At 75.3% G+C, this 57,109-nt stretch carries 45 protein-coding genes and 1 riboswitch (2 of these 46 cut by a window edge); of the genes, 22 read left to right on the top strand and 23 right to left on the bottom strand.

The genetic code is table 11. The features are described 5' to 3' along the window. A protein-coding gene (locus ACFU74_RS01435; protein ID WP_380749923.1) for an SRPBCC family protein crosses the window boundary here: on the top strand, positions 1-68 show its 3' end. It extends 547 nt beyond the left edge of the window; the window shows 68 of its 615 coding nt (coding positions 548-615); its start codon lies off the left edge, out of view; the stop codon is at positions 66-68. Here ACFU74_RS01435 and ACFU74_RS01430 read toward each other — a convergent pair. The 3 genes from ACFU74_RS01430 to ACFU74_RS01420 all read right to left on the bottom strand — a co-directional run bounded on the left by ACFU74_RS01430 (position 65) and on the right by ACFU74_RS01420 (position 12,269). Beyond that, positions 65-3,253 (bottom strand): amino acid adenylation domain-containing protein, encoded by a 3,189-nt coding sequence (locus ACFU74_RS01430; RefSeq protein WP_380749920.1) that lies wholly within the window; start codon positions 3,251-3,253, stop codon positions 65-67. The genes ACFU74_RS01435 and ACFU74_RS01430 overlap by 4 nt on opposite strands. After that, entirely contained in the window at positions 3,250-8,901 is a 5,652-nt protein-coding gene (locus tag ACFU74_RS01425) for an amino acid adenylation domain-containing protein (protein ID WP_380749917.1), read from the bottom strand. Before ACFU74_RS01425 ends, ACFU74_RS01430 begins: the two co-directional genes overlap by 4 nt. Positions 8,902-9,089: 188 nt before the next feature. Further along, positions 9,090-12,269 (bottom strand): amino acid adenylation domain-containing protein, encoded by a 3,180-nt coding sequence (locus ACFU74_RS01420; RefSeq protein WP_380749915.1) that lies wholly within the window; start codon positions 12,267-12,269, stop codon positions 9,090-9,092. Between the two features lie 555 nt (positions 12,270-12,824). Here ACFU74_RS01420 and ACFU74_RS01415 point away from each other — a divergent pair. The 5 genes from ACFU74_RS01415 (at position 12,825) to ACFU74_RS01395 (ending at position 19,903) form a co-directional block, all read left to right on the top strand. Further along, positions 12,825-15,947: a phosphocholine-specific phospholipase C gene (locus tag ACFU74_RS01415; protein WP_380749912.1), complete on the top strand. Its 3,123-nt coding sequence runs from the start codon at positions 12,825-12,827 to the stop codon at positions 15,945-15,947. 232 nt (positions 15,948-16,179) lie between these two features. Further along, entirely contained in the window at positions 16,180-16,545 is a 366-nt protein-coding gene (locus ACFU74_RS01410) for a hypothetical protein (protein ID WP_380749909.1), read from the top strand. A gap of 132 nt (positions 16,546-16,677) precedes the next feature. Beyond that, positions 16,678-17,070, top strand: coding sequence for a hypothetical protein (locus ACFU74_RS01405; protein WP_380749906.1), 393 nt, complete (start codon positions 16,678-16,680; stop codon positions 17,068-17,070). A gap of 60 nt (positions 17,071-17,130) precedes the next feature. Further along, positions 17,131-19,356: an MMPL family transporter gene (locus tag ACFU74_RS01400; protein WP_380749903.1), complete on the top strand. Its 2,226-nt coding sequence runs from the start codon at positions 17,131-17,133 to the stop codon at positions 19,354-19,356. A 64-nt stretch (positions 19,357-19,420) separates the two neighbouring features. Then, positions 19,421-19,903, top strand: a complete 483-nt coding sequence (locus ACFU74_RS01395) for a MarR family winged helix-turn-helix transcriptional regulator (protein WP_380749900.1) — start codon at positions 19,421-19,423, stop codon at positions 19,901-19,903. Here the strand turns inward: ACFU74_RS01395 and ACFU74_RS01390 are convergent. After that, positions 19,895-21,427, bottom strand: a complete 1,533-nt coding sequence (locus tag ACFU74_RS01390) for an SDR family oxidoreductase (protein WP_380749897.1) — start codon at positions 21,425-21,427, stop codon at positions 19,895-19,897. The genes ACFU74_RS01395 and ACFU74_RS01390 overlap by 9 nt on opposite strands. 240 nt (positions 21,428-21,667) lie before the next feature. On the opposite strand from ACFU74_RS01390, the gene ACFU74_RS01385 reads away from it, so the two are divergent. From ACFU74_RS01385 to ACFU74_RS01375, 3 genes are all read left to right on the top strand, one after another. After that, on the top strand, positions 21,668-22,564 hold the full coding sequence (locus tag ACFU74_RS01385) for an MBL fold metallo-hydrolase (RefSeq protein WP_380749894.1): 897 nt from the start codon (positions 21,668-21,670) through the stop codon (positions 22,562-22,564). A 388-nt stretch (positions 22,565-22,952) separates the two neighbouring features. After that, entirely contained in the window at positions 22,953-23,660 is a 708-nt protein-coding gene (locus ACFU74_RS01380; protein ID WP_380749891.1) for a CBS domain-containing protein, read from the top strand. 161 nt (positions 23,661-23,821) lie between these two features. Continuing rightward, entirely contained in the window at positions 23,822-24,505 is a 684-nt protein-coding gene (locus ACFU74_RS01375; RefSeq protein ID WP_380749888.1) for a beta-glucanase, read from the top strand. 99 nt (positions 24,506-24,604) lie between these two features. Here ACFU74_RS01375 and ACFU74_RS01370 read toward each other — a convergent pair whose 3' ends face one another. Then, the gene (locus ACFU74_RS01370) at positions 24,605-24,976 is read right to left on the bottom strand and encodes a hypothetical protein (RefSeq protein ID WP_380749885.1); all 372 of its coding nucleotides are present in this window, start codon (positions 24,974-24,976) and stop codon (positions 24,605-24,607) included. A gap of 244 nt (positions 24,977-25,220) precedes the next feature. Here ACFU74_RS01370 and ACFU74_RS01365 point away from each other — a divergent pair, with 244 nt between their 5' ends. Next, positions 25,221-25,622, top strand: a complete 402-nt coding sequence (locus tag ACFU74_RS01365; RefSeq protein ID WP_380749883.1) for an SHOCT domain-containing protein — start codon at positions 25,221-25,223, stop codon at positions 25,620-25,622. Positions 25,623-25,735: 113 nt separating this feature from the next. On the opposite strand, the gene ACFU74_RS01360 is transcribed toward ACFU74_RS01365, so the two are convergent. Further along, positions 25,736-26,146 carry an organic hydroperoxide resistance protein gene (locus ACFU74_RS01360; protein ID WP_380749880.1) on the bottom strand — a complete coding sequence of 137 codons (411 nt, stop codon included), beginning with the start codon at positions 26,144-26,146 and terminating at the stop codon, positions 25,736-25,738. A 132-nt stretch (positions 26,147-26,278) separates the two neighbouring features. On the opposite strand from ACFU74_RS01360, the gene ACFU74_RS01355 reads away from it, so the two are divergent. Further along, positions 26,279-26,788 (top strand): MarR family winged helix-turn-helix transcriptional regulator, encoded by a 510-nt coding sequence (locus ACFU74_RS01355; protein WP_380749877.1) that lies wholly within the window; start codon positions 26,279-26,281, stop codon positions 26,786-26,788. Positions 26,789-26,831: 43 nt separating this feature from the next. On the opposite strand, the gene ACFU74_RS01350 is transcribed toward ACFU74_RS01355, so the two are convergent. The 9 genes from ACFU74_RS01350 to ACFU74_RS01310 form a co-directional block, all read right to left on the bottom strand. Next, positions 26,832-28,742 (bottom strand): hypothetical protein, encoded by a 1,911-nt coding sequence (locus ACFU74_RS01350; protein ID WP_380749874.1) that lies wholly within the window; start codon positions 28,740-28,742, stop codon positions 26,832-26,834. A 561-nt stretch (positions 28,743-29,303) separates the two neighbouring features. Further along, positions 29,304-29,780, bottom strand: a complete 477-nt coding sequence (locus ACFU74_RS01345) for a VOC family protein (protein ID WP_380749871.1) — start codon at positions 29,778-29,780, stop codon at positions 29,304-29,306. A gap of 53 nt (positions 29,781-29,833) precedes the next feature. After that, positions 29,834-31,048 carry a methyltransferase gene (locus tag ACFU74_RS01340; protein WP_380749868.1) on the bottom strand — a complete coding sequence of 405 codons (1,215 nt, stop codon included), beginning with the start codon at positions 31,046-31,048 and terminating at the stop codon, positions 29,834-29,836. 249 nt (positions 31,049-31,297) lie between these two features. Further along, on the bottom strand, positions 31,298-32,149 hold the full coding sequence (locus tag ACFU74_RS01335; protein WP_380749966.1) for an STM4011 family radical SAM protein: 852 nt from the start codon (positions 32,147-32,149) through the stop codon (positions 31,298-31,300). 101 nt (positions 32,150-32,250) lie between these two features. Continuing rightward, complete coding sequence (locus tag ACFU74_RS01330) at positions 32,251-33,711, bottom strand: STM4012 family radical SAM protein (RefSeq protein WP_380749865.1); 1,461 nt, start codon at positions 33,709-33,711, stop codon at positions 32,251-32,253. Continuing rightward, on the bottom strand, positions 33,708-34,550 hold the full coding sequence (locus ACFU74_RS01325) for an STM4013/SEN3800 family hydrolase (protein ID WP_380749963.1): 843 nt from the start codon (positions 34,548-34,550) through the stop codon (positions 33,708-33,710). Before ACFU74_RS01325 ends, ACFU74_RS01330 begins: the two co-directional genes overlap by 4 nt. 62 nt (positions 34,551-34,612) lie before the next feature. Next, complete coding sequence (locus ACFU74_RS01320; protein WP_380749862.1) at positions 34,613-35,854, bottom strand: STM4014 family protein; 1,242 nt, start codon at positions 35,852-35,854, stop codon at positions 34,613-34,615. Between the two features lie 10 nt (positions 35,855-35,864). Further along, positions 35,865-36,821 (bottom strand): STM4015 family protein, encoded by a 957-nt coding sequence (locus ACFU74_RS01315; protein ID WP_380749859.1) that lies wholly within the window; start codon positions 36,819-36,821, stop codon positions 35,865-35,867. A gap of 84 nt (positions 36,822-36,905) precedes the next feature. After that, a complete protein-coding gene (locus tag ACFU74_RS01310) occupies positions 36,906-37,859 on the bottom strand; it encodes an STM4015 family protein (protein ID WP_380749856.1) in 954 nt (317 codons plus the stop codon). 511 nt (positions 37,860-38,370) lie between these two features. Between ACFU74_RS01310 and ACFU74_RS01305 the strand changes: the two genes are divergently transcribed. Next, on the top strand, positions 38,371-38,697 hold the full coding sequence (locus ACFU74_RS01305; RefSeq protein WP_380749853.1) for a hypothetical protein: 327 nt from the start codon (positions 38,371-38,373) through the stop codon (positions 38,695-38,697). A 125-nt stretch (positions 38,698-38,822) separates the two neighbouring features. Then, on the top strand, positions 38,823-39,956 hold the full coding sequence (locus ACFU74_RS01300; protein WP_380749850.1) for a DUF6745 domain-containing protein: 1,134 nt from the start codon (positions 38,823-38,825) through the stop codon (positions 39,954-39,956). Between the two features lie 58 nt (positions 39,957-40,014). Here the strand turns inward: ACFU74_RS01300 and ACFU74_RS01295 are convergent, their stop codons facing one another. Further along, positions 40,015-40,224 carry a hypothetical protein gene (locus ACFU74_RS01295; RefSeq protein WP_380749847.1) on the bottom strand — a complete coding sequence of 70 codons (210 nt, stop codon included), beginning with the start codon at positions 40,222-40,224 and terminating at the stop codon, positions 40,015-40,017. 188 nt (positions 40,225-40,412) lie between these two features. Here ACFU74_RS01295 and ACFU74_RS01290 point away from each other — a divergent pair, with 188 nt between their 5' ends. After that, positions 40,413-40,979: a YciI family protein gene (locus ACFU74_RS01290; protein WP_380749844.1), complete on the top strand. Its 567-nt coding sequence runs from the start codon at positions 40,413-40,415 to the stop codon at positions 40,977-40,979. A gap of 90 nt (positions 40,980-41,069) precedes the next feature. Here ACFU74_RS01290 and ACFU74_RS01285 read toward each other — a convergent pair whose 3' ends face one another. The 3 genes from ACFU74_RS01285 to ACFU74_RS01275 all read right to left on the bottom strand — a co-directional run bounded on the left by ACFU74_RS01285 (position 41,070) and on the right by ACFU74_RS01275 (position 43,849). Further along, positions 41,070-41,276, bottom strand: a complete 207-nt coding sequence (locus ACFU74_RS01285) for a hypothetical protein (RefSeq protein ID WP_380749841.1) — start codon at positions 41,274-41,276, stop codon at positions 41,070-41,072. A 139-nt stretch (positions 41,277-41,415) separates the two neighbouring features. After that, the gene (locus ACFU74_RS01280; protein WP_380749838.1) at positions 41,416-42,291 is read right to left on the bottom strand and encodes a class I SAM-dependent methyltransferase; all 876 of its coding nucleotides are present in this window, start codon (positions 42,289-42,291) and stop codon (positions 41,416-41,418) included. Between the two features lie 58 nt (positions 42,292-42,349). Further along, complete coding sequence (locus tag ACFU74_RS01275; protein ID WP_380749835.1) at positions 42,350-43,849, bottom strand: bifunctional phosphatase PAP2/diacylglycerol kinase family protein; 1,500 nt, start codon at positions 43,847-43,849, stop codon at positions 42,350-42,352. Between the two features lie 367 nt (positions 43,850-44,216). Between ACFU74_RS01275 and ACFU74_RS01270 the strand changes: the two genes are divergently transcribed. The 3 genes from ACFU74_RS01270 to ACFU74_RS01260 all read left to right on the top strand — a co-directional run bounded on the left by ACFU74_RS01270 (position 44,217) and on the right by ACFU74_RS01260 (position 46,911). Continuing rightward, the gene (locus ACFU74_RS01270; protein ID WP_380749832.1) at positions 44,217-44,876 is read left to right on the top strand and encodes a lysophospholipid acyltransferase family protein; all 660 of its coding nucleotides are present in this window, start codon (positions 44,217-44,219) and stop codon (positions 44,874-44,876) included. 821 nt (positions 44,877-45,697) lie between these two features. Continuing rightward, a complete protein-coding gene (locus ACFU74_RS01265; protein ID WP_380749829.1) occupies positions 45,698-46,117 on the top strand; it encodes a VOC family protein in 420 nt (139 codons plus the stop codon). A 35-nt stretch (positions 46,118-46,152) separates the two neighbouring features. Then, on the top strand, positions 46,153-46,911 hold the full coding sequence (locus tag ACFU74_RS01260; protein WP_380749826.1) for a class I SAM-dependent methyltransferase: 759 nt from the start codon (positions 46,153-46,155) through the stop codon (positions 46,909-46,911). A gap of 4 nt (positions 46,912-46,915) precedes the next feature. Here ACFU74_RS01260 and ACFU74_RS01255 read toward each other — a convergent pair whose 3' ends face one another. Together ACFU74_RS01255 and ACFU74_RS01250 are read right to left on the bottom strand one after the other, a co-directional pair. Then, the gene (locus tag ACFU74_RS01255) at positions 46,916-48,532 is read right to left on the bottom strand and encodes an ABC-F family ATP-binding cassette domain-containing protein (RefSeq protein ID WP_380749823.1); all 1,617 of its coding nucleotides are present in this window, start codon (positions 48,530-48,532) and stop codon (positions 46,916-46,918) included. 193 nt (positions 48,533-48,725) lie between these two features. Next, positions 48,726-48,938: a hypothetical protein gene (locus tag ACFU74_RS01250; RefSeq protein WP_380749820.1), complete on the bottom strand. Its 213-nt coding sequence runs from the start codon at positions 48,936-48,938 to the stop codon at positions 48,726-48,728. A gap of 196 nt (positions 48,939-49,134) precedes the next feature. Here ACFU74_RS01250 and ACFU74_RS01245 point away from each other — a divergent pair, with 196 nt between their 5' ends. Both ACFU74_RS01245 and ACFU74_RS01240 read left to right on the top strand, forming a co-directional pair. Beyond that, entirely contained in the window at positions 49,135-50,079 is a 945-nt protein-coding gene (locus ACFU74_RS01245; RefSeq protein ID WP_380749817.1) for a RimK family alpha-L-glutamate ligase, read from the top strand. Positions 50,080-50,187: 108 nt separating this feature from the next. Next, positions 50,188-50,369: riboswitch (M-box (ykoK) riboswitch) on the top strand. 364 nt (positions 50,370-50,733) lie between these two features. Further along, positions 50,734-51,903 carry a magnesium and cobalt transport protein CorA gene (locus ACFU74_RS01240; RefSeq protein WP_380749814.1) on the top strand — a complete coding sequence of 390 codons (1,170 nt, stop codon included), beginning with the start codon at positions 50,734-50,736 and terminating at the stop codon, positions 51,901-51,903. Here the strand turns inward: ACFU74_RS01240 and ACFU74_RS01235 are convergent. Together ACFU74_RS01235 and ACFU74_RS01230 are read right to left on the bottom strand one after the other, a co-directional pair. Continuing rightward, positions 51,870-53,168, bottom strand: a complete 1,299-nt coding sequence (locus ACFU74_RS01235) for an MFS transporter (RefSeq protein WP_380749812.1) — start codon at positions 53,166-53,168, stop codon at positions 51,870-51,872. The two genes, ACFU74_RS01240 and ACFU74_RS01235, sit on opposite strands and share 34 nt — an antisense overlap. After that, on the bottom strand, positions 53,165-53,761 hold the full coding sequence (locus tag ACFU74_RS01230) for a helix-turn-helix domain-containing protein (protein WP_380749809.1): 597 nt from the start codon (positions 53,759-53,761) through the stop codon (positions 53,165-53,167). The genes ACFU74_RS01235 and ACFU74_RS01230 overlap by 4 nt, the downstream gene beginning before the upstream one ends. Positions 53,762-54,006: 245 nt before the next feature. On the opposite strand from ACFU74_RS01230, the gene ACFU74_RS01225 reads away from it, so the two are divergent. From ACFU74_RS01225 to ACFU74_RS01215, 3 genes are all read left to right on the top strand, one after another. After that, entirely contained in the window at positions 54,007-55,164 is a 1,158-nt protein-coding gene (locus ACFU74_RS01225) for a helix-turn-helix transcriptional regulator (protein WP_380749807.1), read from the top strand. A gap of 198 nt (positions 55,165-55,362) precedes the next feature. Beyond that, entirely contained in the window at positions 55,363-56,244 is an 882-nt protein-coding gene (gene lepB / locus ACFU74_RS01220; RefSeq protein ID WP_380749804.1) for a signal peptidase I, read from the top strand. Between the two features lie 81 nt (positions 56,245-56,325). Then, a protein-coding gene (locus tag ACFU74_RS01215; protein ID WP_380749802.1) for a trans-sulfuration enzyme family protein crosses the window boundary here: on the top strand, positions 56,326-57,109 show its 5' portion. 410 nt of this gene lie beyond the right edge of the window; the window shows 784 of its 1,194 coding nt (coding positions 1-784); it begins with the start codon at positions 56,326-56,328; its stop codon lies off the right edge, out of view.

Below are 57,109 nucleotides of genomic sequence, written 5' to 3'. Positions count from 1 at the left end.
TGGCCGATCTGAAGGCCGCCGCCGAGGCGCAGGCATCCGCCGGGATGCCTGCGCCCCTCGGTCGTTAGGCCAGCCGGTCGGCGGCCTCGTCCTCGCTCAGCGCCTCGATCTCGGCGATCAGCAGCTCCTCGACGCGCGCGGCGAGCGCGGCGGCCGTGGAGAGCTCGAAGGCGTCGCGGATCGGGACGTCCAGGCCGACGCCCGCGCGGATCCGGGCGACCACCCGGGTGACCAGCAGTGAGTCCCCGCCGAGTTCGAAGAAGTCGTCGAGGGCGCCTACCCGTGGCACGCCCAGCACTTCCTGCCACAGCTGGGTGACCAACTGCTCGGCGTCGGTGCGCGGCGCCACGTACTGGCGTACGGAGGCCGGCTCCGGCTCGGGGAGGGCTGCCGTGTCGAGCTTGCCGTTGAGGGTCAGCGGGAGGGCGTCGAGGAGGACGACGGTGTCGGGGACCAGGTACGCGGGCAGCCGTACGGCGAGGTGCTCGCGCAGGGCGGCGGGATCGGGCTCGGCGCCGGGGGCCGGGACGGCGTAGGCGACCAGCCGCCGGCCGCCGAGCACGACGGTGGCGGCGCGCAGCACGTCCGGGCGGCCGGTCAGCGCGGACTCGATCTCGGCGGGTTCGATCCGGTAGCCGCGCAGCTTGATCTGCTCGTCGGTGCGGCCGAGGTAGTCGAGGGTCCCGTCGGTGCGCCAGCGGGCGCGGTCGCCGGTGCGGTACGTCCGCCCGCCGGCGGACGGGTCCTCGGCGAACGGGTCGTCGGTGAACGCCGCGGCCGTCAGGTCGGCGCGGCCGAGGTAGCCGCGGGCGAGGCCGGCGCCGCCGATGTACAGCTCGCCCTCCGAGCCGCGCGGCAGCAGGGCGCCGCGCTCGTCGAGCACGTACAGCCGCACGCCCGGCAGCGGGCGGCCGAGCGGTGGGCGGCGTCCGGCGTCGGGGGCCCCGAGGTCGGCGGCGGTGACGATGACGGTGGCCTCGGTCGGGCCGTAGGTGTTGACCAGCCGGACGGCGTCGCCGTGCCGCTCCCGCCAGCGGGCGACGGCGTCGGCGCGGGCCTCGGAGCCGCCGAGCACCACCAGCCGCAGGGCGGCCGGCCACGGGGTGCGGTCGTCGTGCGCGACCAGTTCCTCCCAGTAGGCGGTCGGCAGGTCGAGCACGGTGACGGACGGGCCGTGCGGGCCGCGCAGCAGTTCGGGCAGGGTGCGGCCGCCGCCGGGGAGCAGCACGACGCACGCACCCGTGGCGAGGGCGGGCCACAGCTCCTCGGCGTGGGTGTCGAAGCCGATCGAGGCGAACTGGACGACCCGGTCCCCGGGCGTGAGGCGGTAGCCGTCGGGGCCGGCCATCCAGTCGACGCGGGCGGCCAGCGCGGTGTGCTCGACGGCGACGGCCTTGGGGGTGCCGGTGGAGCCGGAGGTGTAGAGGACGTAGGCGAGGCCGGCGCGCTCTTCACCGGGAGCCGGGTCGCCGCCGGGCAGGATGCGCAGGCCCGCGCCGTCCTCGTCCGTGAGCAGGAGGACGGCACCGGACTCGCGGACCATCAGGCGCCGGCGCTCCTCCGGGTGGGCCGGGTCGAGCGGCAGGTAGCCGGCGCCGGCTTTCCAGATCGCCAGCAGGGCCGTGACCAGCTCGAAGGAGGGGGCCAGCCGGACGGCCACCAGCTGCCCGGCCACCGGGCCGAGCCGCTCGGCCAGCTCGGTGGAACGGCGGTCGAGCTCGGCGTAGGAGAGGACCTCGCCGTCGCACTCCAGGGCGGTCGCGCCCGGAGCGGCGGCGACCCGTTCGGCGAAGCGGGCGAGCACGGGGCGGACATCGGGGGAGGCCGCGGGGCCCGCGCCCAGCGCCAGCAGTTCGGCGCGCTCCTGCGCCCCGATCAGCCAGTCCCCGTGCAGCGGCACCGTCACGTCCTCGACGGCGGCGGCCAGCAGCGCGCGGCAGCGGGTGCCGAGCGCGGCCACCGTCGCCGGGTCGAACACCTCCCGGTCGAAGCAGAAGGAGAGTGTCAGACCGCCGTCAGGGGTGCGCCAGCTGTCCAGCAGCAGATCGGTCTTGGCGCGTTCGAAGCCGGAGTCCATGGAGGCCGTGCGGACCCCGGAGGGCAGCGGGGCGCCGCCGTCCTCGCCGGTCAGGTCGTACTGGCTCTGGTGCACGAACACCGCCTGGTAGAGCGGCGCGGCGCCGGCCTCGGCGGGCAGGTCCAGGTGGGCGGCGAGCCGCTCCAGCGGGACGTCCTGGTGGCTGAGCGCGCCCAGGGTGGCGGTGCGGACGCGGTGCAGCACGGTGCGGAAGCCGGGCTCGCCGGTGAGGTCGGCGCGCAGCACGCCGGTGCGGGCGAAGTAGCCGACCAGCGCCTCCTGCGCGGCCTCGGTGCGGCCCGCGAGCGGGGTGCCGACCACGAAGTCGGTGCTGCCGGTCCAGCGGGCCAGCACGCACTGGTAGGCGGCCAGCAGCACCATGAACGGGGTGCAGCGCTCGCGCCGGGCCATCGCGTCCAGGGCCGACGTCAGCTCCGGGTCCAGGGCGACCGTGGCGAAGCCCGCCGGGTGCCGGGGCTCGGCGGGGCGGGGGTGGTCCAGCGGAAGCCGCAGCCGGCCGGTGCCGGCCAGCTTCTCCGCCCAGTAGCGGAACGCCTGCTCGGCGCCGCCGGCCGCCGCGCGTTCCTGCTCGGCGCGCGCGACGTCGCCGTAGCGCAGGGCGAGCGGCGCGAGGCCGGCCGGTTCCTCGCCGAGCGCCTCCCGGTAGAGCGCGAGCAGTTCGCGCCAGAGGACCTTGAACGACCAGCCGTCCGAGACGATGTGGTGCACCACCAGGGCGAACGCGTGCTCGTGCGGCCCGGCGGAGACCAGGACGGCGCGCAGCGGCGGGCGCCCGGCGAGGTCGAACGGCGCGTTGACGGCGGGGCGGCAGGCCTCGGTGAAGTCCTGTTCGCCGGCGCCCGGGGTGAGCGCGAGCAGGTCAATCGGGACGGGTGCGGGCGGCTCGACCAGCTGGACGGGCGCCTCGCCGTCGAGGGCGAAGCGGGTGCGCAGCGGCTCGTGCCGGGCCGTCAGCCGCTCCAGTGCGGTGCGCAGCGCGCTGACGTCCAGCGGGCCGCTCCACCGGCGGCACAGGTACATGTTGAAGCCGGCGTCGGCGGGGTGGAGTTGCTGGAGGAACCAGAGCCGGCGCTGTTCCTCGGTGAGCGGGTGGACGGCCTCGGCGGTCCGGTCGCTGGAGGTCCCGTCGGTGGCGGTCCGGTCGGTGGTGGTCATCGGGCGGCGGCCTCGGTTCCGGTACGGCGCGTGGTTGCGGCGGGTTCGGCGGGTTCGGCGGTTGCGGAGGGGAGGGTCTCGGACGGGGGAGCGGCCGCGGTGCGGGCCGGAGTGGTCCCGGCGCGGGCCGCGAGGGTGGTCAGGCCCACCAGGTCGTCGGGCTCGGCGTCGGGGACCTCGCGGTCGAAGTGCCGCAGCGCGGGGACGGCCAGGCAGACGGCGACCAGCAGCGCCATGGCGAGGCCGAACAGCAGGTAGAGCAGGCCGATGCCGCGCCCGTCGCCGGTGCCGATCAGTCGGCCGACGGTGCCGGCCAGCGCGCCGTCCTCCTCGATCCACGGCTGGACCAGGCGCGGCCCGAGCGGTGCGACGACGGCGAAACCGATCGGCAGGGTGGACCAGGCCACCATGGTGTTGACGGCGATCACCCGGCCGTGGAAGCGCAGCGGCACCTTGGTCTGCACGATGGTCGCGTACACGCCGTTGACCAGTCCCAGCCCGTACGCCATGCCGAAGGCGCCGAGCGCCACCGGCCAGATGCTCGGGCGCAGACCGGTCACCAGGCAGGCGGCGGCCAGGCCGAGGGTGGCGAGCAGCACGCCGCGCAGCCGCAGCCGGCGCGGCCCGCCCCAGACCAGCAGGGTCAGCCCGCCGAGGACGGCACCGAGGCCGGCCGCGACCGAGACCCAGCCGGCGGCCGCGAGCGGGGCGAAGGAGAGCACCAGCGGGGTGGTGAGCAGGAACAGCGGGGACAGGAAGATGTTGAGCACGGCGAAGAACAGCAGCATCGCCCGGAAGTGCCGGCTGCCGAGCGCCCGCCGGAAGCCGGCCCGGATCTCGGCGGTGACGCTCTCGCGCCGCCGTGCGGCCATCACGTCGGGGAAGCGCACGGCCAGGGTGATGCCGGTGGCGACCACGTAGCTGGCGACGTCCATCACGAGGATGCCGCCGAGGCCGAGCGCCGACAGCAGGCCGACGGCGAACAGCGGGACCAGGAACTGGGCGAGGCCGAAGGCCATCTGGACGACGCCGTTGGCGCGGCCGAGGAAACGTTTCGGGACGAGCTGGGGCACGGCCGAGTTCCACGCCAGCCGCTGGAAGGTGAGCGCTGTCGACAGCAGTGCTATCAGCACGTAGGCGTGCCAGACCTGCAAGGAGTCGGTGAGGTAGAGCAGCAGCATCACCGCCTGGGTCAGGCCGGCCGCGACGTCGCCGTACAGCATGATCCGGCGCCGGTCGCCGCGGTCCACCAGGGCGCCGGCGAGCGGCGCGGTGAGGATGCCGGGGACCAGGCCGCAGGCGGCCAGCAGGCCGAACTGGGCGAGCGAGCCGGTGGTCAGGTAGATCCAGACCGGCAGGGCGAACTCGGTGAGTGCCGAGCCGATCATCGAGATCTGCTGGCCGGCGGCGACGCCGAGGAAGCGGCGCATGGTCGGACGGACCGCGGCGGACGCGGCGGCGGGGGCCTGCGAGGCGTCGCGGGACAGCCCGGCCAGCCACCAGGTGGCGCCCTCGGTGCGCCGGTGCCGGTCCTCCTCGCCCTCCGCCACCGAGCGGTGCACGGTGGTGAGGATCTCGGCGAGTTCGGCTGCCCGGTACTTCAGGTAGAAGTGGCCCGCCTCGTCGAGCACCACCACACCGGTGGTGTCGCTGAGGCGGTGCCACTCTCGGTACCGCTCCTCGTAGAACTCGGTGGCCGGGTCCCGGTCGCCGCAGACCGCGTAGACCGGGGCGGCGAGCCGGACGTCCCCGCCACCGGAGCCCCCGCCGTCCTCGATGCCCTCGAACAGCCGGGTGAAGTACTGCTCGGCCTCCCGGGTGCCGATCCGCCGGTTGGCGACCATCAGCCGCAGCTGCTCGACGCCGACCTCGTCGGTGTCCAGGCCCGCCGCCGCCAGCGCGTTGATCATGCCCTGGTCGCTGCGCAGCTTGTCCGCGGTGCGGGCCCACCACTCGCCGGCGGCGGCACCGCGCCCGCGCGGGCGGGCGAACGGGAAGATGCCGCCGAGGTGGATGGCGTCGATCTCGCGCCCGGCCGCCTCGACCCGGCGGGCGATCTCGACGGCCAGCCGGACGCCGACGCCGCAGTGGCCGTACAGGACGATCCGGCCCTCGACGTTGTCCAGGATCTCCTGGGCGCAGCCGGCCGCGACCTCGTCGACGTCCATCGCCTCCTCGCCCAGCTCGTGGCCGGGGACGGCGAGCGAGTGCAGGGCCCAGTCGGCGGGCAGGGCGTCGGCGAGCGGCTTGTAGATGAGCGCGCTGCCGCCGCCGTAGGGCGCGCAGACCAGGCTCGCGGCGGCCTTGCGGCCGGGCGGGGTGAGCAGGTGCAGCAGGCTGCGCGGGCCGCGGTCGGCGTGCGGGTCGCTGACCAGGGCGGCCAGCCGGCGCACGGTGGGGTACTTGAAGAGGTCCATCACCCCGACGGGGGTGGGGAGTTCGGGGTAGTGGCGGCGCAGCCTGGCGACCACCTGGGTGGCCAGCAGGGAGTGCCCGCCGAGCTCGAAGAAGTCGTCCAGGGCGCCGACCCGGGGCACGCCCAGCAGCTGGGACCACAGCGCGGCGACGAACTCCTCGGCCTCGCCCTCCGGTTCGACGAACTCGCCGCTGGCGGCGGGCTCCTCCGGCTCGGGCAGGTTGCGCCGGTCGACCTTGCCGTGGGCCAGCAGCGGCAGGCGCTCCAGCACCACGAAGCGGGCCGGGACCATGTAGTCGGGCAGCACCTCGGCGAGGGCCTCGCGCAGTTCGGCGGCGGCCGGGGCGGGCCCGTCGCCCGGATGCTCCAGGTAGCCGACCAGCATCTGCCGCAGCCCCTCGCCGCGGGCCAGGACGACGGCCTGGGTGATGCCGGGCAGCGCGGTGAGGGCGGCCTCGACCTCGCCGGGTTCGACCCGGTAGCCGCGGACCTTGATCTGGTCGTCGGCCCGGCCCAGGTAGTCGAGCGTGCCGTCGGCGCGCCAGCGGGCCAGGTCGCCGGTGCGGTAGAGGCGGTCGCCGGGGGCGCCGAACGGGTCGTCGACGAAGCGCTCGGCGGTCAGGTCGGGGCGGCCCAGGTAGCCGCGGGCCAGCCGGTCGCCGCCCAGGTACAGCTCGCCGGTGACGCCCGGTGGCACCGGCTGCATCGCCCCGTCGAGGACGTGGCAGCGGGCGCCGGCGAGCGGGGTGCCGATCGGGGTGCTGCCGGGGCCCGCGGCCTCGGCGGTGACCTCGTGGACGGTGACGCCGACGGTGGCCTCGGTCGGGCCGTAGTGGTTGAAGACCGAGCACCGGCCGAGGGCGGCGAGTTCGGCGGCCCACGGCCAGGCGGAGGCCTCGCCGCCGAGCACCAGCGCCCGGCGCGGCAGCAACCGCTCCATCGGGGCGTCGGCGCCGAGCGCGGCCAGGTGGGAGGGCGTCATCTTGAGGTAGTCGAGCCGCAGCGCCTCGATGCGCTCGGCGAGTTCGGCGCCCGCGATGCGGCGCGGCAGCAGGTGGACCCGGCCGCCGGTGCTCAGCGCGAGGTAGAGCATGGTGATGCTGAAGTCGAAGGAGAGCGACTGCAGCAGCCCGTAGCCGGCGCCCGGTTCGATCCGCAGCCGTTCCCGCACCCCGGCCAGGTAGTTGAGGATCTGCCGGTGCTGGACGGCGACGCCCTTGGGGGCGCCGGTGGAGCCGGAGGTGTAGATCACGTAGGCCAGTTGGTCCGGGCCCGAGGCCTCCTCCAGCGGCGCGGGGTCGCGCGGTGCGGGGTCGGTGTCCAGCAGCAGCACGGCGCCCTCGTAGCCGGGGAAGCGCTCGTGCAGCGCCGTGTCGGTGAGCAGGACCCGCACCCCGGCGTCGGAGACCAGGTGGGCGAGGCGGGCGGGCGGCTGCTCGGGGTCCAGCGGCAGGTAGGCGCCGCCCGCCTTCAGGACGCCGACCAGGGCGACGGCGAGTTCCGGTGACTGCTCCAGGCAGACCGCGACCCGGTCGTCCGGCCCGACGCCGAGTGAGCGCAGCCGGCGGGCGAGGCCGTTGGCGCGCTCGTCCAGCTCCCGGTAGTCGACGGTGCGGCCCTCGAACTCCAGGGCCGGGCGGTCCGGGTGGGCGCGCGCGGTGTCGGCGAGCAGGGCGGTGAGGGTCTGCGGGCCGTCGGCGGGGTCGGGCAGTGCGGGCCCGGCCGCCCACCGCTCCAGGACGTCGTGCCGTTCGCCGGGCGTGAGCAGCGGCAGCCGGGAGAGCGGCCGTTCCGGGTCGGCGACCGCGGCCGAGACCAGCAGTTCGAAGCGCTCGGTCAACTGCCGTACGGTGGCGGCGTCGAAGAGGTCGGTGCGGTAGGTGACCAGCCCGTACAGTCCGCCGTCGGACTTCTCCCGCAGGTAGAAGGCGAGGTCGGTGCGGGTGGTGGCGGCCTCGTGCCCGAAGCTCTCGGCGGAGGGCGCGCCGGGGGAGTCGGGGGCGGTGGCGGCGCTGCGGTCGCCGTAGTTCTGGAAGGCGAAGCTGACCTGGAAGACGGCGGAGCGACTGACGTCGCGCTCGATGTCCAGGTCGGCCACCATCTGCTCGAACGGCACCTCCTGGTGGGTGTAGGCGTCGAGCGTGGTGCCGCGCACCCGGCGGAGCAGTTCGGTGAAGGCGGGGTCGCCCTCCAGCCGGGCCCGGATCGGCAGCATGTTGACGAACAGGCCGACCACGCCCTCCAGTTCGCGGTGGAGGCGGCCGGCGACGGCGGATCCGATCGCGAAGTCCCGCTGTCCGGCGTGCCGGCCGAGCAGGGTCTGCAGCGCGGCCATCAGCACCATGTACCCGGAGGCGTTCGCGGAGCGCGCCAGGGCGGCGACGCCGCGGCCGAGCTCGGGGCTCCAGTGGAACTCGGTGGCGGCCCCCTCGAAGGTGAGCACCGGCGGGCGGGGCCGGTCGGTGGGCAGCTCCAGCGCGGGGACGTCGCGCAGCTCCTCGCGCCAGTGGGCGCGGGAGGCGGCCAGCGCCTCGCCGGCCAGGCGCTCCCGCTGCCAGTGCGCGTAGTCGCCGAACTGGACGGTGAGGTCGGGGAGCCGGTCCGGGGTGCCGTGCGCGTGCCGGGCGTAGAGCGCGTCGAGTTCGCGGTGCAGGAGGTCGAGCGACCAGCCGTCGCTGACGATGTGGTGCATGACCAGGGCGAGCACGTGCTCGTCCGGGGCGGTGCGCACCAGCAGGGCGCGCAGCAGCGGGCCGGCGGCCAGGTCGAACGGCCGGGCCACCCGCTCGCCGAGTTCCCGGGCGGCGCGGGCGGCCGGGTCGCGGTCGTCGGTGGCGTCGACGAACTCGGCCGCGCACGGACCGGGTTCGGCGATCAGGACCTGCGCGGTGCCCTCGGGGGTGGCGGGGAAGGACATCCGCAGCGCCTCGTGCCGGGCGAGCAGGTCGGTGAGGGCGGCGTCCAGCGCGGCGCGGTCGAGCGGGCCGCGCAGCCGGCGGGCCGGGGCGAGGGTCCAGGCGGTGGAGCCGGGGGCGAACTGGTCCATGAACCAGAGCCGTTCCTGGCCGCTGGAGAGCGGTACCCCGGCGTCGGCGGGCCGGGCGGGGACGGTGTTCGCGGGGGTCGGTGCGGTGGCGTCCGCGGGGTCGGCCGCGGCGGCGCGCAGCCGCTGGGCGAGCAGGGCGCGCTTGGTCGCGGACAACCCGGCGGCGGGGTCCTGGAGGTCGGTCATCGGGTGTTCCATTTCGGCGCACGTCGGAGCGGTGGGGCTCGGGCCGTCGGGCGGGTCGCCGCGAGGCCGGGGCCGCCGCAGGGGGAGGGGAGGCGGAGGGAGGGGCGCGGTGCAGGGAGGGACTCGGTGCGGGGAGGGGCGCGGCGCAGGGAGGGGGCGGCGCGGGGATGGCCGCGCCGCCCGTGGGGTCAGCGCAGTTCGCGGACGGCCGCGGCGATGCCGAGCGGGGTCGGGGTGGCGAAGAAGACGTCGAAGTCCAGCTCGACGCCGAGCAGGTCGCGGATCCGGGCGGTGATCTGGATGATCGTCAGGGAGTGCCCGCCGAGCTCGAAGAGGTCCTCCTCGGGGCCGAGGTCGGGCAGCCGCAGCACCTCGGACCAGACCGCGAGGACGGCGCCGAGCACCTCGTCGTGCTCCTGCTCCCGGCCTCCGTCCGGCTCGTCGGTGGACGCCGCCTCGACGACCGGCACCGGCGGGACGGGCAGCGCGCGCCGGTCCAGCTTGCCGTTGGGCGTCAGCGGCAGCCGGTCGAGCACCAGGAAGCGCTGCGGGACGGCGGCGCCGGGCAGCGACCGCTGGAGGAAGGCGCGCAGCTCGGCGGGGGCGGGCGCGGTGCTCGCGGCGGCCGGGACGAGGTACCCGGCGACGAACGGCTCCGCGTCCTCCTCCTCGCGGTGCACCGCGGCGGCGGCCTCGGCGACGTCCGGGTGGGTGAGCAGTGCGGACTCGATCTCGCCCAGCTCGATCCGGTGGCCGCGGATCTTGACCTGGTCGTCGAGCCGGCCGAGGAACTCCAGTTCGCCCTCCGGGCTCCAGGCGACCAGGTCGCCGGTGCGGTAGAGGCGGTCGCCGGGGTCGCCGAACGGGTCGTCGACGAAGCGCTCGGCGGTCAGCCCGGGTCGCCCCAGGTAGCCCTCGGCGAGCCCGTCGCCGCCCAGGTGGAGCTCGCCCGGCACGCCGATCGGCAGCGGCCGGCGCCGGGGGTCCAGTACGTAGGCGCGGGTGTTGGCGATCGGCCTGCCGATCCGGACGGCCTCCGGTGCTTCGGGGACCTCGGCGCAGGTGGACCAGATGGTGGTCTCGGTCGGCCCGTAGACGTTGAGCAGCCGCCGGGTGCCGTCCCGCAGTTGCCGGGCCAGCGGCAGGGGCAGGGCCTCGCCGCCGACCAGGCCGGTCAGCCCGGCGGGCAGCGGCCCGGCGCCGAGCAGGACCCGCCAGCCCGAGGGGGTGGCCTGGACGTGGGTGACGCCCTCGCGCTCGACCAGGGCGCGCAGCCCCGGCCCGTCCACCGCCAGGCCGTCGGGGGCCAGCACCAGCCGGCCGCCGGTGGTCAGCGGCAGCAGCAGTTCGAGGGCGGAGATGTCGAAGGAGAGCGAGGTGAGGCCGAGCCAGACGTGCCCGGGGCCGGAGTCCAGCTGCTCGGCGAAGGCCGCGAGCAGGTTGGCCAGCGCCCGGTGGCCGATCTCCACGCCCTTGGGGCGGCCGGTGGAGCCGGAGGTGTAGAGGACGTAGGCGAGCCGGCCCGGTTCGGCGTGGGCCGGCGCGCCCCCGGCATCGGCCGGCGCGGGCACGTCCGCCGACTGCGGGAGGCGGAGCACCGCCGGGGCGGCGGCAGCCACCTCGGGCGCCGGCTCGCGGTCGGCCAGCAGCAGGGCGGCGCCGGAGTCGGCGAGCACGAAGGCCAGCCGCTCGGCCGGGTAGCCGGGGTCCAGCGGCAGGTAGCCGGCGCCGACGGCGTGCACGGCGAGCAGCGCGGCCGGCAGGTCGGCGGTGCGGGCGAGGTGCAGCCCGACCAGGTCGTCCCGGCCGATGCCGGCCGCGGTGAGCGCGCCGGCCAGGCGCTCGGCGCGGCCCAGCAGTTCGCGGTAGGTCAGCCGCTGCTCGCCGGCCACCACGGCGAGCGCGTCCGGAGCGGCGGCGGCCCGCTCCCGGACCAGGTCGAGCACGGTCCGCCCGCTCGGGTACGCGCGTTCGGTGGCGTTCCAGTCGGTGGTGACGCGCCGCTGCTCGGCCGCGTCGAGCAGCGGCAGGTCGCCGAGCGCCGTGCCGGGGGCGGCCGTGGCGGCGGCGAGCAGGGTGGCGAAGTGGCCGGCGGTCCGCCGGGCGGCGGCCGGGGCGAGGACGGCCGGGTCGTACTGGAGGGAGAACTCGACCGCCTCCGGGTCGGCCACGGCCTGGAGGTGCAGGGTGTTGCGGGCCGCGTGGTGGAAGACCGTCCAGTCGACCCGGGTGGCGCTGCCGGGGAAGACGGGGTCGGCGGTGGTGCGGCGGCGGTAGCCGAAGGAGACCGGGGCGAGCCCGGCCCGGGGGGTGAGGCCGGGCACGGCGGTTCCGAACGGGACGGTGCGGTGCTCGGACACCAGCCGGACCTCGGCGCGCACGGCCTGGGCGTAGCGCGCGAAGGGGGCGTCCGCGCCGGCGCCGGCCGGGGCGTACACCGGCAGCTCGTTGACGAACGGGCCGATCACGCCGCGCTGCCCGGGGCGGCGGATCGAGAACGGGACGGCGACCGGGACGGCCTCGCCGCCGTAGCGGTGCAGCAGTCCGTGCAGGGCGGCGAGCAGGAACTCGAAGACGGTGACCCCGGCCTGCCGGGCGGCGGCGTCGAGGGCGGCGCGGCCGGCGCCCTCCAGCCGCCAGGTGACGGCCTCGCCGGGGCCGGCGGCGGTGGTGGCCCGCGCGCCGCCGGGCAGCACCGGGTCGGTGGCGGCGGCCCAGCGCGGGCCGTGGAACGCGGCGGCCGCCTCGGCGAGGGCGGGGTCGACGGGCTGCGGGTCGACGGGCTGCGGGGCGTCGGCGGTCGCGGCCCCGGCGGTCGCGGCCCCGGCCGGTGCCCCGCCCGCGAGCGCGGCGGCGTACCCGGCGGCCAGGTCGGCGACGAGCACGTCCTTGGAGGTGCCGTCGAACACCGCGTGGTGGGCCACCACCAGCAGTTCGGCGCTCCCGTCCGGCCGCTGGTGCAGGGTGAACCGGGCGAGCGGCCCGGCGGCCAGGTCGAAGGGGAGGGCGAGCTCCTCCGCGAGCCGCTTGGCGAGCGACTCGGCGCTGTCGGTGGCCGTGTCGAGGACGGTGAGTCCGGGCGCCCGCCCGGCGGGGACCTGGTGGACCACTCCGTCCCGCTCCACCAGGGCCGCCCCGAGCGCGGGGTGCCGGGCGGCGGTCGCGGCGACGGCGCGGGCGAGGGCCCCGGTGTCGATCCGGTCGAAGGCGAGGCGCAGCGCGAGGTGGAAGACCTCGGGGACGTGGGTGAGCCTGCTGGTCAGCCAGATCCCGTGCTGGGCGGCGGAGGCGGGCCCGGTGGCGTCCGTCGCTCTCGCGGGTTCCCCGGCGGTTGAGGCAGGGTCGGGCCGGTTGGGGGAGTCGGACATGCTGTGCTCGATTCGGGAGTCGGAGACGGAGCTGCGGGGCACCCGTCCGAGCGGTGGCCGTGGCGGCGCGGACGCGGCACGGCGCGCGGTCGGACGGCGCGGCTGCCGAAGGGTGGCCGGCCCGCCCCGCGGACCGGTCGGCAGGACGCCGAGGCACGGCCGGACCCGACTCCCAGGTATCCCCCCTGATGTGTCGGACGATCCGATCCTCGCCCCCGTTCGAAGATCATTGGCCTGGACCTGCCGTGAGATTTCCACAGACCACATGCCTCGTCAAGGGTTGTCCACGACCTGGCCGGTGCCTGCCGACGGTTCGTCAACTACCTTCCGTGACCGGGTGCCTGGGGTTCCTTGAGGGGCCCCTGTCAAGGGCGGGGCGGGCGGCTCGGGCGAAGGGTGCGGAACCGGGTCAAGTTGTCTGTACAGCTCGGGGTTCACTGTCCGTCATCGGCGCGCCATCGAAGCCCCCGTTCCCGTCCATCTGGGGCCCGTACACATAACGGGTCTGGACCGAAGCGTCCGACCACCCCCGCTGTGTACAAGGAGCCACCCCCGATGAGTCCGAAGCCCGAACTGTCGCGCCGCACCCTGCTCGGCGGCGCGGCGGCGGCCGCCGTGCTGTCCGCCCTCCCGCTCAGCGTGCGCGAGGCGCTCGCCGCGCCGGCCCGCCCCGGCCGGCTGGCGGACATCCAGCACGTCGTGGTGTTCATGCAGGAGAACCGCGCCTTCGACCACTACTTCGGCACCCTGGCCGGAGTCCGCGGCTTCGGCGACCGCGCGGCGGTGCGCGGTGTCAACGGCCGCTCGGTCTTCCACCAGCCCGACCCGAGCCGCAAGGAGGGCTACCTGCTGCCCTTCGCGATGAACGCCGCCCACACCAGCGCCTACCAGCAGGGCGCCCCCGCGTTCGGCTTCGTCGACTCGATGAAGGCCTGGAACGACGGCCTCGCCGACGGCTCGGTCACCCGCCGCTCCAGCGGCTGGCTCGGCCAGGGCTACTACGAGAGCGCCGACATGCCCTTCTACCACGCGCTCGCCTCTGTGTTCACCGCCTGTGACGCCTACTACGCCTCGGTGCAGTGCAACACCAACACCAACCGCGACCACCTGATGACGGGCACCAGCGGCGGCACCGTCCGGGACACCCCGGTCACCGACAACACCGAGATCCCCGGCGGCTACGAGTGGACCACCTACGCCGAGCGCCTGGAGAAGGCCGGCGTCAGCTGGAAGACCTACCAGGCGCTGGACAACTACGACGACAACGCGCTCGCCTGGTTCGCCCCCTTCGTCAAGGCCAAGCCCGGTGAGCCGCTCTACGACCGCGGCATGCACGCCGTCGGCGACCCGGCCAAGAAGAACGACCCGTTCGCGATGGGCGACGCCCTGGTCGAGGCCTTCGCCGCCGACGTCCGGGCCGACACCCTCCCGCAGGTCTCCTGGATCGTCGCCCCCGCCGCGCTCTCCGAGCACGCCAACTACGCGCCGCCGAACGGCGAGCACCTCACCGCCCGGCTGCTGGCGGCCCTCGCGGCCAGGCCCGAGGTGTGGCAGAAGACCGTCTTCATCCTCAACTACGACGAGCACGGCGGCTTCTTCGACCACAACCTGCCGCCCGTCCCGCCGCTGGCCACCGGGCGCGGCAAGTCCACCGTGCCGGTCGACGGCGAGGTGGTGGTCCGGGTGGGCAAGGGCGGCTCCACCTACCACCGCGTGGTGAGCCAGGACGGCAAGTACCGGGTCAAGGCCGCCGACGGCTCGCTCACCTGGTCCGACACCCTGCCCGCGGGGGAGAGCGTGGTCTCCGGCCCCTACCCGATGGGCCTGGGCGTGCGGGTGCCGATGATCGTCGTCTCGCCGTGGACCCGCGGCGGCGTCGTCGACTCCACCGTCTACGACCACACCTCGGTGCTGCGCTTCCTGGAGCAGCGGTTCGGCGTCCAGGAGCCCAACATCAGCCCCTGGCGCCGCTCGGTCTGCGGCGACCTCACCAACGTCTTCGACTTCTCCGGCCGCGACCCGCGCTGGCCCGAGCTGCCGGACACCAGCGGCAACCGGCAGAAGGTCGTCGACACCGGCAAGCTGCCAGCTCCGACCGTGCCCAACCCGCAGGCCTTCCCGCAGCAGCAGCGCGGCACCCGGGCCGCCCGCCCGGCGCCGTACAACCTGATCGTCAAGCCGCGCCTCAAGGGCGACCAGCTGACCGTCGACTTCATCAACCAGGGCAAGCAGGGCGCCGTCCTCGCGGTCTACCCCGAGCCCGGCACCGCGCCGCGCCACTACACCGTCGGCGCCAAGTCCCGGATCTCCGACGTCTGGACGGTCGGCCCCAACGGCTACGACCTGCGGGTGCACGGCCCCAACGGCGCGCTGTGGCACCTGCGCGGCACCGTCGACGCGCCCTACGAGATCTCGCTCTCCGAGGAGAAGAACGGCAAGGTGCTGGAGGTGGACGTGATCAACCGCTCGCGCACCGCCCAGACCTTCCTGGTCGGCGACCTCGCCTACGGCGACGGCCTGCGCGAGGTGCGGGTCGCGGCGGGCGACGACAGGACCGTCAACGTCAAGGTCGGCCCCGAGGGCTGGTACGACGTCGCCGTGGGCGTGCGCGGCGAGCTCGGCTTCCGCCGCCGGATCGCCGGCCGCTTCCCCTGGGACGGCGAGCACCTGCTGACCGACCCGGCGATGGGCCTGGCCGACCCGCTGGCCGTGGACGTCGCGCTCAAGGCCGCCTCGACCACCATCGACGAGGCGATCCTGCTGCCCGGCCGCCCGGCCCGGGTCACCGCCCGCTTCACCGCCGCCACCGCGCTGAGCGCGCTGGAGGCGCAGCCGGTCGTCCCGGCCGGCTGGACGGTCGCCGCGGTCACCGCGCCGCCCGCCTCGCTCGCCGCCGGCGCCACCGCCACCGCCGAGTGGGACGTCACCCCGCCCGCGCAGCTGCCCGACGGCGCCACCCACCGCGTCCTGGTCACCGCCCGGGCGCGGGCCGGCGACCGCTTCGCCGTCGCCGACGGCGAACTCGCCGCCCGCACCGCCCCGGTGATGGCCGGCCACCTGCTCGGCGAGGACTTCGAGTCGCTGGCCGGCGCGCTCCAGCCGGTCGGCGGGGTGCTCGGCTGGACGGCGCAGGCGCCGCAGGGCTGGTCGGTGGTCAACGCGCCGGGCATGCCGCAGGGCACCACCCGGCTCCAGGGCTGGACCTTCCACACCAAGCGCGAGTGGGCCGGCCCGGCCGGCCAGGACCGCGGCAACTTCACCCGGGGCCTGGGCGTCGTGGCCGTCGCGGACCCGGACGACTGGGACGACACCGGCTCGCCGTCCAAGAAGGGCGTCTTCGACTCGACCCTGGTCTCGCCCGCCGTGCCCGTCCCGGCCGGCGCCACCACCCTGCACCTGGGCTTCGACTCGCACTACCGACAGGAGGCCCCGCAGAAGGCCGCCGTCACCGCGGTCTTCGACAACGGCACCGAGACCCGCCTGGTGTTCTACAGCTCCGACACCACCGGCAACGACAACGGCGGCAAGGACGTCCAGAACGCCTTCGTCGCCAAGCAGTTCGCCGTCCCGGCGGGCGCACGCAGCGTGACGCTGAAGTTCCGGATGTACGACGCCGGGAACAACTGGTTCTGGGCCGTCGACCACATCCGCCTGGACGTCGAGCCGATCACCGGCTGACGACCCGCTGCGGCACCCACGGCCCGCCCGCGCCCCCGATCCAGGGGGTGCGGGCGAGTCCGCGGTCTTTGGCATATGCCGGAAACAAGTGCGCCGGCGCACTGTCAACAGGTGCGAACGCGACGCGCACCCCGGCGCACCGGGCCGGAAAGTCACTGTCCGTGTCCGCTGTTCCACCGATAGGAATGGGTGGCCGGCGCGGACCGCCCGCGCCGTGGAGAGGAGCCGCCCCGTGTCCCGTCTTCGTGCCGCCGCCCTGGCCGTCGGCTGCGCCGCCGCCGCGCTGACCCTGGCCGCGACCACCGCGCACGCCGCCCCCGGCGACACCCAGAACGTCTGCAGCAGCCAGCTCACCCCCACCGGCTGGGTCGACGTCCAGTGGTGGAACGACCTCAGCTGCTCGTCGACCTTCAGCCCCAACAAGAAGCAGATCAAGGACATCGCCGGCCTGCCGGTCGGCACCACGCTCACCGTCTGTTCGTCGACCTACCAGCCGGCCGGCTGGGTGCAGCTCTCCTCGTTCTACAACAGCAGCTGCCGCTACTCGGCGGTCCCGAGCCTCAACAACAACGCCTGGCAGATCAAGCGCGTCTCCTGACGCCCCGGCATCTCCCGGACGGTTGCCGCCGGCCCGCCGGCCCAGCGCCGGTGGGCCGTCGGCATGTCCCGCGCCCCGCCTCGGCACACTGGTCGCACACCCCGTCCGCCACCCGTCCGGGAGGCCACCGCCGTGCACCAGCCCCTCCTGCGCCTCACCGGCGCCGCCACCGCCGTCTACGGACTCGCCGTCGCCCGCCGGCCCGCGCTGCTCGCCCGTCCCTCCGGCCTCACCGCGCCGGACGGCTCGGTACCCGCCCCGGTCGCCGCCTGCCTGCGCCCGCTCGCCCTGCGCGACGCCGCGTGCGGCCTCGCCATGGCCCTCGCCCCGAGCGACGCCGCACTGCGCACCGCCACCGCCGTCCGGATCGCCTCCGACCTCGGCGACGCCGCCCTGCTCGCGACCGCCCTGCCGGCCCGGCGGCACCGGGTGATGGCGGTCGCCGTCTCGGTCGGCTGGGGCGCGCTCTCGGTGGCCGGACTCCTGGCGCGGCCGCGAGGTCTCTCCACCCGCAAAGTCTCTTGACCGTCGAGAGATATGATCCGGGCTGTCCGCCACCCCGACCAGCCCGGAGGGCGCCCCGCCATGCCCGCTGACCGTCCCGCCCCCGCCGCCCCGCCGCAGACCCAGCCCCCGCCCCCGGCCGCCCGGCGGCGCCGCGCCCGGCTGCTCGTCCCGCTCGCCCTGCTGGTCGTCTGGCTCGGCCTCGGCGGCGCCTTCGGCTCCTACGCGGGCCGGCTCGGCGAGGTCGCCACCAACGACCGGGCCGCCTTCCTGCCCCGCAGCGCCGAGTCCACCGAGGCCGCCCGGCTCGGCGAGGCCTTCCGGGCCGACGACGCGCTGCCGGTCATCGTCGTCTGGGAGAGCCGCACCGGCCCCCTCGACGACACCCGGCGCGCCGCCGCCGAACAGGCCCTGCACGACGCGGCCGCCCTCCCCGGCGCCACCGGGCGCGTCTCGCCCGCCCTGCCCGCCGCCGACGGCCGCGCCGTCCAGGGCGTCGTCCAACTGCGCGCCGACCTCGGCCGCGGGACCGGCGACACCGTGCGCGCCGTCCGCGGACTCGCCGAACGCGTCCCCGACACCACCGTCGGCCTGGCCGGACCCGCCGCCATCCTCACCGACCTCGGCGGCGCCTTCGCCGGCATCGACGGACTGCTGCTCGGCGTCGCGCTCGGCGTCGTCCTGCTCATCCTGCTCGCCGTCTACCGCGCCGTGCTGCTGCCCCTGCTGGTCATCCTCGGCGCCGTCTTCGCCCTCGGCATCGCCTGCGCCCTGGTCTACCTCCTCGCCGACCACGGCCTGGTCACCGTCGACGGCCAGGTCCAGGGCCTGCTGTCGATCCTGGTGATCGGCGCCGCCACCGACTACGGCCTGCTGCTCTCCGCCCGCTTCCGCGAGGAACTGCACCTGCACGGCGACCGGTTCGCCGCGCTGCGCACCGCCTGGCGGCAGTCCGTCGAGCCGATCACCGCCTCCGGCGCCACCGTCGCGCTCGGCCTGCTGGTACTGCTGCTCTCCGACCTCACCAACAACCGGGCGCTCGGCCCGGTCGGCGCCATCGGCATCGGCTGCGCCGTGCTCTCCGCGCTCACCTTCCTGCCCGCCGCCCTGGTACTGGCGGGCCGCGCCGCCTACTGGCCGGCCCGGCCCGCCGCCGACGGCCGGGCCCCGGTGCACGCCGTCTGGGGCAGGGTCGCCGCGCTGGTCGCCCGCCGCCCGCGCGCCCTGTGGGCGGCGAGCCTGGCCGTGCTGGCGGCGCTCGCCGCGCTCGCCCCCGCCCTGGACGCCGGCGGGGTGCCGCAGAGCGAGCTGTTCGTCAAGGCCCAGCCCTCCGCCGCCGGCCAGCGGCTGCTCTCCGCGCACTTCCCCGGCGGCAGCGGCAACCCCGCCGTGGTGATCGCCGCCGCCGACCGGTCCGAGGCCGTCACCGCGGCGGCCGCCGCCGTCCCCGGCGTGGCCGGCGTGCGCGCCACCACCGCCGGGGCGCCGGGCGGCGCGCCGCTGGTCGTGGACGGCCGGGTCCGGCTGGAGGCGACGCTCACCGACCCGGCCGACAGCGACGAGGCGATCGCCACCGTGCACCGGCTGCGCCAGGCCGTGCACGCCGTCCCCGGTGCCGAGGCGCTGGTCGGCGGCTACACCGCGCAGCAGGACGACACCCGCACCACCGCCGCGCGCGACCGCACCCTCATCACCCCGGTGGTGCTGCTGTGCGTGCTCGCCGTCCTCGTCCTGCTGCTGCGCTCCCTGGTGGCGCCGGTGCTGCTGGCCGCCACCGTCGCGCTCTCCTACCTGGCTACGCTCGGGGTGAGCGCGGTGGTCTTCCCGCACGTGTTCGGCTTCTCCGCCGTGGACCCCTCGGTGCCGCTGTACGGCTACGTGTTCCTGGTCGCGCTCGGCGTCGACTACAACATCTTCCTGATGACCCGGGTCCGCGAGGAGGCGCTGCGCTCCGGTACCAGGGAGGGGGTGCTGCGCGGGCTCACCGCCACCGGCGGGGTGATCACCTCGGCAGGCGTGGTGCTGGCCGCCACCTTCGCCGCGCTCGGCGTGATCCCGCTGGCGTTCCTCGCCCAGATCGCCTTCATCGTGGCCTTCGGCGTGCTGCTGGACACCCTGCTGGTGCGCTCGCTGCTGGTGCCGGCCCTGGTCCGGGACCTCGGCGACCGGGTCTGGTGGCCGGCCCGCACCGGGCGCGCGGCGGCCACGCGACCGGCGCCGGGCCCGGAGCAGGACCCGGCGCCGGACCCGGCGCCGGACCCGGAGCAGGACCCGGAGGGCGAACGCGTCGGCCCGGGGATCTCCTGAGCGCGGGCGGCACCGTTAGGCTGAACCGATTAGCCCGACGTCGTACGCAACCGGAGAACAGGCCTTGGCACAGCAGGGGGAACAGCGCGGGTCGCACGGCACGCCCGAGCTCGGCCGGCTGCTGCAGGACCTCGCCTCCGAGATGAACCTGCTCGGCCACGGCTTCGCCGCCGCCAGCGGCCTGCACACCACCGACGTCCAGGCGCTGCTCGCGATCATGCGCACCGGCGACGCCACCGGGTCCCCGGGCATCACCCCCGGGCGGCTCGGCGAGGAACTGGGCCTCTCCTCGGGCGCCGTCACCGCCGTCCTGGACCGGCTGGAGCGGGCCGGGCACATCCGCCGCACCCGGGACGCGGCGGACCGCAGGCTGGTCCTGGTGCAGTACCTCCCGGGCGCCGGCCGGATGGCCGCCGAGTGGTTCGCGCCGGTCGCCCGCCGCACCGAGGCCGTCCGCGGCGAGTTCACGACCGACGAGCTCGCCGCCGTGGCCCGCTTCCTTGGCCGGATGACCGGCGAGCTGGAGGACCTGCGGCACTCACGGTGAGCCGCCCGCCGCCCCTTCCCGGGGTTCGCGGGCGGCCTGCTCGGTGATCCGCCGGGCCATCCCGCCGAAGACCGCGGCGTGGAACGGCGCCACCGCCCACCAGTACGCGTGCCCGGCCAGCCCGCGCGGGTGGAACAGCGCCCGCTGCCGGTAGCGGCTGCCGCCCGCCGCGTCCGGCGCGACCGCCAGCTCCAGCCAGGCCGGGCCGGGCAGCCGCATCTCCGCGCGCAGCCGCAGCAGCCGCCCCGGTTCGATCTCCTCCACCCGCCAGAAGTCCAGCGACTCGCCGACCCGCAGCCGCGCCGGGTCCCGCCGCCCGCGCCGCAGCCCCACCCCGCCGGCCAGCCGGTCGATCCAGCCGCGCACCGCCCAGCCGAGCGGGAAGGAGTACCAGCCGTTCTCGCCGCCGATCCCCTCCACCACCCGCCACAGTGCCGCCGGATCGGCGTCCACCCGCAGCTCCCGGACGTCCTGGTAGAGGCTGCCGCCGGCCCAGTCCGGGTCGGTGGGCAGCGGGTCGCTCGGCGCGCCGGGGAGCGAGGCGGAGGACCACCGGGTGGCGACGTCCGCGTCCCGGATCCGGCGCAGCGCGAGCCGCACCGCCGCGTCGAAGCCGATGGCGCCGCCCGGCGGCTGCGGGACGTAGCGGTCGAGGTCGTGCTCGCCGCGGACCACCTCGTAGCGCAGCGACTCCACCAGCGGCCGGGCGATCGACCCCGGCACCGGCGTCACCAGGCCGACCCAGAGGCTGGAGAGTCGCGGGGTGAGGACGGGGACGGCCACGATCAGTCGGCGCGGCAGCCCGGCCACCGCCGCGTAGCGCTCCATCATCCGCCGGTACGTCAGCACCTCGGGCCCGCCGATGTCGAACGCGCGGTTCACCCCCGGCGGCAGCGCGGCCGCCCCGACCAGCAGCCGCAGCACGTCCCGCACGGCGATCGGCTGGATCCGGGTGTCCACCCAGCGCGGGGTCACCATCACCGGCAGGCGCTCGGTCAGGTGGCGGAGCATCTCGAAGGAGGCCGACCCCGAGCCGATGATCACCGCCGCCCGCAGCTCGGCGGTCGGCACACCGCAGTCGCGCAGCACTCGCCCGACCTCGACCCGCGAGCGCAGGTGCGGCGACAGCCGCCCGGCGGGCACCCCGGCGGGGGCGAGCCCGCCCAGGTAGACGATCCGGCGCACCCCCGCCCGGGCCGCCGCCCGCCCGAACGCCGCCGCGGCGGCCCGGTCGGTGGCCTCGAACCCGGCGCCGGTACCGAGCGCGTGCACCAGGTAGTAGGCGACGTCGACCCCGTCGAAGGCCCCCTCCAGGCTCTCCGGCCGCGTCACGTCCCCCGCCGCGACCTCCACCCGCGCGCGCCACGGATGGTCCCGCAACCGGTCCGGGTTCCGGACCAGGCACCGCACGGCGTACCCCGCCTCCAGCAGCTCCGGCACCAGCCGGCCGCCGATGTACCCGGTGGCCCCGGTCACCAGACAGCGCTGCGGCACGGCACGGACAGGACTGTCGGCAACGCTCACGGCGGCTCCCCGGAAGAAGGTCGACGGACGACGCCACGATGATCGCCGCCCCGAACCGGTCCCGCACCGCCGCCACCGGCCTCTCGTCCGTTCGGCCCTCGTCCGTTCGGGCCTGGCCCGTCCGCCTCTCGTCCGTTCGGCTCTGGCCCGTCCGGCGCACAACGGACCCGGGGGCTGTCACGGGCCGGGGCGCTGTCCGGTCATAGGGGATGACTGAACACTCTTCCGGAGGAGGACAACATGAGCCTGGTCCACACCGCGCACGACGAACTCGTTCCGTCGCGCTACGCGCTGAAGGTCGGCGACATCGACGTGATGGTGATCAGCGACGGCGTGCTGCCGATCTCCCCGACCACGCTGGCCGTCAACGCCGCCACGGCCGAGCTGACGGCCTGGCTCAGCGACATGTTCCTGCCGAAGGAACTGATCGACTGGCCGCTGAACGTGGCCGTGGTGCGCAGCGGCGGCCGTACCGTCCTCGTCGATTCCGGGCTGGGGACGGAGTTCCCGGGCTTCCCGCGCGCCGGGCAGCTGGCGACGCGGCTGGAGGCCGCCGGGATCGACCCCGGGTCCGTGACCGACGTGGTGCTCACCCACCTGCACATGGACCACATCGGCGGGCTGCTGGTCGACGGCCTGCGGGGCCGGCTCCGCACCGACCTGCGGGTCCACCTGGCTGCCGCCGAGGCCGAGTTCTGGGCGGCGCCCGACTTCTCCCGCACCGCCATGCCGGGCCCGGTCCCGGACGTGCTGCGCACGACCGCCGCGCGCTTCCTGGAGGTGTACCGCGGTCAGCTGCGCCCGTTCGAGACGGAGTACGAGGTGGCGCCGGGCGTGCGGATCTGCCGCACCGGCGGCCACACCCCCGGCCACAGCATCGTCCGCCTGGAGTCCGGCGGCGACCGCCTGACCTTCGCCGGCGACGCCGTGTTCCAGTGCGGCTTCGACAAGCCCGGCTGGCACAACGGCTTCGACCACGACCCCGAGGAGTCCACCCGCGTCCGGACCCGTCTGCTCACCGAACTCGCGGCGAGCGGCGACCAGTTGGTGGCCACCCACCTGCCCTTCCCGTCCGTCTGCCACGTCGCGGCCGCCGGCAACGCCTTCCGCTTCGTCCCGGCCGTCTGGGACTACTGACCCGCTCCCGGAGCGGTGCCCACGGGTCACTGCGGTGGGCACCGCTCCGGCACCGCCGAGGGGCCCGGGTGCGGGCGGGGGCGGGTGGCGGTCGGTTGGTGCGGGTCGGGTGCGGGTCGGGTGCGGGGCGGGTGCGGGTCGCCCGTCCGGAGCAATGGGGTGGTGTCGGGTGGTCGGGGATGGTCGGGGGTGGTGCGGTGCCGTCCGGGTCGGATCGGCGTAGGGAGGGGGAGGCCCTTGGTCCCGTCGATTCAGCCCCTTGGCCCCTGGCGGATCGCCCGGTCGGGGGAGATGCTCCTGGTACAGCCGATCGGACGACAGGGGTCCGGTCGGACCACGCCTTCGGACGAGGTGAACCGGCGTGCGGCATGCCACCGTCGAATCAGTGATGACCAGTCCCGTGGTCCAGGTCGCTCCCCAGACCGGCTTCCGGGAGATCGTCGCGCTGCTGGCCGAGTACGACATCACCGCTGTGCCGGTGGTGGACGGCGACGGCCGGCCGCTCGGCATCGTCTCGGAGGCGGACCTGCTTCTCACCCTGGCGGCCCAGGAGGACCAGGGCAGCCACATGCCGCCGCCGGACCTCGCCCGGACCGGCCCGGGCGGCGCGGTCACCGCAGCCGATCTGATGTCCGGCCCCGTGGTGTGCACCACTCCGGACGCCAGCGTGGTCGCGGCGGCCCGGTTGATGAACAAGCACGGTGTGAAGCGGCTCCCGGTGCTGGACGAGGACGGCCGGGTGTTCGCCATGGTCAGCCGGGGCGACCTGCTGCGGATCTTCCTGCGCGAGGACCGGGTGATCCGCCGGGAGATCGTGGAGGAGGTGCTCGGCCGGGTCGAGGGCGTCAGCCCCGCCGAGGTGGGCGTCGAGGTGGACCAGGGGCGGGTGGTGCTCAGCGGTACCGTGCCCGAGCCGCACCTGGTGGCGATCGTGCTGAACCTCTGCCGATCGGTGGACGGCGTGGTGTCGGTGACCGACCGGCTGAGCGCCGACGCCTTCGGCGGCCTGGGCCCGGAGGACGCCTTTCCGGCCGACTCCGGGGGCGCGCGTGACGGCGACGCGCGCGAGAACGACACGCCTGCGCCCATCCGCTGACCCCGTACGCCCGCCCGCCCTCGCCCGCCCCGCGCCGTTCGACCGGGCTCCGGCCCGGACTCGGAGCGTCCGGTTCGAATATTGCGCTGCGTACCGGGTATCTCACCCACCGTGTGCGGCGGTAGCGGGCCGCCGCGACGCCGGGGACCGGGGAGGCAGCCGTGGCCGTCGTGTTCGACGCGGACTTCACATCGACCAGCCAGTGGATCGCGGGGCGCAGCAGCGCCTATCCCCGAATGGGGCCGACCAACCGGGGCGACCACAAGCTCGACTTCCTCAGCCGCGCCCACTGCCCGGGCGGCCTGTTCACCGCCGCCCGGCGGCACGGCGGGGACCTGTGGACGTGCAACCTGCTCACCACCGAGGGCAGCCCGGAGGCCTTCCAGATCCGCACCGGCGACACCCTGAGCGCACGGGTCACCCTGCCCCTGGAGCTGGGGGCCTGGCCGGCGATCTGGACCTGGCGGGACGGCGGCAACGAGATCGACGTGTTCGAGTACCACCCCGACAACCCGGACCTGCTGGAGATCTCCAACCACGTCCGGGGCGGCTACCGGTACTGGCACGGGGCCGAGGCCGGCATAGCCCCCGGCGCCACCTTCGACATCCGGACGGTCCTCGGCGCGCACTCGGTGGACTGGTTCGTCGACGGCACCCTCATCCACGCCGACCGCCGGGGTGTGGGCGCCGACTGGCACGCCTACCTGATCGTCAACCTCTCGGTCTCGGACGGCACCTACCACGCCCGTCCGCCGGCCTTCGGGCCGGACCGGCTCGGCTGGACCTGCCACAGCCTGCTGGTCGAGCGTGGGGTGCCGGACGGCGGGTCGCCGCGGCGGACGTGACCGCTGGGGTGGCGTCGGGGGTCGTGGGCCGGGGTCGGGTGGCCGGGGTCGATGGCCGCCGTCGGTGGCCGCCGTCGGTGGCCGGGGTGGGTGGTCGGGTCACTGGTCGGGCGGGAACATCGCCGTGATCAGGCCGCGCGGTCCCGAGCGCTGGAACCAGACCACCCGGCGGTACGGGCCGATGTGCGCGGGGTGCGTCACGTAGAGGTCGTCGCGCGGCGCGGTCTCGTTGCCCGGCGCGAGCGCGGCGTCCACCGCGTCGGCGGCGATGGACCGCAGCAGCGCGTGCGCGGTCGTCGCGGCGGCGGCGGGAACGATGGCCAGTGCGGTGAGTTCGAACCAGAGCGCCGTCGAGACGTAGCCGATGGGGGAGTGGCCGAGGGAGGGGTGGGGGCGGTGGTCCTGGTAGCGGAGCAGCACCCCGGCCGCGACAAGGCGCTCGCGGTCGTCGGCCGGCGGGTGGTGGTTCATGGGGCGAACGGTACCCGGGCGCGGTGCGGGCGGGCCCGGGCCCGGGGGTCTTCCCGCTCCACCCGGTGTCGCTCGGCGTGTGCTCGCGGGCTTCCCCGCGCGCCGTGTCCGGCCTGGCCGGTGCCCCGCTCCTCACGTCGCTCCGACGGGCGGGGGCGCAGGATGGTGGTGAGGCGCCGATCGCCCCGGGGCGGGCCGGCCGTCACGGCCGCCGCCCGTCGGCCGGGGCGGTGAGGAGGTCGTCATGACGTACTGGAGCGGCTACGGGCACGGGCACGGGTTCGGCGGCTGGGGCCTGGGGCTGATGGCGTTGGGGCTGCTGCTGGTCCTGCTGGCGCTGGTGGCGGTCGCGGTGCTCCTGGCCCGGCAGTCGCGGGCGTCCGGGCCGCCGCCCAAGGGGGCGTGGGCCGCGGGGCCGCCGGGCCCGGTGGGGTCGTCGGGTGGGCCGACGCCGTTGGCCGAGCAGGTGCTCGCGGAGCGGTTCGCGCGCGGCGAGATCGACGCGGACGAGTACCGGCACCGCCTGGAGGTCCTGCGCGACGAGGCGGGCGGTGGGCCGGGCGGGGCGCCGGGGGGCGGGGTGGGTGGCGGGCCGCCGCCCGTCCCGCCCGTGCCGCCGCGTCCGCCTCGGGGGCCGGGCGGCTGACGCGGCGAGGCCCCGCCGCGCGGCTGCGCAACGGGGCCCGTCGATGGCCGGCTGTAGGTTGTCGACAAATCGAGTGATCTACTACTAGGCCGCTCGACCCCTCGACTACTCGACTACTCGACGACGAGCTCGACCGGGATGTTGCCCCGGGTGGCGTTGGAGTACGGGCAGACCTCGTGCGCCTTCTTGACCAGCAGCTCGCCGGTCTCGCCCGCGAGCGCCTCCGGCAGCTCGACCCGCAGGACCACGGCGAGGCCGAAGCCCTCGCCGTCGCGGCCGATGGACACCTCGGCGGTCACCGAGATGTCGCCGGTGTCGACCTTCGCCTGCCGGCCGACCAGGCCCAGCGCGCTGGCGAAGCAGGCGGCGTAGCCGGCCGCGAAGAGCTGCTCCGGGTTGGTGCCCTGCCCACTGCCGCCGAGGCCGGGCGGCATCGCCAGGGCGAGATCGAGCTGTCCGTCGGAGCTGACGGCGCGGCCCTCCCGGCCGTTGGCGGTGGCGACTGCGGTGTAGAGCGCGTCCATGTCCGTTCCCTTCCGTCCTGCGTGCGAAGTCTCGGTCCGACGGTCCGCTCGGGCCGTCTGCCGGAACAAGTAGAGCACGCAATTCAATTGCGCACAACTCAATGGTGTGAGTGGCATCGCTACCATGGAGCCATGACCGAGCCGACGGAGCTTCCCGACCTGTCCGACCTGTCCGTCCTGCCCGAGGACGCCGATCTGCTCCGCCTGGACCGGCAGATCTGCTTCGCGCTGAACGCGGCGTCCCGCGCCTTCGGGGGCGTCTACCGGGTGCTGCTCAAGGACCTCGGCCTGACCTACCCGCAGTACCTGGTCATGCTCGTCCTCTGGGAGCACGGCGACCTGTCGGTCAAGCGGATCGGCGAGCAGCTCCGGCTCGACTCCGGCACCCTCTCCCCGCTCCTCAAGCGGCTGGAGGCGGCCGGCCTGGTGCGCCGCGAGCGCAGCCCCGAGGACGAGCGCTCGGTCACCGTCAGCCTCACCGAAGAGGGCTCCGCCCTGCGCGAGCGGGCCGGTCGGGTGCCGCGCCGCCTGCTCGCCGCGACCGGCCTGCCTGTCGAGGAGCTCGCCGCGCTGCGGGCCCTGCTGGACCAGGTCACCCTCGCCCTCGACGCCGCCGTCCCGGGGCTCGCTGCGGAGGGCTGAGGCTTCCTGTCGTCGGCGCCGCGGCGCCGGCCGGAGCCGGGTTTCAGTTCCCGGCCGGCTGCCAAGGGCCGAACGGGCTCTCGGCCGCCGGTTCGGCCTGCCGCGCGAAGCGCAGGACGGCGTCCGGCCCGAGCGCCAGCACGACGCGGCGGCCGACGGCGTCGAGCACCACGGTCGGCGCGCCGACGACCTGCCGGCCGAGGTCCGACCACTGGGTGCCGGCGCTCCGGTGCGGCGCCGACTGCGTCGCCAGGCTGATCCCGCCGGCGCCGTTGCGGATGGCCACGGTCGTCCGGCCGTCCTTCCCGGTCGCCGCGGCGACGCCCTCCAGGCCGGCCGGGCCGCCCAGTGACTCGGGCGTGGTGGTCCAGGAACCGTTCGGCCGCGTGGAGCGGGTGACGACCTGTCCGGTACCGGCCTGGTGGAAGTAGAGCGCGAGCCGGCCGTCGTCGGCGCGGCTCACGGTGAGCGGCCCGGCCGGGGCCGGGCCGAGGAAGGCGGTGTCCCGGACGAACGGGCCGCCGGGCGCCGACTGCCGCCAGTGCCCGATGCCGTCGGTGGTGGGCGCGAAGAGTTCGATCCGGCCGTCGGCGGCGAGGGTGGTGGCGAGGCCGTCCCGCACCCGGGCGCCGCCGAGGTCGGCCCAGTCCGCAGGCCAGCCGCCGTCCGGCAGTTGGCTCAGCGCGCTGACGCCGCCGCCCGTGTTGCGGACGAACACGGTCAGCCGCCCGTTGCCGCCGAGGACCGGAGCGGGGCCGCCGACGAACCCGGGGGCGGGGGCGGCTGCGGGGGTGCCGAGCACCGTCCACTCGCCCCAACTGCCCGGAGCGGTTTCGGACTGGGCGACGGTGACGATCCGGTCGTCGCTCAGTCGGATGCCGAACAGGTGGATCAGCCCGGCGGCGTCCCGCACCAGGCCGAGCGCGGGCGCGAGGTCCTCGCCGCCGGGGACGGGCACCGGTCCGCTCCACGCGCCGCCCGGTACGGACTCGCGCCAGGCCTGCACCCGGTTGTCGAGCACCGCGAAGGCGTTCAGCGCGCCGGTGGCGTCCTGGGCCGCCCAGGCGGTGCCGTTCGACCACCGCGGATACTGCCGGGACGGGAATGTGCCGTAGAAATAGGGCTCGTCCGGATCCGGCAGCGGGTCATGGGCGCCGGAATACCAGCCGCCGGCCACGGAACGCTTCGGTCCGAGGTAGGCGAGAAAGGTCTTCCGCTTCTCCCGAGCCGCACTCGCGGGCAGATTCGGCGGGTCCATTCGGACGTTGTAGTCGCGGTAGTTACGGAGTATCACCCGGCCGTTTCCGTCCGGTCCGTGATAACCCAGGGCGGCCTTTCCGGCGAATCGCGCGGCGGCGATGTGGTCATTGTGGTCGGCGGGATTCTGCGGATCGCGGCTGTAGCCGTAGGGCACCCGTGGGTCCTGGGCGCGCAGCACGGTCGGGCGGAACCGTTCCATCAGTTCGGTGAGCGTGGCCACGAGTTCATCGTGGGTGTAGTCCTGGTTCGCGTATGCGGGGTCGCACTCGCCGTCCGCGGGCAGGCTGCCGAGCGTGGCCTGGTGGGACGGCCCGCCCGGGCCCTCGTTGAACAGGGTGTCGATGGTGGCCTGGCCGGGGACGGCGGGGAAGTTCGTGTCGCCGCCCTCGTGCAGCCGGAGGAACACCAGCTTGGTCTGCGGCGCCTGGTCCAGGGTGTCCACCTGGACGGTCTTTCCGCTGGTCAGCCGTACGGCGGCGGTGTTCCAGCTGGGATTGGCCACGCCGGCCAGACGGGCGTGCGCGGCCCGGGCGCCGGTGTCCCGGCTCTCGGAGTAGGCGCACGGGCCGGGGAACGGGGTGCCCGTGGTCTCGCCGCCGGTCAGGAAGACGGTGACGGACGGCGCCCCGTACTGCCGGTTGAGGTCCGGAGTCATGAAGAGGAGGTCGTCGTCCTGGTGCGCGACGATTTGCATGAACGATTCGTCGCCCCTGGTGGCCCCTGCGGCGGACGCGGGTGGTCCGACGATTTCCGCCGGGGCCGCGTGGACCGGCGCCTGGGGCGTGCTCAGGGCGACGGCCAGGACCGTCCCCACGGTTTTCGGAAATCGCATCGCACCCCCGGTCTCCTTGCCCCCGAGCAGGAGATCGGTGGAATCGCCCGTCGGCCCGGAACGGACTATCCCCAAGGCCGTCGTCCGACGTCAAATCCCGGTCGGCGAACCCCGCCGATCGTCGGGGGTGCGGGTCGGGCGTGAACCAGCAAAACGCCCGCAGCGCACCAAAAGAAGCAGAGCGGGCATTGCGGGAAATATTGGTGCAATGCGGACATTCGATGAATTGATCATGCTTATGTGAGATCCGTGTGCGGACATTTCCGGTCGATTCCGCCGCGATCTTGACGCGATCCTGATGCGATCCCGCCGTGATTCGGGCGGGTGCGAGGTCGATTCCGAGGTGGTCCGGCAACGGGCAGGCCGACGCCCGGCCGGGTCGGTCCCGGCCGGGCGCTCAGGTGGTGTCGGATCGGGCGGCCGTCAGCCGGCGGTCCGCTCGTTCAGGCAGAGGATGTTGCCCTCGCTGTCCTTGAACCAGGCGGCGCGCATGCCCTCGGCCTCGACGACGCCGTCGACGGTCTTCAGCCCGGGCAAGTCGTACTCCTCGAACACGACGCCCTTGCCGCGCAGTGCGGCCATCTCGGCGTCCAGGTCGGGGACCTTGAAACTCGCCAGGGTGTGGGCGGCCTGTCCGCCGCTGGGTGTCTCGTAGATGCCGAACTCGGTGCCGCCGCACTCGAAGGTCAGGTCGCCCTCCGCACCGGCGTCGGTGAGTTCGAGGCCGAGGGTGTCGGTGTAGAAGGACTTCGCCCGGGCCAGGTCGGCGGCAGGGATGATCGCCACCAGGGGTGCGTCTCCAAGCATGCTGATCGCCTCCTCGTCCTTCCAGCGTAGGTACGCCGGACCGGCGGTGGCCATGCCGGGCGGCCGCTCGGCCGCCCGGCGTGGTCCTTGCATGGTCCCTTGCGTGGTCCGTACGTGTCCGTGCGTGTCCGATGGGCAACGGGGCGTCACGCCGGGGCGAGCCGCCAGAGCGACGTCACCTCGGCGGCGCGAGCGGCGCGCACCGGATCGGCGGCGCGGCCTCGGGCGTGGCGGGTCGCCTCGGTCGCCCGGCGGTGCCGGGGGCGGGCGTCGAGGCGGCCGACGACCCGCAGACCGGCGGTGGTGAACGCGGTCTGCAGGTCGGCGCGCGAGCGCAGGCCCAGGTGTTCGGCGAGGTCGGATAGGATCAGCCAGCCCTCGCCGCCGGGTGCGAGCCGTTCCGTCAGCCCGTCGAGGAAGCCGTGCAGCATCCGGCCGCCCGGGTCGTACACGCCCAGTTCGAGGGCGGAGGTCGGCTCGGCGGGCAGCCAGGGCGGGTTGCAGACCACCAGGGCGGCCCGCCCGTCGCCCGGCGGGTAGAGGCCGGTGCCGGCCGCCAGGATGCGGTCGGCCAGGCCCAGCCGGTGGGCGTTGTCGCGGGCGCAGTCGAGCGCGCGCGGACTGGCGTCCGTGACCAGCACCCGTCCGACCCCCCGTCGGGCCAGCACGGCGGCCAGCACCCCGGTGCCGGTACCGAGGTCGAACGCTGTGTCGATGTCGATGCCGGCGTCGGTGCTGTTGCCGGCGTTCGTTCCGCTGCCGGCCGCTGCGGTGGGCAGCGGTGCCCGGGCCACCAGGTCGACGTACTCGCCGCGGACCGGGGAGAACACGCCGTAGTGCGGGTGGACGCGCGCCCCCAGCGCGGGCACCTCCACGCCCCGCTCGCGCCACTGCCGCGCGCCGAGGACGCCGAGCAGCTCCCTCAGCGCGACCACCCGGGGCCCGTCCGCCGGGCCGTACGCCTCCCGGCAGGCCTGCCGGACATCGGGCGCGCGGCGCAGCAGCAGCGCGTGGTCGGCCTCCAGCCGCACCACCAGACGGCCGAGCAGGCGTGCGGTCCGGGCCCGGTCGCTTCGCTGCTCCCGGAACGCCTCGGCCGCGGTGGCCGGGTGTGCGGTGCCCCTCCGGCGGGTCCCGTGCTCGGCCCGGCGGGCGAGGGCGGCGAGCAACTGGCGGGCACCGTGGTAGTCGCCCTGCCAGAGCAGGGCGTTGCCGGTGGAGGCGAGGCGGTGGGCGGCATCGGCCCGCAGCCGGTCGTCGGCGAGCACGACACGGCTCGGCGGAGGTGTGCCGTTCTCACTGTGCCAGCGGGCGGGCAGGGCCGTGACGGGTGTGAGGGTGGTGTGGACGGTGGCGGGCACCGGGACTCCTCGTGGTCGAACGTGCGAATGGGCACGAAGAACACGCCGACGAGGAGGGGAACGACGGTGGGTCAGACGAGCTGCGGCTCCCCGGTCGGCGTGCGGACCGACGGGTCGCCGAGCACCAGGCCCGGTACGGCACAAGCTGTCATGATCAGCCCTTTCGCTGGATCACCATCTTCGGGATCACGGTTACGGTGTCACGCGCTGTGGTCGGCCCGCAACAGGTTTTCGCCCCGCGACGTCTCGTCACCAGGTGTGCGGGATGCGTTCCAGGACGCCTCCGGCGAAGACGTCGTACAGGGGCAGGCTCTCCAGGTGGACGTAGCCGATGTGGCAGTCGCAGACCGGGAGCGGGCAGGGTCGTGGGGCGAGCCGGGGCCGGTAGGAGCCGTCGTAGAGGTTGCCGAGTTCCTCGCGGACGAAGTGGCACCGGCGGACGGTGCCGTCGCCGTCGACCGACAGGACCGACTCGCCGGTGCGGCAGGGGCGGCCGGCACTGGGGTGGGCCTGTCGGCTGAAGCCGAAGTGCGGGTCGAGCGCGGTCCAGTCGGCCGCCTCGGCGTCGGTGTAGGTGCGGCCCTCGGCGGCGTTGATCCAGAGGTAGACCGCCGGGGACAGCTCGGCGCGCAGCCGCCGGGCCGCCGCCAGGTGCTCCGGCTGCCCCACCACCCCGATGCTGTACCGCGCGCCCAGGGCGTCGAGTTCACGGCACTTGGCGAGGAAGCGGTCGTGGTCGACCTGGCCCGGGTGGTAGGTGACCCAGAGCGCGAGGGCGGTGAGGTCCGCTTCGGCCAGCCAGCCGGTACGGCAGCTGAGGTTGGTCTGGACGGCGACCCGCCGGACGTGCGGCAGATGGCTCAACTCGACCATGGCGCGCCGGTACCAGGACCGCACCAGCCCCTCGCCCCACGGTGTGAACAGCACCGAGACCGTGTCGCCGGTGCCTGCCCGGCCGGCCACCCAGCCGGTGAACCGCTCCAGCGCGGCGCGGTCGGCGCGCAGTTGGCCGGGTGTGTCGCGCCGCTTGGCGAAGGGGCAGTACGGGCAGTCGTAGTCGCAGGAGGCCAGCGGGCCCCGGTAGAGCAGGCTGAGGTCGATGGGCCCTCCGGCCGGGCCGCCGACGCTCGGGAGGTCGGTGGCGGGGAGGTCGGTGGCGGGGACGTCCGTGGGAGGCCCGGCCGAGGGCATGCCGAGGAAGGTCATTTCGCCTCGTACCCGGCCATCAGCGTGCGCACCTCGGGCGAGAACAGCATCGGGCCGACCGCGTCCGAGTGCGCGAGGCCCTCGGGGGACAGCCGGAGCGAGCCGCCCGTGCCGCCCGTGGCCTCCGGGTCGTCCGCGTCGTCCGGGGCGTTCGCGAGCCAGCCGCGGGCCTGGAACTCCGCCAGCTCGGCGGGGAAGTCCTCGTCCGGCGTGCTGCCGAAGCGGGCCCGGTACTCGGCGAGCGCCACCCCCTCGGCCTGGAGCAGCGACTGCACGAGGTGCCGCCGCCGCGCCTCGGACGGCGTCATGGCCCGGCCGACCACCGCGCGGTCGAAGGTCTCGGTGGCCACGTAGTCGTCGATGATGCGGCGCACCTCGGTGGCGTCCACCGCGTAGTCGAAGGAGTAGTGCAGCCGGGACGTGTAGGAGCGGGCGCCGCAGCCGAGACCGACCATGCCGTCGGTCTGGCAGGCGTACTCGCTCACCCCGGCCTGCGGTGCGGCCGCCCGGCGGAACATCCGCATCGACACCTGCTGGTAGCCGTGGGCGAGCAGGTGGTCGCGGCCGGCCCGGTAGAGCGCGAGTCGGCGGGCGTCCCACTGGACCGGGCTCTCCGCCTCCCCGCGCCGCGCCAGGCCGGTCAGCGGGCGCACGTAGAGCGGGTAGAGGTAGAGCTCCTCGGGCTCCCAGGCCAGCGCGGCGTCCAGCGAGTGGAGCCAACTGGCCTCGGTCTGGCCGTCGATGCCGTAGATGAGGTCGATGTTGAGGACCGGGAACCCGGCGTCGCGGATCCGGCCCAGTGCGGCCTCGACGTCGGCGCGCTTCTGCGGACGGACCGCCGAACGGGCCTCCGCGTCGACGAAGGACTGCACGCCCAGGCTCAGCCGGGTGGTGCCCCGCTCGGCGAGCACGGAGAGGCGGTCGGCCGTGGCGGTGGCGGGGGAGGCCTCGACGGACAGCGGGACCGCCCGCAGGTCGGCGCCCATCCGGTGCTCGGCGATGTCGCAGAGCCGCTCCAGTTCGGCGGCGCTCAGATAGGTGGGGGTGCCGCCGCCGAACGCGGCGAGCGCGAACCGGGCGTCCTCGTCCAGCGCCGCGCGCACGGCGTCCGCCTGCCGGTCGAGGGCGTCCAGGTAGGCGGTGGTCAGACCGTCCGGACCGCCGATCCGGGTGAACAGGTTGCAGAAGCCGCAGCGCACCTCGCAGAACGGGATGTGCAGGTAGAGGGAGAGCGCGTGCTGCGCCTCGCCCGTCCACAGCTCGCGCAGCGGCGGGCGGTCCGGCAGCGCGCGGTACGCGGTCTTGTGGGGGTAGGCGTAGACGTACGACTGGTACGGCGGCGCGTACGGCAGCCCGGTGGCCGCTGCGGTCGCGGTCGTAGTCGCGGACGCGGGAACGGGGGTGGGCGTGGTGGCGGGCGCCGTGCCGTCGGTCGGCCGGACGGGGGCGGTGGTCATGCGGTCTCCTCGGCGGGCGCGGCGGACGGCGGGGTGCTCGCGGGGAGCGTGAAGTGGGCGTACGGCACCGTCCAGACGACCTCGTGGCCGATCCGGTGGCCGGTGTAGCCGTCCTCCCCGTAGGCCGTGCCGTGGTCCGAGCAGACGATCGCGAAGCACGGCCGCCGTGCGCTCATCGCTGCGAACAGCCGGCCGATGTGTGCGTCCACGTACTCCAGCGCGGCCGCGTGGCTCGCCCGGCTGTCACCGTGCTCGCGCGTCGCGCCGGGCAGGTGGAACCAGTTCGGCTGGTGCAGCGCCGGGACGTTGACGAAGAGGAAGAGCGGCTGCCCGGCGGGCTGCTCGGCGGTGACCTGCTCCGCGCGGGCGACCTGCTCCTCGAAGGAGGTGGGCGAGGGCACGCCCATCTCCGGCGACCAGTGGCTTTCCTGGAAGAGACCGGGCAGCACCGAGCCCAGCGGCCCCTGCTTGTTGAAGAAGCCGACACCGCCGATGCAGACCGTCCGGTAGCCGGTGGCGGCGAGCGCGCCCGGCAGGTCCGGCGCGTCGAACACCCAGGTGCGCGGAGCGGTGCTCTCCGAACCGGCGAACCGGGCGGCGAACAGGCGCGGGTGCGGCCCGTCGGGCGAGGCCGGGGTCGGCAGGAAGCCGGCCAGGATGGCCTGGTGGGCGGCGTAGGTGAAGCTGCCGGGGGAGTGCCGCTTCTCCCAGCGCCCGCCGGGCAGGTGGGCGGCCAGGTTGGGGATCCGTCCGGCGGCGGCCAGCTCCTCGGCGACGTCGAAGCGCAGGGTGTCGAGCGTGACGAGCAGCAGGTCGTGGCTGCCCACCACGGCGTTCATGTCGGGGGACCCGGTCGGGGCGGCGGGGGCGGAGGCGAGGGCGGAGGTACTGGGCTGGTGGTTCATCGGGGCTGTTCCGTACGTGGGTGGATCGTCAGGTGCGGTGGTGCCGACGGCGCGGTAGCGGTCGTGGCTGCGGTCGCGGTCGTGGTCGCCGGTGCGCCGAGGGCGGCGAGTTGGGCGGCGTAGGTGTCGAGGCCCTCGGCCGGGCCTTCGGGCAGGCCGGGGAGGCCGGGCAGCAGGTCGCCGAAGGCGTTGACCTCGCCGACCACCGCCCGTCGCCAGGCGGCGGTCGGCAGCACGTCGACGCCGACCATCGGGGAGTTCGGGAAGCAGGCGGCCGCCCGCTCCGCGGTTTCCAGCAGGTCCGGCCAGGCCGGACCTGCGGCCTGGCGGGCCAGCTCCAGGCTGCCCCGGGCGCCGCCGAGGTGAAGGTTGGTCATCGGCTGGGCGCTGGTGCGGACCACCACATGGGTGGCCCGTCCGGCGACCACGACGACCCGCAGGTCGGCCGAGCGGCCCGACTGGGAGGCCTTCGGCACCCACTGCTCGACGTGCAGGCCGTCCGGGGCGAGCCGGTCGACCAGCTCCGCGACCGCCCGCTCCTCCTGGTAGCGCCGGACCCGCAGCGAGTTGTGCAGCCCTCCGTCGGCGAGCTCCACCGAGGTGGTGGCCCGCAGCTGGCCGCGCGGACCGAACTCCAGTGCCACCACGCCCGAAGCGGAGGAGCCGTGGGACGGTTTGACGAAGACCCGGCGCAGCCCCTCGGCGTCCAACCGGGCGCGCAGGTCGTCCCAGCCCGTGACGGCGGCCCCGTCGAGGGCGCGCGGCACCGGCACCCCGGCGTGCGACAGCAGCGCGTGCGCCCGCCGCTTGTCGAACATCACGGCGATCTCCTCCGGGTCGCCGAGCAGCCGCACCCCGGGGGTCCGGGCCAGCGCGCGCAGCGCGGCCGTCACCCCGGCGTACCAGGCGGCGCCGCCCTCGACCCGGGTCGGCGCGTACCGTGCGCCGAGCGCCGGCCGGCGCAGGAGCGCGTCCACCGCCTCCTCCTCGCCCGGTGACTCGATCCGCAGCACGGTGCCCGCGGGCAGCCGGTAGCCGCCGCGCAGCAGGTCGAGCCAGGGGAGGACGGTGGGCTCGGGCAGGCCGGCGGCCCGGGCGGCGGCAGTGAACAGCGTCACCCGGCGATGGCCGGGGTTGCCGAGCACGGTCAGCCGCCCGTCCGCCGGGAGCCGGTGCGCGGGCCCCGCCGGGTGTGTGGTCCGGGCCGGGCCGGCGGCACGGTCGGTCGTGGTCAGCATCGGTGCCCGCCTACTCGGCCACCGCGACGTAGCGCCACTCGTCCTCGTCGTCCTCCTCGGCGTCGGAGAGGTCGACGTCCACGCCGGGGAGCGCCTGGCACACCCGCTCCTGCATGGCGTCGGTGAGGTAGTGGTGGTGCAGGTCGAGGGACTTGAGGTGGGTGAGCGGCTGGCCGTCGAGCAGCGCAGCCGCGCCGTCGTCGCTCAGCACGCCCATCGCCAGGCTGAGCGACTCCAGCTGCGCCACCACCGGGGCGTGCGCCACGGCGGCGGCGATCTCGTCCTGGAACTCGCTGTTCTCCAGGCCGAGGTGGCGCAGCGACGGCAGCCGGGTGCCGGTCAGGATCGGCGCGACGTCGTCGATCGTCGCGTCGCCGCCGTACTCGTCCACGCCGAACCACAGTTCGAGGCGCTCCAGTGCGGGCAGCTCGCTCGCCGCGACCGCCCGCACCACGTCGTCGGGCAGCCCGCCGCTCTCGAACCGCAGGTCGGTCAGCCGGTCGTGCCGGACCGGGTCGAGCCGCAGGCCGTTGCCGCCGCGCACCACCAGGTCGGTGAGCTGCGGGAACGCCTTCAGCACCGGGGTGACGTCCGACATCTCCAGCCAGGAGATCTCGCAGTCCTCCGAGGTCACGTCGGCGATGAAGAGCGCCTCCAGGGCGGGGAACCGATCGGCGTCGGCGACGACCCGGTCGAGCGTCTCGCGCACCGGAACGTAGTCCCGGACCCACCAGGGGCCGATGAGCAGGGCGCGGACGGCGGCCGGATCGACCGCGGAGAGGAAGGCCGACCAGAGCTCGTCGAAGCCGTGCTTCGAGCCGTAGCCGACGGTCAGCCGCCAGGCGGCGGCGTCCGCCGCGGGCAGCTCGTCGGTCGACCGGCGCCGTTCGTGCCGGTGGGGCTCGTTGAGCGAGACGTTGACGACCGGCAGGTGGAGGAAGCGGTCGACGGTGTTGGTGATGAACACGGTGCCCCCCTGGGCGGCATGGCTGGTCGGTGCTGGAGCGGGTGCTGGACGAACGGGCTGACGGGGCGCTCGACGCGCGGGCTGCTACTCGGCCACGGCGACGTAGCGCCACCGGTCGTCGGGCTTGCCGGGCTCGGAGAGGTCGATCGCCACGCCGGACAGCGACTCGCGCAGCCGCTGCTGCATGGCGTCGGTGAGGTAGTGGTGGTGCAGGTCGAGGGACTTGAGGTGGGTGAGCGGCTGGCCCTCCAGCAGTGCCGTCGCGCCCTGGTCGGTGAAGACACCCATCGACAGGTTCAGCGACTCCAGCCGGGGCACCACCGGGGCGTGCGCGACGGCGGCGGCGATCTCGTCCTGGATCTCGCTGTTCTGCAGGCCGAGGTGGCGCAGCGCGGGGAAGCGCGTGCCGTCCAGGAACGGCTCCAGGTCGGCCAGCTGCGTGGTGCCGCCGTAGTTCTCCACCCCGAGCCAGAACTCCAGCCGCTCCAGTGCGGGCAGCTCGCTCGCCGCGACCGCCTGCGGCACCGCGGCGGGCAGGCCGCCGGATTCGAACCGCAGCGCCCGCAGGTGCTCGTGCCGCACCGGCCGGAGCATCACGCCCTCGCCCTCGACCGACTCGTCGGAGGCGCCGCGCACGACCAGCTCGGTGAGCAGGGGGAAGGTCGTCAGCACCGGCGTCACGTCGGTCATGTCGATCCAGGAGATCTCGTTCTCCTCGTACGTGATGTCGCCGATGAACAGGCCGCGCAGCGCGGGCAGCCGATCGGCGGCGCCGAGGATCGCGGCCAGCGGTCCGGCGAAGCTGTCCGGGCCGTCCTGCGACCACTCGCCGACCACCACGGCGGTGACCCGGGAGACGTCCACGCGGTCCAGGAACTGCTGCCAGCGCGAGACCCAGTCCTGCTCCGCCTCGAACTCGATGCCGATCTTCCAGGCCGCGGCGGCCGGCTCCGGCAGGTCGGCGCCCTCGTCGACGGCGGCGACGAAGTCGAACACGGGAAGGCCGTGGAACTCCTCGATGTGGTTGTTGACCGTCATGCGCTGCTCCTCGGAGGGTCGGTGCGGGCCGAACAAGTGTCTACCAGCCCCGACCGACAATCCGGTGCCCGGGGCGGTCCCCGGGCGCGTTGTCCCGGCGCCACCTCACGTCCCACCTGCCCCGTCCGGCACAGCCCCCACGACCGCCGTCCGGGCGCCGGGCGCCGGGCGCCACCGGGGTTCCGGGCCGTCGAGCCGGTGGGCGGGGCTCGGGCTCCGGCCGCACGGCGGTGGGTCGCCCCTGTCGGAGTCCGTTGCCCGGTGGCGGTCGCCACCGGACCGGGGCTTCCGCCGGCCGTGGACTTCCGGTCGGTCGTCGGGCGTCCGGTCGCGGTCGCGCCGCTCGCTGCTGGTCGAGCGGTGCGACGACCCGTCCCGCGAGCGGCTGCCGCCGGGTCGGACACGGGGGCGGGACCCAGGCGATGCCGTCCGCGTCCTCGTTGTCAGACCCCTGCCCTATGGTCCGTGACGTGGGATTCCGATGTGGCGTCGAGTCGGCGAGGGAGAGCTGATGTTCCGTCAGGGAGATGTGCTGATGGTGCCGGTGGAGGAGCCGGCGGTGCCGGTCCGGGTGGTGGCGCTGGCCGCGCAGCCCAGGGACGCGCGAGGGCGGCTGGTGCTGGCGCTCGGCGAGGTCACCGGGCATGCGCACGCCGTGGTCGGCCCGGGCGAGCTGCGGCGCGAGTCGGGGCCGTTCGGTACCGCGTGGCTGCACCTGCCGGAGGGCGGCCGGGTGGTGCACGAGGAGCACGCGGCGATCCCGCTGCCCAAGGGCTGGTACCGGGTGGTCCGCCAGCGCGAGTACGTGCCGGGCGCGGTGCGCATGGTCGCGGACTGACGGGCTGACGGACTGACGGACGACGACGCGCGCCGGGGCGCGCGGACGACGGAAACGGATCGGGGCGGGCGCGCGGCGTCCGCGGCACGGCCGGGCAGGGTGCCCGGGTGGGAACGGAGAATGTGATGGTGACTGGACAGACGGCACCGGCCCCCGTGGCGGACGGGCCCGCCGAGGCGACGGCCCGCTGGCGGGCGGCCGCCGCGGCCACCGGTCCGGGTGACCGTGCGGGCGTCGAGCGCGCGGTGCGGGCCGCCTACCGGGCCGTGGGCCTGGCCGAGCCGGCGGACTTCCGCTGGTTCGGCTCGCCGCTGGCGGCTGCGCAGGCGGCGCTGGAGCTGCGCGCGGCGGGCGCCGTGACGGTGCGCGAGACGGTGCGGACCCTGCCGTGGGACGCCGTCCGCCGACAGGCCGTCGAGCGGACCGGCGCGGCCGGCTGGGCGCCGCTGTGGGCGCTCACCGGCGGCGAGCTCGGGCCGGTGACCAACACGCTCGCCGACCGGATCCGCCGCGCCGTCCTCGACCGGATCGCGCCCGAGCCGGACATCGAGAACGACGAGGGCGACGTGGTCGATGCGGCGCGCGAGCGCCGGGTCGCCGCCCGGATCGCGCTGCTCGACGCCGTCCGGGGCCAGCACGACGCGCCGTGGTTCGCCGCCTTCGAGGCGGCCGGGGTGCTGGGGGCGGGGCCGGACGCGCCCGGCGGCACCGAGGGCGGGGCGATCGCCGCGCTGGCCGAGGTCGCGCGCGGCGCCGGCTGGTGGTGGCCGTACGAGGAGGTCGTGCTGCTCAGCGAGCGCCCGGTGGAACTGCACCGCGACGAGGCGGGCCGGCTCGACCACGCCGACGGTCCGGCCCTCGCGTACTCCGACGGCTTCACCATGCACGCCTGGCGGGGCATGCCCGTGCCCGCCGACTTCCTCGCCGGGCTCGGCGCCGTCACGGCCGAGCGGATCCGCACCGAGGAGAACGCCGAGCTGCGCCGCGTCCTGCTGGAGCACTACGGCTACGAGCGCTACCTGGCCGACTCCGGCGCCGTCCCGGTGCACCAGGACGAGACCGGTGTGCTCTGGCGGATCGACCTGCCGGAGGACGAGCCGGTGGTGATGGTCGAGGTGGTCAACTCGACCGCCGAGCCCGACGGCACCTTCCGCACCTACTGGCTGCGGGTGCCGCCCAGCACGCTCACCGCCCGCGCCGGGGTGGCCTGGACCTTCGGCATAACCGAGGCGGAGTACCACCCGCAGCGCGAGACGTGAGCGGGCGGTGCTCCGCCGGGCGGCCGGTCCTGGGGTAGCGGTGCGGCCCGGGGGCCGGTCACCTGAAGGCGGCGGCGTTCCGGTGGGCCCACGCGGCGAAGGGGCGTGGCCGGGCGCCCAGCAGCCGCTCGACGTCCGGGTCGACCTGCCGTTCGGCGGCGGCGGTCGGTTCGCCCAGGATGCCGAGGGCGCCGTCCGCGACGGTCGTCGGCATGACGGTCAGCAGCTGGCTGCGGGCCGCTTCGCGGCCGAGTTCGGCGAAGGCCACCGCTTCGCCGACCTGACCCCGACCGTCCGGCCGCCGGGAACCGTCGGACCCTGCGGGAGCCTTACTACCGGCCCGAACCCGCGCCGCGGCCCAGGTGACGGCTCGGGAGGACGGGGACGGACCGGGTTGCCGGCGCCGTCGCCGGAATCGGGTCGACACGCCGGCCCCAGGACGGCACTGTGCCGGGTATGGAGTTCTTCGTCCACCACCGTGACCGGCCGCACTCCGGGGCACTGCGCCACGATCTCCGGGAGGAGCACTGGTCCTACATGGACGGGTACGCCGCGGAGATGATCGCCCGCGGCCCCACGTTCGCCGACAGCGACGCCGACGGCGACGGTGGTGGCGACCCCACCGGCAGCGTCCACATTCTCGACCTGCCGGACCCGGCCGCCGCCCGTGCGTTCGCCTTCGACGAGCCCTGCTACCAGGCCGGCGTCTACCGCGACGTCCTGCTGCGGCGCTGGTGCAACCTCCTGGGGCGCACCATGGCGGAGTTCCCCGGCGGCCGCAGCGGCGGTGACCGCCACCTGGTGCTCGGCCTCGGCGCCGGCCGGCCCGCCGACCTCACGCCCCCGCCCGGACGCGACGAGCTGATCGCCTACGGCCCGCTCCTCTCCGACGACGGCGACACCTGGCTGGGCACCGCCGTCCTGCTCCGCGCCCCCGACCCGCACACCGCCCGGGCCGTCCTCACCGCCGACCGGTACGCCGCCGTCGAGGTCCACCCGTGGCGGTTCGGCGGCCGGGCCTGACGGGGGGAGTGGGGCGATTCCCCGGTCCCACGCGGCACCGCCCGCGCCTGGGACGGGCGCGGGCGGTGCGGGTTAGGTGGGGCGATGGGGTCAGTGGACGTCGATGCCGTCGAAGGAACCGATGATGGCGTCGCCGCCCACGTTGGTGATCTCGCCGCCGGCGAGCTGGTTGCCCGTGCCGATGACGGTGATGGTCGTGGTGTTGACCGTCACCTCGTCGGCGAAGGCCTGGGTGGGCAGGGAAACGGCGCCGACGGCGGCGACGAGGACGGCGAACGTACGGACTGTGCGGTACATGGTGGTTATCCCTTCGTGAACCAACGGTGCTTCGAACCCTAGGGACCGCTGTCGCGTCAAAGGCTGGAATGTCACCCGGACGGGTGGACCTGCGTGTCGCCAGGCCCGGTCCGTCGTTACGTGGCGGGAAGTGCCGGAGCTACCGGGCCGGGCGAGCGGCACGGGCGAGCAGGAGCGGCTGGAAGAAGCCGGTGACGGCGGGCGGCAGCCACTCCACCGCGGCGAAGCCCGCCTCGGTGGCGAACCCGCTGAGCCGGTCCCGGGTGAGCGCCCAGTAGGACGCACGGCGCACGCTCACCGGCCCCCACTCCTCGCCGTCCCACTCCTCGCCGTCCCCGCACCCGCCGTCCCCGCCGGCCCGGGCGTCCCACTGGGCGAGCCGGAAGTGCTCCAGGTCGTAGCGCTCGCCGTCCTCGTGCCAGTGCCACAACTGGAAGGTGACGGTCCGCCGACCGCCGTCCGCCGACACCTGCGGCGCCGTCGACGTCGGCCGGGTGCGCCGGAGTTCGTCGTACGGGCGGGTGGAGAGCAGCAACAGGCCGCCGGGGCGCAGCACCCGGTGCAGTTCGGCGAACGCGGCGCGCACGTCCTCGGCGGTGAGCAGGTGCGGCAGCGCGTTGTCGGCGCACACCACGGCGTCGAACCGCCCGTCGGCGCAAGGGAGCCGGCGCATGTCGGCGGCCGCGACCGGAAGGCGCACACCGCGCGCGGCGGCCTCCCGAGCCGCCCGGGCGACGGCCGCCGGACTGAGGTCGGTGCCGGTGACCCGGTGGCCGAGAGCGGCGAGCCCGAGCGCCTGGGTGCCGATGCCGCAGGCGCAGTCGAGGACGTCCGCCGGCGCGTCGCCGAGCCGGGCACGGAGCAGCGCGTCGAGGCTCGCGCCCTGCCGGGCCACGCTCGCCTCCCAGTCGGCGTACACCAGGTGGTAGTCGGCGGCCAGTTGGTCGTAGAAGCGGGTGAGGGAGTCGACGGCCCCGGGGACGGGCGCGGCGGTCGGGCGGGTCGGTTCGCTCATGCGGTCACGCTACCGAGGCGTGAACGGCCCGTCCCCGGCGTTTCCGGCGCTCTCCGGTTCAGTCCGTCCCGGGCCGGTAGACGGTCAGCGCCCGGTGGGACTTGGCCAGTCGGAGCGCACCGGTGGCGGGCACGGACTCGCCGTCGACGGCGATCCGGTCCGCGTCGCCCAGGTCCTCCAGGTCGAGGGCCCGGATCCGGGCGGCGTGGTAGACCCGGGAACCGGCGAGCGTGCCGGACAGGAACGCGGCGGCGAGCCGGGTCCGGGCGAACGGTTGTCCGCCGTCGACCACTCGGACGTCCAGCAGGCCGTCGGCGAGCCCGGTGCGGTGGGTCGGGGCGAAGCCGGGCGGGTCGTAGGCGCCGTTGCCGGCGAACAGCAGCCAGAGCCGGCGGTCGCGCCCGGCGGCGCGGACGGTGACCGGTTCGGCGGTCGCCAGGACCCGGGCCGTGGCCACCGCGAGCGCCGGCCACTTGCCCAGCCTGGCCTCGAACTCCTCGCGCACCCGGACCAGTTCCGGGTAGACGCCCAGGCTGAACGTGTTGAGGAAGTACCGCCGCTCGGTGTCGTCGGCGGCCAGCCCGAGGTCCACCCCGCAGGCCCGCCCGGCGGTCACGGCGGCCGCGGTCGCCTCGATGCCGTCGATGCCGAGGTCCATCGCGAAGTGGTTGAGCGTGCCGCCGGGGAAGACCGCGAGCGGCAGGCCCCGCTCGACGGCCAGCCCGGCGGCCAGGTTGACGCTGCCGTCGCCCCCGCAGACCCCGAGCGCGCCGCCGGCGGCCGCGGCGCGGTCGGCGGCCTCGGTGAGCAGGGCCGGCAGGTCGTCCCCGGGCCCGCAGATCCGGACGTCGGCCCGGGGCAGCAGCTCGCGCAGCGCGGCGGCGGTGTCCTCGGGGCCGTCGGCCGCCAGCGCGCCGCTGCCCGAGCCGGAGTTGACCACGACGGACAGCCCCGCCCCCTCGGCCAGCGCCGGAGCCGGCCGTCGCGGCGGTGCGGCCGGGGGCGGCACGTCGGAGGAGCGGGGCCACCACCGGAGGGTGAGCGTCGCGAGCGCCGAACCGAGCGCGAACCCCGCCAGCACGTCGCCCGGGTAGTGCGCCCCGGTGTAGACCCGGGAGAACCCGACCGCCAGCGCGACCGGTGCCACCACGGCCGCCGCCGCAGGCGATTCGATCGCCACCGCCGTGGCGAAGGCGGCAGCGGTGGCCAAGTGCCCGGAGGGGAAGGAGGTGGTGATCGGCTGGCGGAGCAACCGCCGGGCGGCCGGCACCGGGTCGAGCCGCGGACGCGGCCGGCGGGTGAGCTGCTTGGCGGCGATGTTGGCAGCCGAGGAGGCCAGGGCCAGCGAACCGACCCCGCGCAGCGCCGCCCGTCGCCCGGCCCGCCCACCGACCGCCCCGAGCACGGCGGCCGCGCCGAACCACAGCACCCCGTGGTCGGCGGCGCGGCTCAGCCCGCGCAGCCACGGCCCGACCCGCGACCCGGCACCGAACGGGCGGCGGGCCACGGCGATCCGCTGGAACAGGGCCTGATCGATCACATCCAGTCGTCGCCTCATCCGGACGAGCCTAGACGCGACGACCGTCCGCCGCGCGGCGAACGCCCGTCGCGTCCAGATGCAGCGGGGATTCCGAGGACGGTTGTGGCGCCCGACTGGACGCCTCGTGACCGCCGTTGGTCATGAGGCTTCATCTGCGGGCGCGTGCGACACCTGCTTCCCTGCACACCGGGCCCGACCTCGTCGGCCCTCGCCGGGACTGGCCGTGATCGGCGACCGGCAGTGTCCGGGCCGCGCCCTCGAACGCGAATCGGTACCCGCACCCGGCTGAGTACGAGTACTCAGGCGCCGCCCGGCCGACCCGCGCAGACTGGCCGACAGGACCCGCAGACCCGGACCACCGTCACAGAGGACCCACACCACCGCCATGCTGAGCCGCGCCGCCACCCTGCTCCTGCCCGCCTTCGGGCGCCTGGACGTCACCGCCGACACCGGCAGCCCCGCGCCGGGCAGCATCGTCGCGGCCAACCACACCTCGCTCGCGGACCCCGCCGTCGTCCTGGCCGCCCTGCACCGGCTCGGTGCCCGGCCGGTCGTCCTGGCCACCGCCGGGCTGTGGCGGATCCCGCTGCTCGGACCGGCGCTGCGCCGGGAAGGCCACATCGCCGTCCACCGGGGCACCGCGCGGGCGGCGGAGTCGCTCGACGCGGCGGCCGAGGCACTGGCGGCCGGACGGGTCGTGCTGATCTACGGCGAGGGTGGGCTGCCGCGCCGCCGCGACTCCGGGGAACTGCCGCCCGGCCCGTTCCGCAGCGGCCTGGCCCGGCTGGCGCGGGCCACCGGTGCGCCGGTCGTCCCGCTCGGCCAGGCCGGGTCCCGCCGGATCACCTCCGGCGGTCCGCTCAAGCAACTCGCCGGCCTGGCCACCGCCCCCGTCCGCCGCCCCACCCTCCACGTCCACCTCGGCACCCCACTGCACCTCCCGGCCGACACCGCCGAGGCGACCGCCCAGGCACACGGCGCCGTCACCGCCGCCTGGACGGTCGCCGCCCGACGGGCCGGGTGGGAGGCGGTGGCGGCTGCCTGAGCCGTGCGCCGCCCGGCTCCGGGAGGTGATGATGCCGCCGGGCGTGGGGCCATGGGCCGGTTCGGTGTGGCTGGCACGGGTGGGGTCGCGTTCTGTGGACCGATATACGTTCCGCGTCGAGGGCGAGGTGGTGTGTCCGTCGTCGGTCGGTGCGATCGCCCGGGCGCGTTGTGTCGTCACCGTTGTCGGGGCGGTTGCGTCGTGTGTGCGGTGGGGGTGGGGCCATGGGCTGGTTGGGTCCGGGTGTCGGCTGTGGCTGGCATGGGTGGGGTTCCCTTCCTGTGGCCGCCACATTCCGGTGGGCTCCGGCCAGGCGTCGGGGCGTGCCGAGCGAGCGGCTTGCCTGCCGAGGCGTCGAGGGCGAGGTGGTGTGTCCGTCGTCGGCCGGTGCGATCGCCCGGGCGCACCGTGTCGTCGCGGCGGTCGTACTGTGCGTGCGATGGGGGGAGTTGGGCCGTGGGCTGGTTGATCCGGGGTGTTGGCCACGCCCGGCATGGGTGGGGTTCCGTTCTGTGCGCCGACACGGGTCCGACGGAGTCCGCCACGGACCCGGGTACGCCGTTCGAGGCGTCGAACGCGAGGCCGCAGGGTCCCGCCGCCGACCGGAGCGACCGCCCGGGGCTCACCGTGCCGTCGCTGCCGTGTGGCTGGTCGCCGCTCGACGGGCGGGACGGGTGGGGATCGTGGCAGGGAACCCGGCGGGGCGTCCGGTCCTCTCCGGCGGCTCGCCAGGGGGACGCGGGCGTAGCGGAGGCGTCCAGGGTGACCGCCCGGACGCGGGCACGCCGCCGAGTGTCGGTGGGGTGGTCTACCGTCGCGGCATGGATGACGAACAGGGCGTGACGGCAGGGTTGTTCACGGCGGTCGGCCGGACGGTGGTGCTGGTCGAGGACGCCGAGGCGGCGCTCGCCTTCTACGGGGACGTGCTCGGCTTCACCGTGCTCTTCGACGGGGACCTCGACGGCTACCGGCTGCTGCACGTCGGCCCGATGGGCGAGCCGGGGGCGACGGCGGGGCTGTGGCTGATGCCGGCGGAGTCGGCGGACGCGCGGGCGGCGGTGGGGCGCCAGACGGGCGGCATGCCGCTGCTGGTGCTCTACACGGACGACCTCGACCGGGTGGCGGCCCGGCTGACGGAGTCCGGCGTGCCCACCCGGCCCGGCGCGCCGGACGGCGGGCCGGGCCGGTCGTTGCACTTCCAGGACCTCTACGGCAACGAGCTGATCGCCGCACAGCTGTAGGGCGCGCCGGAGCCGGACGGGGCAGGATGGGCGGCATGGAGCGCACGTTCGAGGAACTGGTGGACGAGGCGGCCGAGGCCCCGGTCGACGGCTGGGGCTTCTCCTGGCTGGACGGCCGGGCCACCGAGGAGCGCCCGTCCTGGGGCTACCAGCGCCTCCTGGGGCAGCGGCTGTCGCAGGCCTCGGCGGCGCTCGACGTCCAGACCGGCGGCGGCGAGGTGCTCGCCGGTGTGGCCGACCGCTTCCCCCGGACGATGGCCGCCACCGAGGCGTGGCCGCCGAACCTGGCGAGGGCGACCGCCCTGCTCCACCCGCTCGGCGCGGTCGTGGCGGCGGACGGGGACCAGCCTCCGCTGCCCTTCGCCGACGGCGCGTTCGACCTGGTGACCAGCCGTCACCCGGTGACCGTCTGGTGGGCGGAGATCGCCCGGGTGCTGCGCCCCGGCGGCAGCTACCTGGCCCAGCACGTCGGGCCGGCCTCGGTGTTCGAACTGGTCGAGTTCTTCCTCGGGCCCCAGCCGGAGGCGCGCCGGGCCCGGCGGCCGGAGGAAGCGGCGGAGGCCGCCCGGGCCGCCGGGCTTGAGGTGGTCGAGCTGCGCTCCGAGCGGCTCCGGGTCGAGTTCCTGGACATCGGCGCGGTGGTCTGGTTCCTGCGCAAGGTGATCTGGATGGTGCCGGGCTTCACCGTCGAGGCCTACTGGGAGCGGCTGCGCGAGCTGGACGCCCTGATCCGGGCGGAGGGGCCGTTCACCGCCCACTCCGCCCGGTTCCTCATCGAGGCGCGCAGGCCCTGACGGCTCAGAACACCTCGCCCTCGGCGACCAGGCCGAGGTAGTCCTCGCTCCACAGGTCCTCGTCCCCGCCGGGCAGCAGCAGGACCCGGTCCGGCCGCAGCGCCTCGACCGCCCCGGGATCGTGGGTGACCAGCACGATCGCGCCGGGGTACCCGCCCACGGCCGCCAGGACCTCGGCCCGTGAGGCCGGGTCGAGGTTGTTGGTGGGCTCGTCGAGCAGCAGGACGTTGGCGCCCGAGTGGACCAGCCCGGCCAGGGCGAGCCTGGTCTTCTCGCCGCCGGACAGCACCCCGGCCGGTTTGTCGGCGTCGTCGCCCCGGAACAGGAACGCGCCGAGCACGTGCCGCACGTCGCCGTCGGTGAGCCCGGGGGCGGCCGCGGCGAGGTTCTCCCGGACGGTGCGGCCCGGATCGATGGTGTCGTGCTCCTGCGCGAAGTAGCCGAGCCGCAGTCCGGGCCCGGGCACGACGCGCCCCGCGTCCGGGGCTTCCCGGCCGGCCAGCATCCGCAGCAGCGTGGTCTTGCCCGCCCCGTTGGGGCCGAGCACGACGAGCCGGCTGCCCCGGTCGACGGCGAGATCGAGCCCGTCGAGCACGGCCCGCCCGCCGTACGACTTGGCGAGGCCGACCGCGCCGAGCGGCATCCGGCCGCAGGGCGCCGGCTCGGGCAGCCGGATGCGGGCGGTGCGCTCGGCCTGGCGGACGGGTTCGAGCGCGGCGAGCATCCGGTCGGCGCGGCGGGCCATCGAGCGGGCGGTGACGGCGGTCGCCACGTTGGCCCGCATCCGGTCGGCCTGGGCGTGCAGGGCGGCGGCCTTGCGTTCGGCGTTGGCCCGCTCTCGGGCGCGGCGGCGCTCGTCGGCCGCGCGCTGGGCCAGGTAGGCGTCCCAGCCGGTGTTGTGGACGTCGACGGTGGCGCGCTGCGGGTCGAGGTGGAAGACCCGGTTGACGGTGCCGGCCAGCAGTGGCACGTCGTGGCTGATCAGCACCAGCCCGCCCGGGTAGCCGGCCAGGTAGCCGCGCAGCCAGGCGACGGCGTCCGCGTCGAGGTGGTTGGTGGGCTCGTCGAGCAGCAGGGTGGCATGGTCGGCGAAGAGGATCCGGGCCAGTTCGACCCGACGGCGCTGGCCGCCGGAGAGCGCGCCGAGGGGGCTGTCCAGCACCGGGCCGGACAGGCCGACGCCGGCCGCGACCCGCGCTGCCTCGGCCTCCGCCGGGTAGCCGCCGCGGGCCTGGAACTCGGCCTCGGCCCGGGTGTAGGCGGCCATGGCCCGGCGCTGCGCGCGCTGGTCGTGGGGGTCGGCGGTGGCCATGGCGTGCTCGGCGGCGCGCAGGTCCTGGACGGCGGTGTCCAGGCCGCGCGCGGACAGGATCCGCCCGGTGACGGTGACGGCCGGGTCCGCGGCGCGCGAGTCCTGGGCGAGGTAGCCGACCGGGCCGGTACGGGTGACGGTCCCGGCGGCGGGGCGCAGCCGGCCGGCGAGGGTGGCGAGCAGGGTGGTCTTGCCGGCGCCGTTGCGGCCGACCAGGCCGATGCGGTCGCCGGGGGCGATGTGGAGGGTGAGGTCGGACAGCAGCAGGCGGGCGGCGACGCGCACGTCGACACCACGGGTGGTGATCAAGGGGATGACGCTCCGTAACAGCGAACGGACACACGGGTGGCGTGGAGGCGGGTCCGTCAGCTAGGAGATACGGGGCGTCGACATGGCGCCGAGGTTAGCCCGTGGTGGCCGGTGGGCGCATCCGGTTTTCGCGCCCGAGGCCGCCGGAGGGGCCGGTCGTCGCCCCGGGCGGAGCCCGGGGGCGGTGATCAGGTCACCCGCCGCTGTCGCACGTGGCGTTGGCGTTCGGGACGAGGTTGATGGGGATGGCGAGTACGTCGGCGGTGTCGCAGGCGCCCTGCGGGAGCGGGACGTCGAAGTTCTGGCCGAACTGGACGTCGAACTCGTCGGCAACGGCCCCGCCGGCGGTGGCGAGAACGCCGGCCACGGCCAGAGCGGCGGCCGTGAGGCCTGTTCGGATGCGCATGTCTCTCCCTGGCCGGTGACGGAACGGAGTCCTTCGAGCACACATCCCGGGGCGGCCGGAGGCAACGCCATCCACTCGATCGGAGTGCCGGCCCGCGCCTTGTCCGGAGCAGTTCCCCCGGAGTTCCCGGAATCCCTTGCCTGGGCATGTCCGCGCCATGTTCCATGGCTCCATGGGGCGTAGCGAGCTCGTTCTGATGACCGATCACAGCTCGGACGAAGGCAGCCGGGAGGCGCTGGCCACCGCCGTGCTGCGGCTCACCGGACGCGCGCCGGTGCTGCTCGACGCGCGGCACTTCATGAGCGGCGGCCCGGGCGGCCCGGCGGGCGGGGGCCGGGTGCGCGGCGGCGGCGACGGCGTCGTCCTGGAGGTCCCCGCCGAGGGCCTCGCCGTGACCGCCCGGACGGTGCTGCTGTACGAGATACCGCCGGGCCGGCGGCTGGAGCTCGCCGACTGCCAGCGCGCCCTGCGCGCGCACGGCGTCCACTCGCTCGGCACCGCCGTCGACGGCTGGCGGACGGCCACCGACAAGCGGCTCGCCGTCGAGCGCTTCGCCCGCGACGGCATCCGCCAGATGCCCACGGTCGCGGTCTCCCGGCCCACCGCCGCCGAGGCGGCCGAGGTGTTCGACCGCCTCGGCGGCGACGTCTGGACCCGCCCCGCCGTCGGCATGAGCGGGCAGGACGTCTTCCACGTCACCACCCGCGCCCTGCTCGCCGAGGCCGCCGACTGCTACGCGCGGGCCGGCACCGACTGGCTGCTCGCGCAGGACGCCCGCAACTTCACCGCGGACGGCCGGCGCCACCAGTACCGGGTGACCGTGCTCGAAGGACGGGTCGTCCGGGCCGTCGAACACGTGCAGGACGACCCGGACGAGCCGTGCAACCTCGCCCGCGGCGCCGTCTCCACCCCGCTCCCGGAGGCGGAGCTGCCCGCCGGGCTGGCGGAGCTCGCGGTGGCCGCGACCGGGGCGGTCGGGCTGCCGTTCGCCGCCGTCGACCTCGCGGCGGAGAGCGGCGGCGTGGTCTTCGAGGTCAACGTCCACCCGGCGTACGGCTCGCCCGGCGCGCTGGAGGCGGTCGCCGTGCCGTACGTCGCCGCCCACCTCGCGGGCGAGGCGCCCCGGCCGCCCGCCAGTTGACGCCGGGTCACGAAGGACGGGCGCCGGAACGCCCGCCCGGCGGCGGAAAGCCGCCCCACCCCCGGTCGAAGGGACCCTCCGGCGGGTACTAGACTCGTGGAGGTTGTGAAGGCACCTCGTTCGGTGAGGCGTCGCCACGGACACAGGCCACTGACCCCACGACGTCGAGAGACGCCCAGGGTCAGGACAGGTCTCCCCGGCCTAAGGGGTGACCCCAAGTGGCTGCACCCCGGGAGGCCGGGGCGCTACGCCGTGGCGTGCCAAAGCTCTGACGAGATCAGGGGTGCCCACCCGCCGTGACGGTGCCCGTGCGCGTCCGTCCGGCGTGTGGAGCCTCCTGGTGGCCCGGTTACGGCGACCCCGCGCGGGCGCCCCGACGGCGAGGAGGTGAGAGCAGTGGAGTGCAGTAGTAGTCCGGGTCGAAGTCGGCCCCGCCCCAGGACGTCCCCCACTCCTCCTGGCACCCGGCACCCCTCCTCCCGTACCGCTCCCGACCCCCGCCGCCGCTCCGCCCGCCGCTGACCCCGGCGCGGCCGCGCGACGGCCCGGGAGCCGTGCGCGGTGGAGGACGGCCGGGCGCCTCCCGCCCGCCCCGCGCCGCGAACCACCGCGTTCCCGGCTGCGGCGGCCCCCGAACAGCGGAGGTACCCCACCATGTCCGACTGGCGTGTGCGCGCCGTGCGCGCGAGCAAGCGTCCCTTCACCCGTCCCGTCACCCCGGTCGGCGGCGCACCCGCCGAACCGGCCCCCGAGCACTCGATGGACCCGCGCCCGGACCAGCCGGTCGAGCACGTGAGCCTGGAGCGCTCCGTCGTCGACGCGGCCGTCTACCGCGACGGACACCGCGTGCAGTCGTCCGCCAACCTGGCCGACCTCTACCGCGAGCTGCCCGGCAAGCCCGGCACCATGGCCTGGATCGGGCTCTACCGCCCCGCCGAGGCCCAGCTGCTGGAGGCCGCGGAGCGGTTCAACCTGCACGAACTGGCCGTCGAGGACGCCATCGTCGCCCACCAGCGTCCCAAGCTGGAGCGCTACGGCGACACCCTCTTCGTCGTGCTGCGCGCCGCCCGCTACCTGGACGACGTGGAGGAGGTCGACTTCGGCGAGATCCACCTCTTCGTCGGCCCGGACTTCGTCCTCACCGTCCGCCACTCCCAGGCCCCCGACCTCTCCGCCGTCCGCAGCCGTCTGGAGGCCGACCCGGACCTGCTCGCCCTCGGCCCCGAGGCCGTGCTCTACGCCGTCCTCGACGCCGTCGTCGACGGCTACGCCCCGGTCATCGCGGGCCTCCAGCACGACATCGACGAGATCGAGACCGAGGTCTTCGGCGGCGACCCGCAGGTGTCCCGGCGCATCTACGAACTCTCCCGCGAGGTCATCGAGTTCCAGCGCGCCACCCGGCCGCTGCTGGAGATCATGAAGAGCCTGGAGGCAGGCTTCGGCAAGTACGGCACCGACGAGGAGCTCCAGCGCTACCTGCGCGACGTCGCCGACCACGCCACCTACGCCGCCGAGCGGGTCGACGGCTTCCGCCAGATGCTCCAGAACATCCTCACCGTCAACGCCACCCTGGTGTCCCAGCGGCAGAACGAGGAGATGAAGCAGCTCGCCGAGGCCGGCCACGCCCAGAACGACGAGATCAAGAAGATCTCCTCCTGGGCCGCCATCCTCTTCGCCCCCACCCTGATCGGCACCGTCTACGGCATGAACTTCGACACGATGCCGGAACTCCACTGGGCCTTCGGCTACCCCTTCGCGATCGCCCTGATGGCCCTGGTCTGCACCAGCCTCTACCTGGTCTTCAAGCGCCGCGACTGGCTCTGACGGCCGGTCGGGGCGGCCTTCGGGCGCCGGGCCGTCCAGAGGAGGGCTGCGGTGGCGAGGGCGGTGGCGCCGAGGAGCCAGCGGGGTGGGCCGGGTGGGAGGACGGCGAGGGCGAGGCCGGCCAGGGCACCGCAGAGTTGGAGGGCGAGGGACTGGACGGAGAGGGCGGTGGCCCGGGTCTCGGCGGGGACGCTTCGGTGGAGCCGGGCGTTCTGGTCCGGGCCGGCCGTGCCCAGGCCGAGGTAGGTGAGGCCGTAGCCGAACGCGGCCGCGGTGGCGGCGGCCGGGCCGGCGGCGCGGGCGGTGGTGGCGAGCAGCAGGACCCCGGCGGCGCCGGCGGCCAGGCCGAGCAGCACGGCCCGCCCGCCGGGGGAGCGGGCGGCCACGCCGGGGGCGAGCCGGGCCCCGAGGGCGGAGCAGAGGAAGCCGACGCAGCTCAGCGCGCCGACGACGCCCGCGCCGGACTCGGCGGCGCCGGTCAGTTCGGCGGCCCGGCCGGGGGTGAGCAGTTCGACGGTGCCCAGCCCCGCCCCGGTGGCGGCGGCGGTCAGCAGGACCCGGCGGACCACCGCGTCGCGCCGGCCCAGGCGCAGCCCCGTCAGCACGGTGACGGGCACGCTGCGGAGCACGGTGCGAAGGGCGGTCGGCGGGCGCTTCGGCTCGGTGAGTGCCGCCCGGACCTGGACGATGAAGGCGAGTTCGACGACCGCGGCCAGCAGCGCCGGCACCGAGAGCGGCGGTACGGCGCCGTCCAGGCCGTCCACGTCGGACAGCAGCCACGGCAGCGCTCCGCCGAGCAGGGTGCCGGCCGCGAGGGCGAGTGAGCCGGTGGCGCTGCCCCGGGCGAGTCCCGGCCGCAGATCGGCGTCCGGTCCGGCCTGGGCACGGACGGTGTCCACGTACCAGGCCTCGGCGGGCCCGCTGGCCAGCGCCCGGCCGGCGCCCATCAGCGCCATGCCGAGCAGCAGCACCCCGTAGGCGTCGCCGAGCGCGAGCAGTGTGAAGGCGGCGAGGTCGAGCAGCCCGGCGGCGGCCAGCACCGGCCGCCGTCCGATCACGTCGGAGAGTCCGCCGGTGGGCAGCTCCAGTGCGGCGGTGGTGAGCGAGTGCACGGCGAACAGGCTCGCCACGGCGCCCAGGCCGAGCCCGCGCTCGGTGAGGAGCAGGACCAGTGGCGCGGTGGCAAGCCCGATCGGGAACCAGAAGAGCAGCGTGACCGTCAGGTAGGCGCGACGGGCGGCGCCCTCGGGAGCGGGCCCGCTCATCCGGCACCGCCGGGCGCGGCGAGCGGTATCGCGGCGGTGACCAGGACGACCTGCTCGGTGCCGGGGGCGTCCTGGTCGCGCTCGGCCAGTTCGAGGGCCCGCCGGTGGACGAGTGCGCGCAGTTCGGCCAGTGAGTCCGGGGAGAGGCGCAGCACCAGGTCGTCGATGCCGGCGGTCGCCGCCCACGTCCCGTCGAGCCGGCCCGAGGCGACGTCCTCCTCGTGCCGGGCGAGCGAGCGGGCGAGGTGGTCGACCTGTTCGCGCCGGGAGAACTCGACGAAGGCCCGGCTCTCCGGTGTGGCACTCACCGCCCGGGCGTCCCAGGAGGTGATCAGGTGCACCGCGCGCCAGCGGCGTTCGCGCGCGTCGCGGTGCTCGGCCTCCGCGACGAAGGCGTACTTGGCGAGGACGCGCAGGTGGTAGCTGGTGGTGCCGGAGGACTCGCCGGTCCGTGCGGCGAGTTCGCTCGCGGTGGCCGGGCCGTCCTGGCGCAGCAGGCCGAGCAGGCGGATCCGTAGCGGGTGGGTGAGGGCCTTGAAGGCGGCGGTGTCGTGCTCGGGGTCGAGCGTGCGCCGCTGTCCGTCGTCGAGCATGCGGGGAGGATATCCGCCCCCGGGCACTTCGCAGAAGAAGTTCTGCAAAAGAAGTTCTGCGAAGTGGGGTTCGGGTCGATGGGAGATGACGGAAGGTCAGGGAGTCGAGCGAGTAGCCGACTTGAGGACTCTGCGGGACGTTCGCGAGGATGAGGGCAGGCACTGCCGGACCGTCCGGAGGCGGAGGGCGGATCCGTCTGCCGGGGCATGGGCCGGTGGTCGGTGCGGCTGCTAACTTCCGGGCCATGGGATCACGCGGGGCACGTGGGGCGGCGGCGCAGCAGGCGATCGAGGGGCTGCGGGAGCTCGCCGGAGCCGGGCTGACGGCGGAGGAGGTGTTCCGCAGGGCCGACGAACTGCTGCGTGCGCTGCTGGGGTACGACGCGGTCTGCTGGCACTCGGCGGACCCGGCGACCGGGTTGGTGACCTCGGTGCTGAGCGACGACCTCAGCCTGTCGGGGTTCGAGGACGCGGTGCGCCTGGAGGTGTGGGCGGACGATGTGACGACCTTCCCGGCGATCCGCCGCAGCGGCGTGCGCGCGGAGACGCTCAGCCGGGCGACCAAGGGGCAACTGGCCGGCAGCGCGCGGTTCCGCGAGCTGATCGGTCCGGGCGGCTTCGGTGACGAGCTGCGGGCGGTGTTCGACGCGCACGGCGGGATGTGGGGCTGCGCGGCGTTCATGCGGGCGGCCGACCGGGGGCCGTACCTGGCCCAGCAGCGCGAGTTCGCGGACCTCGCCGCCCGTCACCTGGGCAACGCCCTGCGCGCCTGCCACGTGCCGCCGCTCTCCGGGGGCGAGGGCAGGGAGGAGGGCCCGGCCGTGGTGGTGCTCGGTCCGGCGAACCGGCCGCTCGCGCTCTCCGGCCCGGCGGAGGAACTGCTCGGCCGTCTGGCCGACCCGAGCCGGACCTCGCTCGGGGTGCCGACGGCGTTCGCGGTGGCCGCCGAACAGGCCCGCCGGGTGGCCCGCGGCCAGGCCGTGCCGCAGTCGAAGGTCCGGGTGCAGGACTCCGCGGGCCGCTGGTACGTGCTGCACGGCTCGGCCCTGAAGGGCGGCAGCGAGGGCGAGGTGACGGTGGTGGCGGCTCCGGCGACGCCCGCCGACGCGATGCCGCTCTACCTCTCCGCGTACGGGCTGACGGCGCGCGAGCAGGAGGTGGCGCTGCTGCTGGTGCGCGGGTACGACACCCGGGACGTCTCACGGCTGCTGGCGATGAAGCCGTACACCGTGCAGGACCACCTGAAGTCGGTGTTCGCCAAGGCGGGGGTGGCCAGCCGTCGTGAGCTGGTCGCGCGGATCATGCTCGGCGGCGGGACGGTGCAGGGCGGTGCCGTGAAGCCGGGCGCCGTTCGGGCGGCGGGTGTACGTTCTGACGGGTCGGCGGGAACCATCGTTCGTTAGCTGACAACGGGGGGTCCCGCGGCGGGGCCCCGCCGGGCCGTCCGGAGGGGGCCAGGGATGAGCATGGAGGAGAGCGCGGGTTCGGCGGGGAGTGGTGCGGCGGCCGGTACGGGAGGTCCTGCCGGTCCCACCGGTCCCGGTCCCGCTGTTCCGGAGCCGGGCGGGCCGACCGGGGCGACCGGGACCGCGGCCGGAAGCGTGACCACCGCCACCGCGGAGGCGGAAGGCGACGGCGACGGCCGGAGCGGAAAGGCGGAGAAGAAGGGGAAGAAGGGGAAGAAGAAGCGCCCGCTCTGGCAGGAGCTGCCGATCCTGATCGGTGTCGCCCTGCTGCTCTCCCTGGGCATCAAGACCTTCTTCGTCCAGGCCTTCTCCATCCCCTCCGGCTCGATGCAGCACACGCTGGAGAAGGACGACCGCGTCCTGGTCGACAAGTTCACCCCGTGGTTCGGCGCCGAGCCGTCCCGCGGCGAGGTGGTGGTCTTCAAGGACCCGGGCGGCTGGCTGGACAACGTCCCCCGGAAGAAGGGCAACGCCGTCGTCGAGGGCTTCCGCACCGTGCTCGGCGCCGTGGGCCTGCTGCCGTCCGACGACGAGAAGGACCTGATCAAGCGGGTGATCGCGATCGGCGGAGACACCGTGGAGTGCCGACAGGGCGGCCCGGTGAAGGTCAACGGGGTGGCGCTGGACGAGCCGTACCTGTACCCGGGCGCGACGCCCTGCGACGACGTACCGGCGGGCCTGGTGACCGTCCCCGAGGACCACCTGTGGGTGATGGGTGACCACCGCAACGACTCGCGTGACTCCCGCTACCACGTCAGGGAACCGGGCGGCGGGTTCGTCCCGGTGAAGAACGTGGTCGGCCGGGCGTTCGTGGTCGCCTGGCCGGTGTTGCGCTGGGACACCCTGCCGGTGCCGGACACCTTCGAAAAGCAGGGCCTGGCGTCGGGCGGCGCGGCCCCGGGCGGCGAGTGGCCGGTCGAACCGTCGGTGCCGGGCGCCGCCGCGGTGGCCGCGGTCGTCCCGTTCGCGCTCTGGCGGCGGCGCCGGGCGGTCCGGTCCGAAGACGAAGGCCACTGACCGGCCCGCTGCCGATTCCAGGTCCACCGGAGTCGGATTGGACCTGTTCCGCTCCCGACGCAGCAGGCCAGCATGGGCGGCATGAGCGACTACCACCACGGGCTGCGCCCCGAGAGCCGGATCGTCCACCCGCCCGTCGAGGAGGTGACCGGCAGCCGCCCGCTGGGCGTGCCGCTGCACCAGGGCCACATCTTCGCCTTCCCCGACAGCGACGCGCTCGCGGACGCCTTCGCCGGGCCGGAAGGGGCGTTCCACTACAGCAGGTTCGGCAACCCGACGGTCCGCTCGCTGGAGCGCGCGGTGGCCGACCTGGAGGGCGGCAGCGGGGCGCTGGCCGCCTCCTCCGGTATGGGCGTGATCAGCACCGTGCTGCTCGCGCTGCTCCGCTCCGGCGCCCACGTGATCGCCCAGCGGAGCCTTTACGGCGGCACGTTCGCGACGTTCTCCGACCTCGCGGACCGCTGGGGCGTCGACGTCACCCTGGTGGGCGGTGACGACCCGGAGGAGGTGCGCGCCGCGCTGCGGCCGACCACCCGCCTGCTGTACCTGGAGACCGTCTCCAACCCCACCGCGCGCATCGCCGACCTGCCGGCGCTGATCGGCGTGGCCCGCGCGGCCGGGGTGCTGAGCGTGGTGGACAACACCTTCCCCACGCCGCTGCTCTGCCGCCCGATCGAGCACGGCGCCGACATCGTGATCCACTCCGCCACCAAGTACCTCGGCGGCCACTCCGACGTCATGGCCGGCCTCGCCGTCTTCGCCGACGCGGAGCTGCACCACCGCGTCTGGCACCACGCCGTGGAACAGGGCGCGACGCTGGACCCGTTCGCCGCCTGGCTGACCCTGCGCGGGATGCAGACCCTGG

The organism is Kitasatospora sp. NPDC057500 (genome assembly GCF_042802195.1).
In the GTDB taxonomy this organism is placed as follows: Bacteria; Actinomycetota; Actinomycetes; order Streptomycetales; family Streptomycetaceae; genus Kitasatospora.
Note: the sequence above shows the minus strand (reverse complement) of the source record. Positions and strands in the feature narration are given on the sequence as shown.

Coding starts and splice junctions, on each gene's coding strand:
- ACFU74_RS01430 (WP_380749920.1), bottom strand. CDS start 3,253: ATGACCACCACCGACCGGACCGCCACCGACGGGACCTCCAGCGACCGG.
- ACFU74_RS01425 (WP_380749917.1), bottom strand. CDS start 8,901: ATGACCGACCTCCAGGACCCCGCCGCCGGGTTGTCCGCGACCAAGCGC.
- ACFU74_RS01420 (WP_380749915.1), bottom strand. CDS start 12,269: ATGTCCGACTCCCCCAACCGGCCCGACCCTGCCTCAACCGCCGGGGAA.
- ACFU74_RS01415 (WP_380749912.1), top strand. CDS start 12,825: ATGAGTCCGAAGCCCGAACTGTCGCGCCGCACCCTGCTCGGCGGCGCG.
- ACFU74_RS01400 (WP_380749903.1), top strand. CDS start 17,131: ATGCCCGCTGACCGTCCCGCCCCCGCCGCCCCGCCGCAGACCCAGCCC.
- ACFU74_RS01385 (WP_380749894.1), top strand. CDS start 21,668: ATGAGCCTGGTCCACACCGCGCACGACGAACTCGTTCCGTCGCGCTAC.
- ACFU74_RS01380 (WP_380749891.1), top strand. CDS start 22,953: ATGACCAGTCCCGTGGTCCAGGTCGCTCCCCAGACCGGCTTCCGGGAG.
- ACFU74_RS01370 (WP_380749885.1), bottom strand. CDS start 24,976: ATGAACCACCACCCGCCGGCCGACGACCGCGAGCGCCTTGTCGCGGCC.
- ACFU74_RS01365 (WP_380749883.1), top strand. CDS start 25,221: ATGACGTACTGGAGCGGCTACGGGCACGGGCACGGGTTCGGCGGCTGG.
- ACFU74_RS01360 (WP_380749880.1), bottom strand. CDS start 26,146: ATGGACGCGCTCTACACCGCAGTCGCCACCGCCAACGGCCGGGAGGGC.
- ACFU74_RS01355 (WP_380749877.1), top strand. CDS start 26,279: ATGACCGAGCCGACGGAGCTTCCCGACCTGTCCGACCTGTCCGTCCTG.
- ACFU74_RS01350 (WP_380749874.1), bottom strand. CDS start 28,742: ATGCAAATCGTCGCGCACCAGGACGACGACCTCCTCTTCATGACTCCG.
- ACFU74_RS01345 (WP_380749871.1), bottom strand. CDS start 29,780: ATGCAAGGACCACGCCGGGCGGCCGAGCGGCCGCCCGGCATGGCCACC.
- ACFU74_RS01330 (WP_380749865.1), bottom strand. CDS start 33,711: ATGACCACCGCCCCCGTCCGGCCGACCGACGGCACGGCGCCCGCCACC.
- ACFU74_RS01325 (WP_380749963.1), bottom strand. CDS start 34,550: ATGAACGCCGTGGTGGGCAGCCACGACCTGCTGCTCGTCACGCTCGAC.
- ACFU74_RS01320 (WP_380749862.1), bottom strand. CDS start 35,854: ATGCTGACCACGACCGACCGTGCCGCCGGCCCGGCCCGGACCACACAC.
- ACFU74_RS01310 (WP_380749856.1), bottom strand. CDS start 37,859: ATGACGGTCAACAACCACATCGAGGAGTTCCACGGCCTTCCCGTGTTC.
- ACFU74_RS01305 (WP_380749853.1), top strand. CDS start 38,371: ATGTTCCGTCAGGGAGATGTGCTGATGGTGCCGGTGGAGGAGCCGGCG.
- ACFU74_RS01300 (WP_380749850.1), top strand. CDS start 38,823: ATGGTGACTGGACAGACGGCACCGGCCCCCGTGGCGGACGGGCCCGCC.
- ACFU74_RS01290 (WP_380749844.1), top strand. CDS start 40,413: ATGGAGTTCTTCGTCCACCACCGTGACCGGCCGCACTCCGGGGCACTG.
- ACFU74_RS01285 (WP_380749841.1), bottom strand. CDS start 41,276: ATGTACCGCACAGTCCGTACGTTCGCCGTCCTCGTCGCCGCCGTCGGC.
- ACFU74_RS01280 (WP_380749838.1), bottom strand. CDS start 42,291: ATGAGCGAACCGACCCGCCCGACCGCCGCGCCCGTCCCCGGGGCCGTC.
- ACFU74_RS01275 (WP_380749835.1), bottom strand. CDS start 43,849: ATGAGGCGACGACTGGATGTGATCGATCAGGCCCTGTTCCAGCGGATC.
- ACFU74_RS01270 (WP_380749832.1), top strand. CDS start 44,217: ATGCTGAGCCGCGCCGCCACCCTGCTCCTGCCCGCCTTCGGGCGCCTG.
- ACFU74_RS01265 (WP_380749829.1), top strand. CDS start 45,698: ATGGATGACGAACAGGGCGTGACGGCAGGGTTGTTCACGGCGGTCGGC.
- ACFU74_RS01260 (WP_380749826.1), top strand. CDS start 46,153: ATGGAGCGCACGTTCGAGGAACTGGTGGACGAGGCGGCCGAGGCCCCG.
- ACFU74_RS01250 (WP_380749820.1), bottom strand. CDS start 48,938: ATGCGCATCCGAACAGGCCTCACGGCCGCCGCTCTGGCCGTGGCCGGC.
- ACFU74_RS01245 (WP_380749817.1), top strand. CDS start 49,135: ATGACCGATCACAGCTCGGACGAAGGCAGCCGGGAGGCGCTGGCCACC.
- ACFU74_RS01240 (WP_380749814.1), top strand. CDS start 50,734: ATGTCCGACTGGCGTGTGCGCGCCGTGCGCGCGAGCAAGCGTCCCTTC.
- ACFU74_RS01235 (WP_380749812.1), bottom strand. CDS start 53,168: ATGAGCGGGCCCGCTCCCGAGGGCGCCGCCCGTCGCGCCTACCTGACG.
- ACFU74_RS01230 (WP_380749809.1), bottom strand. CDS start 53,761: ATGCTCGACGACGGACAGCGGCGCACGCTCGACCCCGAGCACGACACC.
- ACFU74_RS01225 (WP_380749807.1), top strand. CDS start 54,007: ATGGGATCACGCGGGGCACGTGGGGCGGCGGCGCAGCAGGCGATCGAG.